We start from the raw sequence: 57,671 nt of genomic DNA, 5'->3' as shown, positions 1-57,671 counted from the left end.
AACCTCAGTCACTTTGGTATCCCACTCCAGTTTACCTTCATCAATAAGTTGGGCCAGGGCAGCGGCAGTAACAGCTTTGGTGTTGGAAGCAACACCGAAGAGGGTATTCTGGTCAACATTTCCTCCTTTTTTAAGAGAGCGAATACCATAACCTTTCATATGAACAATCTCCCCATCCTTTAGAACAGCAACAGCAGTACCGGGCACGTTAAAGGTATCCATGGTTTTATGGACAAGACTATCGATCTGCTTGGAAGATAGTCCCTGGGAAGTTCCTGAAATCCCACAGAAGAGAAAAGATAGCAGAAATATTGTAGAAAGTAATTTGATATTCATTGGTTTATTATTTATTATCTAAAGATAATAATTTCGGGGGTATTGGTGGATTAAGCCTTAATTAAGGCCGTCAGGTATTTACCTTCCAAATGAAAGGTTGAATTTGGGTTCGGGCTTGTTAGTTGATATTTTGGAATGGACAGAATGCTTTATAAGCAATGGAGGAAAAATTTTTTATTCCAGAGAAATATTCCTTGCGTTTTTATTGTTTACTTTCTTTATCCCTGATATGGGTTAAATGCGCTCCTAAAATATTTACCCGGGGGATGCATTAGCTTTTATCTCCTTTAAGACACCTGGAATGGTTTTTAATCGTAAGCCTAATTTTTTTGAGTGTTTAATTGGTAGTTACCCCCTTAAAGCTATGGATTAGATTTTCATCTCTCCATTGGGATTTAAGGGATTTTCCCGGAATTAAAGGTCCAACCACAACGTACTCTCTTTCTTCCACTTTTAAACTGAATGTTTCTTTTTCTCCAACGGGGATAATATTGTCCCAAATATGATAAGACGGCATTGATTTGCTATCTATTTTCATTTTTTCCGCTACTATTGCATCCTCCAGGTAATTTGCCAGGTCATTTTTAGTGAATCCTTTTTTAAGTAAAACCAGGATATAACTATAATCCTGAGAACCAGTATTTTCAACTGAAACAGGAGTTCGGCCGGTAGGAATATTTTGGGGATAGGAGGTATCCTTCAAATTAAGTGTTATCCTTACCTTTTTATTCACGTCTAAAGACTTTCGGGGTTGGGATGCACCATCTTTCGGAATACTAATTTCCTGGGCCATACCGGCGATAGATTGCCCAAAGGCAACCAAAGCATACCTCCCCGGTTTCAAGGTAGCTTTAAAAGTGGACGTTTTTCCTGCCGGAACCTGTTCAGCACCGCCAATAAACTTGAATGGAGATGGCATTTGAGCTTCGGTCATCCATACTTTTAAATCTTCCATTTTCTGGTCCTTTTCAAGTTTTGTAAGGTGTACGTTGTGATAATTATAATCCTCATATTGTACATTGAATACCTGCTCCCCAGCACTAATTGAGCCTACATCTATGGCGAAATTGGATAAGGTAAGATCCACAGTAGTTTTTGGTTTTTCGGTTGGTACTTTTTTATCCGTAACAATGAAAGGTCGGTCCATCCCTTTATTTTTATGGACAACCCCTTTTGGAGTCTTAAGGTGACAAGAAAGAGTATATAAACCTGGTTCAAGATAAACAGTGGTTTGACCGGTGAGACCGGGTGATAACATTGCAGGGCCACCATAATCTTTTTCCATTAAAGCATAAATGGGATCGTAAGCTGTCGGTGTAGCTTCCGCTATCGCATTGCTTATCATTTGCGATAAAACCTGATAACTTAAAGTATCTACGAATTTTGCGATGACCCCATGGTGGACTTCTTCTCCTAAATTCTCCATTCGGAAAGTAATCCATCCCGATGGAATTTCAGTTGGCATTCCAAAGGCATAATCCACAGCTTTAACATCAACAATATAAGTAGAATCCTTATGAACTTTTACATTTTCTGTTTTCTTATTCCCTAGGTTTTCAGAATCTTTTCCATTTGAATTATTCCAATTGCAGGAAATTAAGAGGGTGGAAATACACAAGGATAAAAGAAAGTCTTTAAAACCGTGAAAATCTTTGCCCTTAGAAAAAATAATTATTTTCATTATGATAGGTTTATTAATGACACTGTCTAACTATTATTAATAACATAGGTCTTCGTCTCTTAAATCCTTACTTAGTAAAGCTAGAAGTGAAGCGAAGTTTTGATGCCTTTCAAAAGTGTAGGGGAAATTTGAGGTTACGGCAGAAGTTAACGGCGGCAATTACATGCCCTTTTTCAACCGATTTGAATTTGTTAACTTATTAAATATAAGGATATTATATTTTTAAGCATTGTCTATCCATTATAGATCGACAAACAACCTATTTTTATTGATGAAAAGAAGTATGGGTATTAGGAGTTTTGGTTCACTGCTTAAGTCCTGGTTGGGTGATTTCAAATCCGGTTTCTTCTTTTTTTCTTTCAACCATTTTTTTTACATCCCGGAGCAATTCCTTAGCATCATATATGATCCCGTCTTTGATCGTATATTTCACACCGCCAACACGTACCACCTCATTTTTTTCTGTAAGTTTAATTGCACCGGTACCATAGAGTACTTTAAAGTTAGCCAAAGGGTTTTCCTCAAGGAGAATAAAATCAGCCAGTTTTCCTACCTCCACAGATCCCAGATCATCTTCAATACCTAAAACCTCCGCACCGTTTAGAGTAGCGGCCATAATAACTTCTAAAGGATGGAATCCCGCCTCACGCAGTAATTCCAGTTCCCTTACGTAAGCAAAACCATAGAGCTGAAATATAAATCCTGAATCGGATCCCGCCGTGACGCGTCCTCCCCGGTTTTTGTACTGATTGACGAAATCCATCCATTTTCGGTAATTCTTTTTCCAGTATACTTCTTCCTCTGTCCCCCAAAAATGCCAGTATGAGCCATGGGAAACCTTACTAGGTTGATAAAATTCCCAAAGAGAAGGAAGGGTGTATTCTTTGTGCCATTCAGCAGTGCGAGCTCGCATCAGATCTCTGCTGGCCTCATAGATATTGAAAGTAGGGGAAAGGGTGAAATCATATTCCAGAAGCTCTGTCATAACAGCATTCCATTTCTCGCTTCCCGGCTCTGCGGATTGCTCCCAGAGCCTTCCCGCTTGGCTGAACCTGTCCTGTTCATTGTTGTAATTGTAATCGGCAGGATAATCCTGTACCGTACGGTTTGTGAACATAGCTTCAGGCAGACCGTACCAGTGTTCCATACTATTAAGGCCCGCCCTTGCCGAATGTAATACATTCCATTTAGCCACGGCCATCTGGGCATGATGGGCCGTAGCTCTTAGTCCAACTTTTTTATTTTCATCCAAAGCGGCTTCCATGATCTTTGGTGGTGCACCAAAGAACTTTATACCATCTGCTCCTCTTTTTGCATTTTTCCTTACCCATTTCCGGGCTTCTTCCGGACTGGAAATTCCGTTATCACTTCCCTGTCCAAAAGCGGTATAGGCATATAGTCGCGGGGCAGTGATCTGGTTGGCTGCACTTTTTTTCTTCTGGTCCAGTACCCAATCGAGGCCGTTCCCGGCTGAAGGATCCCTAACTGTGGTTATCCCGTGGGCCATCCACAACTTAAAAACGTACTCGGCATCTGCACCCTGTGCACTGCCGCCAATATGTCCATGCACATCAATAAAACCCGGAAGGAGGTACATACCCGTAGCATCGATCTCTTTTCCACCTTTTTTTAATTTAGGTCTTTTAGCTGTGTCGATGGCTACCCCGGGATATCCTACTACATGCACACCGCTAATACGATTCTTGGTAACTACTATGTCCACAGGACCTATTGGCGGAGCTCCGTTCCCATTAATAAGGGTCGCACCCCTAATGATGAGCTGAGACCAGGGTCCTTCTCCTTCGGTTCGGGCTGGGGCTTTTTCTACCTGGGCAGAAAATGATTGGGAAATTAAAAAGATAAGGAGTAGGGACCAACTGGATTTAAACATGTTGAGAAGCGGTTTTTTATGAATAATTTCAAATATAAAGTTTTTCTTCTTTACCGGTTTCCAAACAAAATTTTCCTTCTTACTATACACCACTACTTTAAGCTTTCCCAAACCTTAACCCTGATGATCACAATGAAAAATTCAGAAAAGGACCTTCCTTCATGGTGTTTTTATCATTTTCTGTTTTTTTTACTTTTCTCTCTTTCTTTGGCTTTTTTCACCTGTTTTCTAAGTTTGATGATGGTATAGATTACTACTGCCAGGAGAACAAGACCGGTGATCAGAGCATAGCCTGTGGCAGTGTTGGATAAGAATAAGAGGATATTTAAGCTTTTCATCCTTTGAATTTACCAAAAAATAAGTTTTTTAAACCCCTTTAACAATACTTTCAGGAATTAAATTTTTCTCCTCTCAGCTCCTAACGTATTTTTATTAAAAGCATTAAAACAAAAAGTAATGAAAGGTATAGGTGTAAAGGGAGTAAAATGGGCCAAAAGAGCATTGGCCGTGAAATTAGGGAAAACTGCAGTGAAAAAAGGAGGACTTGTGGGAGTTGGTATAGGAGCCGCTGCCGGGCTGGGCTATCTGGTTTGGAGCTTTAGTAAGAAATGTAAAAATAGCCATAGCTATGACCGCCCGATCAATAAAATTACCACAGATAGTGAGAAGAAGATCGTAGTTTGAGATCTCATTGAATACCGGGTAGTACGGGCAAAATATCCTATAATTTTTCTTTAGATTTGTAGATTAAATGAGTTTTGATGGAAGATCTAAAAACCAGGATATTAGCCTTGCAGGAAATCTCTGCCGGCCTTGAGCCATCTCCTATTGAACGTGATAATTACTTTAATGAAGTAAGGGAATATTCCAATAATTTTCTCAACGGCCTTCCTACTTTCGGGACTTATTCTGCGCAGAAGGTACAGCGGGAGGCTTTGGAAGTTGAAGAAGATCCCAAACCGTTGAAAAAAATCTTAGAAATCTTTGCCAAGGAAGTTGCCGGAAAGGGGATTAAGCCTGCTTCGGGGGGATATATGGGATATATTCCCGGAGGCGGAATTTACGCCTCAGCCCTAGGGGACTTTCTTGCCGATATTACCAATGAATATGCCGGGATGTCTTATGCCTCTCCGGGGGCAGTGGCTATGGAAAATGAACTCCTTAGCTGGATGAAATCGCTTTTCGGTTTTCCTGAATCTGCTGTTGGAAATCTTACTTCCGGTGGTTCAATCGCTAACCTGATTGCTCTTACCGCTGCCAGGGATAGACACGGGGTTAAAGGGGTGAACATTGAGAAAAGCGTTGTGTATTTGAGCCCACAGTTGCACCATTGTAATCTCAAAGCCTTAAGAATCATTGGTCTTGAGGATGTAATTATCCGGGAATTGGAATTAGACGATGGATCACGAATCCTTGCACAGAACCTGAAACACCAACTGGAAGCGGACAAAGCTGCTGGCTTAAATCCTTTTTTACTAATTGCTTCCGCCGGCACGACCGATACCGGGGCTATGGACCCTTTAAATGAGTTGGGAAGCATTGCCCAGGAAAATAATCTTTGGTATCATTTAGATGCGGCTTACGGGGGGTTCTTTATCCTTTGTAAAGAAAAGAAACATCTTTTTAAAGGTATAGAAAGGGCTGATTCTCTTGCAGTAGATCCGCATAAAGGGCTCTTTCTACCCTTTGGACTAGGGGCTGTATTGGTCAAGGACCGAGAGGCCGTTTTTCATTCTCATCACCGTAGTGCTAACTATATGCAGGATGCCATAGAAAATGAGTCCGAAATAAATCCAGCCGATGTCTCACCAGAACTCACCAAGCACTTTCGCGCCTTGCGATTGTGGTTACCACTTCAGCTCCATGGCATAAGACCTTTTGTAGCCTGTTTGGAAGAAAAGCTTTTGCTTACGGCTTATTTTAGGAATAGACTAAAGGAAAAGGGTTTTGCCCTTGGCCCTGAACCCGATCTTTCTGTAAGCTATTTCTGGTGGCCACTTGGCCAAAAAGAAACCGATTTTAATAAAAAGCTGTTGAAAGAGATCCACAATGACGGAACGGTATTCTTTAGCTCCACCAATATCAATGGTCGCTTTGTCATCAGGATGGCTCTTCTGGCTTTCAGGACCAAAATCGAACACGTAGATAAAGCTGTGGAGCTTCTTGATAAAGCCCGTCTTAAATTACTTGGTAGTCCTTAGAATTAACGTCCATTTTGTTTCTTAGCAAATTTTTTAAGAGCGGTGGCTTTGATATATAGGAAACCTCATTTGGGCATTACCCCTTAGTCTGAATCGAAAAATCAACTCCAGACTCCTGACCACATAAAAGAGGTTAATCATTCACCACCGGGGAACGATCTTCACTGTATTTCCAATCACGGTATTTTTGAAGGTCCAGACGTACATATTTTAATAGCGCAGCAAAAACAGCCGCATCATCCAGGTATCCCACGAAAGGCACGAAATCTGGGATGAGATCTATTGGAGAGAGCACATAGAGTAATGCGCCACCTACCGAAGAAATCACCAACCACGGCACATCCTTGTACCTTCCTTTATACCAATCCTGTAGCAGAGTAAATAAATCTACAAAATCCCGGTAATATTCATTGAGGTTCTCTATGTTTAAGAATTTTGAAAATAAAGAGTTCTTTTCTTCAAAAAGCCGTTTCAATTTTTCTCGGGAAAAAGTCTTTTGTCTTTTCTTTAATTCTTTATCGGCTTTCTGATGGGAAAATTCTGACATTTAAATGAAAGTTTTTATTTCGGATAAAATTAAGAATTAATGTTGAGGCTTTTAAAGACCCTCAGGTTTATAACAGAAGATTATGAAAATTCGATTCGAATTTTTACTTTCAAAAAGTACATGAAAATCCCAATAGGAAATACCGAGCTATTGGGTTTTCTTGCAGGGTAATCATTTCACAAAGCCTGTCACCTCAAAACACTTTTGCCAGGGGCAGGCTTTTGCTTAAGCATACTTCGACTATATTAGATAAGCCTTAGCCTAAAAATAATCTAATTAAAACCTTAGCTGTCATAGCTTTCTTTAACTTAGGATTTCATTAACTTAGCTCAAAATTTCTATGTCTTGCGTTTAATATTTTCCCTGCTTTTTACCCTGTTATTCAAGGTGCTTGCTGCCCAGGAACTCCCTCCTGTAATAAATTTTAATTCGAATATTTACGCTGGTGGAAATCAGAACTGGATGATCTCTCAGGGAGCTAATGATAATATTTATGTAGCAAACAGTGCAGGACTGCTGGAATATAATGGAGCGAAATGGACACTCTACCCTGTCCCAAATGAAAGCGTTGTGCGTTCGGTGAAAGTGGTTGATGATTTAATATTCACCGGAGCATATAAAGAGTTAGGTTATTGGCGAGGTGATGATAAAGGGGTGCTTGAATATACAAGTTTGGTTCCCCAGCTTCCTGGTGAATTAAAGGATGGCCAGCAATTCTGGCATATTGAAAATGTAGGAGATATTGTAGTCTTTCATAGCTTTGAGGGCCTTTACCTTTATGATATTCAAAGCAGAAAACTATCTGAATTCCCAATAGCCGAAGGAGTGGTAACCAACCTTTTTCAGACTTCAGGGGATATCTATTACCAGGTAGCCCAAGGGGGGCTCTTCAGTATAAGGAATGGCAAGCCAGAAATAATTATTCCTTCTGAAATCCTAGGAGACCTTGAATTAATGGAGGTCTTCCAAGATGATCAAGGATTGGTGCTCATTACGCGTGATGCACGTTTTTTCAAATGGCAACAAGGAGAATTGAAGCAATATCAGGATGCATTAAGTCGGGAATTAAAGGGGAAAAGCATATTCTCGGCCTTAGCCTTGGAAGATAAAGGCATTTTGCTGGGAACTGTAGAAGACGGAATTTTCCACATCAATACACGCGGGCAAATCCTGCATCATTTCAATCAGGAGAATGGTTTTCTCAACAATACGGTCCTCAGGTTATTTAGTGATCGGAACCAAAATATTTGGGCGGGTCTGGACAATGGACTTAGTGTAATCAACCTGGACTCTCCTTTTAAGATTTACCAGGACCTCTATGGGAAATTGGGAAGCGTTTATACTTCCTTTCAGAATTCCGAGCATTTATACCTGGGAACCAACCAGGGTCTTTACTTTCGTCAAAATGGAGAAGAAGAGTTTAATTTCATAGATGGCAGTAATGGACAAGTTTGGAAACTTAGTTTTATTGATGGAACACTTTTCTTGGGCCATAATACTGGTACCTTTATGGTGGAAGGCACTGAGTTAAAACAAATAGCTGAGCGTTTCGGGACATGGATTATTTTAGAACTTAAGAGTCATCCGGGCTATTACATTCAGGGGCATTATAATGGGTTAAGTCTGCTTAAAAGAACCTCCGAGGGATTTGAAGAGTTACCCATGCTTGAAGGTTTTCCGCATTCCTCAAAATTTATCGTTTCTCAAGAGAATGGCAATATCTGGGTAGGGAATGAGCATAAAGGGGTTTTTAGACTGAGACTGAATAAGGCAATGAATGGGTTCTCTGAAATCCAAAATTATCCATTCGAGGGAGTATCAGGTATTTCTTCCAGTCTTTTTAATTTTAGGGATGAGCTTTATTTTGCCACGAAAGAATATGTTTTCAAGTACTTGCCGGGAGAAGATAAATTCAGTGCTGAAAACGAATTAGCTGATATCCTTAGTACAGAAAAACGTATTTCCGGGAAGTTCGTTAAAGATGATAAAGACGCATTATGGGCCTTTACAGCCAATACTCTATTGAATATCACCCCTGATCCTTTAAGTTCCAAATTCCAAAGCAACACCATATACCTCTCTGAGGAGATCCAAAACATCACCCCCGGATATGAAAACATCGTACCGCTTAACGATGGATCACATCTTTTGGGAATCGCCAATGGCTATCTTAAACTTGTTAAACCTGATTATGAACAGGGAAATTACAGTTTGCGCATAAACAGCATTTACAATGCAGCCCTTGATGAAGAACCTAGGCTTCTTAGCCTTCATAAGGAGGAACCCTTTCATTACAAGACCAATAACATTATCTTTAACTATAGTATTCCTGAATATAAGAAATTCCTCACCCCAGAATACAGTTACCGCCTCTCCGGTTTTACTTCTGCTTGGAGTCCATGGAATGAGATTCCGTCTTCTGAATTTAAAAACCTGCCTTTTGGCGATTATGAATTTGAGGTAAGGGCAAGAATTGGGGATGAAATCGGACCATCGACCACCTATAAGTTCAGTATTGCCCGCCCATGGTATTTAAGTCACATAGCGCTTATAATTTATCTGCTACTCTTTGCAGCTGTACTCTATGGGGTAAATAAGATCTATAAACGCCGTCATGAGAAGTTTGTAGAGGAAAGTGAAAAAGCCCTTAGAATGAAAAATCTTGAGGCTGAAAGAGAGATCATTAAACTTAAGAACAGGGAACTAGAACAGGATATGACCAGTAAGAATAAAGAGCTGGCTGTTTCTACCATGAGTTTGATTAAGAAAAATGAGTTCCTCAATATAATTAAGGATCGTCTTAAGAATTCCGAGCAATCCTCAGAGGTGCGGTCGGTAATGAGGACCATCGATAAAGAGATAAGTGAAGAGGATAACTGGAAATTTTTCAAAAAAGCCTTTAGTAATGCCGATAAGGATTTCTTTAAAAAGATGAAAACAAAGCATCCCGAACTTACCAGTAATGACCTTAAATTATGTGCCTACCTACGCCTTAATCTGAGCTCTAAAGAAATTGCTCCACTTCTCAATATTTCGGTTAAAAGTGTGGAGATAAAACGATATCGTTTGCGGAAAAAGATGGAATTGCCCCGTGAAGTGAATTTAACCGAATATATTCTTCAGGTTTAAAGCTATACAACACCTTATTAAAACTCTACATAAACTCTACACAATCCATAAAAGGCTGTGGGTTTATACCTTATGTTGAAATCTAATGGTATTAGGTATAGTCCTGTTAGGCTCAATTTCCTGGACTATTTCCTTCTTTTTTAATTGCTATTCCCTCTTTTTATCAATCATGTATACTTTTTGTAAAGGTGAGTTTTTACTGCTCTTAACAATTCTTTAATAGATTGCCGTAACAAATTCAAATAATAATTCCAATGAAGAAATTTTTATGTTCAATACTGCTCCTGTTCGGCGGATTTTTCTCGATGCAGGCACAGACCTTTTCAGTAGAAGGGAATGTGACCGATGAGAGTGGAATGCCGCTTTTAGGGGTCAATGTACTTGTTAAAGGAGAGTCCCGTGGAACCACGACTGATTTTGATGGTAATTTTTCCATAAGCGGGGTCAGCGAAGAAAATGTACTTGTTTTATCTTATGTAGGTTTTGAAACTTTGGAGGTTCCCATTACCGGGGATTCCTTCCTTAATATCGTTTTGAAATCAGATTCTGCGGCGCTTGAAGAAGTTGTCGTGATCGGATATGGAACACAACAACGTAAAGATGTTACTGGTGCTGTATCTGTAGTTTCTGGAGAAACTATAGAAGAAATGAAACCAGTAAGACTGGAGCAAGCGCTACAGGGAACCGCAGCCGGTGTGAATGTAACTCCCTCTTCTGGTGCTCCCGGAGCCGGAATTAACATCAACATCCGTGGGGTTGCCTCAAATAGTGTCAATGGACCATTGGTTCTTATTGACGGTTACCAGGGGGATCTGGGTACCCTAAATCCTAATGATGTGGAATCAATCTCTATTCTTAAAGACGCGCAGGCCGCCATTTACGGTATTGCCGGTGCAAATGGAGTGGTACTTATTACTACCAAAGGCGGAAAAAAAGAAATGGCCCCTACTGTACAATATGATACTTATGTAGGAATGCAGGAAACTTCCCGTCAGCTCCCACTTTTGAATGCCACCGAATATGCGTTGCTCTTAAATGAAAGCTATGCCAATAACGGGCAGGCAATTCCATATCCAGATGTTAGTGGTTTTGGAGAAGGCACTGATTTTCAGGATGAAGTATTTGACACTGCACCGATTATTAACCACAATATTACCCTTAGTGGTGGTTCTGAAAAAGTAACGTATTCAGTGGGCGCCTCTCATTTAAACCAGGAAGGGATCATTGGAGGAGATAAATCTGATTTCCAACGTAATATAGCCAGGTTTAATTTAGGAATAGATATCTCTGATGAGTTCAAATTACAAGCCAACTCAATATATACCAGTATTGATCGTCGTTCCATTAATGAGAATGGACTTGGATCGGTCCTATTTAATGCCTTGAATATTGCGCCAACTTTTGCAATAGATCAGGAGGATCTTGATGGAACATTAGGGAATGAAATTATCAACCCGCTTTCTCAGATTGAAAATACGTTCAACGACTATAACCTAAATAAATTCAATGGGTCTTTTAGTTTGGAATATACCCCGATTGAAGAATTAACTTTCACTTCCCGTATTGGTTATAATCTTAGTAACAGTAAAGGAAAGAATTTTTCGCCTATTGTGGATTATGGATCAGGAAAGGTATTTAACGTACCAAGAAGTACGGTAAACCAAAATAGAATTAATGATAATTCTTATACCTATGACCTTTTTGGTACTTACGAGAACACTTTTGATGAGACGCATCATATTACAGCTACTGCTGGGATGACAGTAATTCGTGACTGGGGTGATGGGCTTTTTGCTACCGGTTTTGATGTACCAAACAATTCCTGGGAATTTGCCGATATCAGTCTTACTACCGGAACCAATGATGGTAAAAACAACGGTTCTTATAAGTATGATATTCGCAAACTTTCATTCTTTGGAAGATTGCAGTATGACTATCAGGGGAAATACCTGGTATCGGGAATGCTACGGAGAGACTCTTCTACAAGATTTAGTCCTGACAACCGTGTGGGTACCTTCCCTTCATTTACTGCCGGATGGATTCTTTCAGAGGAGGATTTCTTAGCTTCTTCAGAAGTGATTTCTTTCCTAAAACTAAGAGGAAGTTTTGGGATTCTGGGTAATGATGAAGCAGGAGGTGCCGAGTTTTATCGTTCGCTCCTGGACGGGGAGGCTACATATGTTCTCGATGGAAACCTTGTTAATGGAACGGCACTGGGGAGGATAGCCAACCCCCTTTCAGGCTGGGAAGAATCAGAAAAAACCAATATCGGGTTAGACCTTCGTTTATGGGATGGCCAGGTAGAGATCGAAGCTGATATCTTTAGGGAAGACCGTAAGGATCTTCTGGTTTCAGGAATCCCGGTATCAGGAATTCATGGAGGAGGAGCTCCGGGCTCTGGTTCGCCAACCATTAATGCCGGAACTACCAGAAATGAAGGTTTGGAATTTGCCATCAAATACCGCAATTATGTAAGTGACGATTTTAACTTTAATCTGAGCTATAATGCTACTTTCCTAAACAATGAGGTAACCGCAATTAACGGTGTTGATTTCATCCCTGGTGGACAGTTTGGGGTTGGACAACCTCTGCCTTCACGATTTGAACCAGGTTTTCCAATGGGATATTTCTATGGTTACAAAACCGATGGAATCTTCCAGAACCAGGCTGAGGTGGATGCGCACCCGTCTCAAAAAGAATTGGGTGCTGATGCCGCTCCCGGGGACCTCAGGTATGTAGACCTGGATGGAGACGGGGTGATCACTCCAGATGACCGAACTAATATTGGCGATCCTATTCCGGATGCCACAATGGGATTGAACATCAACCTGAATTATAAGAATTTCGATTTCACGACATATACCTACGCTTCTTTAGGAAATGAAATGGTAAGAAACTATGAAAGAAGTCAACCAAACGTTAACCGACACGCCTATGTAATGGAAAGATGGAGAGGTGAAGGCACCAGTACCGAAGTGCCAAGGCTTACTTCCGGTGCAACTTCAAACCGGGTGCTTTCAGAATTTTACGTAGAAGACGCTTCTTATGTGAGAATTCAGAATATACAATTGGGATATACCTTACCTGAAGACTTTGTTTCTTCGGTAGGCATTCAATCATTGAGATTTTATGCAGCGGTAAATAACCTGTATACTTTTACTGATTATAAAGGATTTGATCCTGCCGCTTCGACTGGCGCGCCTATCGGTGGAGGAATTGATTTTGGGTTCTACCCTGTTCCACGCATTTATATGGCCGGACTAAACTTAAAATTCTAAAATACTGAGCGATGAAAATATATAATTTAAAAATGAAATCCGTTCTTCTGCTATTGGCCGTGATTACTTTCACTGGCTGTAGTGAGGATTATCTGGATAAGACCGAGGAATACAATATCAACTCGGAGAATTATTTTAATTCTGAAGATGATTATTATAACGCTCTAATCGGAGTTTATGATATCCTTCAATCCACTTATGTAAATGTGCTGCTGGGTGAGATCGCTTCAGATAATACCCTGAGTGGGGGAGAAAGTGCTACCGACGTTATTGGTTTTCAACAGGTAGATGAAATGTCACACACTCCAATTAATGACAACCTGGATGATGTCTGGGATTGGAATTTTGCTGGAGTGCAACGTGCCAATTACATCCTGGAATTTGAAGATAAAACCGAGTTTGAAGGTAAAGAAACCATTATAGCGGAAACTAAATTCCTGAGAGCTTATTTTACTTTTGAACTCCTAAAATGGTTTGGTCCTATTCCTATCAAGGGGGATGAGCGTTTTGTGCTTGGCGATGAGCAATCTATCCCTAGGGCTTCAAGAGAAGAGGTTTATACCCAAATTGAATCTGATCTTCAGTTTGCTATAGATAATCTTGACTACACAGCTCCTCAAACGGGCCGTGCAACCAAAGGTGCTGCTATGGCACTGAAAGGAAAGGTACACCTGTACCAGGAAGAATTTGATGCAGCTGCAGATGTCCTTACCACTTTGATAGATAACGGGCCCTATGCACTTTCAGATTTTGAAACCCTTTTTGAACAAGAAGGTGAAAATAATGAAGAATCGGTTTTTGAAGTTCAATATACTGGAGAGGAAGGAGCCGGATTCGGATGTCTTCAGTGTAGTGAAGGAAACGTTGCAGTAGGATTCCAGGGAATAAGAAACTATAGTGGGCCATTGTTTGAGTCAGGCTTTAGTTTTAATGTACCTACCCAGGAAGCTTATGATATGTTTTCTGATGAGGATATCAGGAGAGACCTATCAATCCTGGATATTGAAGCCTGGGCTGCTGAAACCGGAGCTTCTTATGGGGAAGGTTACAAGCATACCGGGTATTTCAACAGGAAATATCTTCCGAGGAAAAATGACAATATGGGAGATGCAAACCTTACCCAGCCTAATAACTACCGGGCGATTCGCTATGCAGATGTGTTGCTAATGGCTGCTGAGGCACTTAACCGTAAGCCTAGTCCGAATGATCAGCTTGCGCAAGATTACCTTAATGAGGTTCGCAAAAGAGCAGGTTTAAGGGAAGTGGAAAATTCAGGAGAGGCGCTTACCGAAATAATTTACCAGGAGAGAAGAAAAGAATTAGTAGGGGAAGGACACCGTTTCTTTGACCTGGTAAGAACTGGTAGAGCAGCGGCTAACATAGACGGATTTACTTCAGGAAAAAATGAAGTTTTCCCGATTCCACTGGAAGAAATAGAATTTTCTCAGGGTAACTGGGAGCAGAACCCCGGATACTAAAAAATAACAATTATGAAAAAATACTATAAAATAATTTTTGCCTTACTACTTACAATGCCTTTTGTAAGTTGTGAGAGTGATGACGATTCCATGGTAGACCTAAATCAGATTGAAGATCCAGCTGAATTGGGAGCTACCTTTCAGATCACCCAGGATAATTCTGGTCTTGTGACTATTATGCCAAAGGGCGAAAGCGCTAATATGTTTAGTGTAGATTTTGGCGATGGAAGTGATGTTGCTTCAGAAATCCGACCTGGAGAAAGCGTGGATCATGTTTACCCGGAAGGTCAGTTTGAAGTGGGGATCACCGGAACCAATTTAAATGGAGTTTCGGCAGGGGGTAAACAAGCCCTTATTGTTTCTTTCCGTCAACCTGAAGATCTTGTTTTTTCAATTACAGAAGCAGAGGACGATAACTATACGATAAGCGTCTCAGCAGAAGCTGAGTATGCCGGGATGTTCAATATTTATTTCGGTGATGAACAGGATGAAGAGCCTACGCCATTGATGATCGGTGAATCTGTTACTCATACTTACGATGCTATTGGTGATTATAATGTTCGGGTAGTGGCCTTAAGTGGCGGCGCTGCAACATTAGAAAAAACCCAAGTGGTTTCCATTACCGATCCTTTATTCCTACCTATCGATTTCGAATCAGAAACCTTAGCTTATTCTTTTTCTAATTTTGGTGGAGGAGAAGGAGCCGGTGTACCGGTAATCGATAACCCAGATCCATCTGGAGCCGATACCAGTGATAAAGTTTCCACTACCAATACTAGTGATAAAGTTGCTTCCTATACCAAACCGGAAGGTTCCGAAACCTGGGCCGGTACATCCATCGTTTTAGATGAACCTATTGATTTCTCCTCCGGACGCTATGTAAGCGTAGATGTATGGTCACCTATGGCAGGAGCTGAGGTCTTGTTTAAAATTGAAGATCTGGATAATGCCGATATTAATGTTGAGGCATTTGCAACCACTACCTTAAGTGGGGCATGGGAAACCCTAATCTTTGATTTGAATTCCATCGACCCATCGGTAGATTACAAGAAGGTGGCATTGTTCTTTAATTTTGGTGTTCCTGGAACTGGAGAAACCTATTATTTTGATAATATCAAGACCACAAAACTGGAATTGCTGAGCCTGCCACTAGACTTTGAATCAGAAAACCTGACCTATGAATGGGGCGGTTTTGGAGGCGCCGGTGGTGCCGTAATCGATAATCCGGATGTCACTGGTGCAAATAACAGCGCTAAAGTTACTGAACTAACTAAAGGTGATGGCGCTGAAACCTGGGCCGGAATCTCTCTTAACCTGGATCAAACCATTGATTTCTCTAATGGGACTACTGTAAAAATGAAAGTTTGGTCTCCCAAAGCAGGAACCCCAATTCTTTTCAAGCTGGAAGATTCCCAGTCTGCACCTAATGATCAGGGTAATCCTTCGGTGGTAGCTGAAGTCGAAAAGCTTACCACGACTTCTAACCAATGGGAAGAGATGAGTTTTGATCTTACCGAGTTTAATGATTTCAGTGTAAGTAATAACTATGACAGGCTGATCGTATTCTATGATTTTGGAAATCCAGGAGACGGATCTTCTTTCTATTTTGATGATATTCAACTTGTTTCTAATGTGGAGCCTACTTCCGTAGCACTTCCACTATTCTTTGAATCCGAAAATCTTTCCTATTCCTGGGGTGGTTTTGGAGGTGCTTCAGGTAATGTTATACCAAACCCTGACCCATCAGGAATTAATAGTAGTGCTAAAGTAAGTGAGCTAATCAAAACTGATGGTGCAGAAACCTGGGCCGGGATCTCGATGGATCTTGATCAAGTGGTTAATTTCACAAGCGGAACTACCATAAAAATGAAAACCTGGTCACCTAAAGAGGGTGCACCTGTGCTATTCAAATTTGAAGATTCTCAGTCAGAACCTAATGCGGATGGTAATCCTTCAGTAGTGGTTGAGGTATTTCAGAATACGACTACCGCTAACCAATGGGAAGAGATGAGCTTTGATCTTACCAGTTTTGATGCCTTTAATCCCGGTGCGAATTATGACAGGGTGGTAATATTCTACGACTTTGGTACTTCCGGAGAAGGTTCAAGCTTCTACTTTGACGATATTCTACTTACGAAATAAAATTAATAAAAATGAAAAATATAATTCAAACAGGTCTTGTAGCACTTCTGCTGGTATTTACCAGTGCATGCTCCAATGACGATTACGATATCGGCGAAATAAGCGCTCCCACCGAGCTGCAAGTCGAAACAGATATCGCGGGTCAATCAGACGATATGCTCGAAGGAGACGGTAGCGGTGAAGTAACCTTTACTGCAACTGCACAGGGGGCCATGACTTATAAATTCGTCTTTGAAAATGGAACCACGATAACTACAGCAAGTGGGGTATATAAGCACCAATTTTCTGAAACTGGCACCAAAAAATATACCGTTAACATAATAGCCTACGGTCCTGGTGGAACTGCCAGCTCTACAACGGTAGAGGTTGAGGTCCTGGTAACTTATGAACCACCTGCAGATTTAATTGAGAAATTAGTTGGAGATGGGGCAAAAGAATGGCGAATTAAAGCTGAAGCTGCCGGTCACTTTGGCCTTGGTCCAGTAGGAGGGAATACCCCTACAGAATGGTATGGTGCAGGTCCCAATGAAAAGTCTGGTGTAGGAATGTATGATGATAGATATATCTTTGAGGAAGATGGTACCTTTGTTCATATAACCAATAACACTAATGATGATCAAGATGTTAACCCTTCAGGAGATGTCTTTGGAAGAGCAGGCCTTGTTGACCAATTAGGAGTAAGCTGTGATTGTGAGGTTCAGGGTGATGATGTTCTTAATATCCCTTATGATGATTATACAGAAAACTGGTTTATTTCCGCTCCTGGAGGTAAGGAAACGATTAATCTTACCGGATTAGGTTTTATTGGCTATTACATTGGTGGCGATCACCGATATGAAATATTCGATCGTTCTGGTACTGATGAGTTAATCCTCAGAGCTACAGATGGTAATGGTGATTTCGACTGGTGGTTCATTCTTACTTCCGATTCAGCTGAGGAGGAATTTGAATCAGCCTATTCAGAATTGCTTTGGGAAGCCAATTTTGATACCGACGGGGATCTAGATCCTGCAGTTTGGAACTTCGAAACCGGTAACAACGATGGCTGGGGTAACCAAGAGTCTCAATACTACACCCAAGACAACGCGGTAGTTAGTGGAGGGAATCTTGTAATCACCGCTAAAGCTGAAGGCAGAGAAGGTTTTGATTATACTTCTTCAAGAGTTACCACTCAGGACAATTTCGAGTTCACCTATGGAAGAGTAGAAGCCCGTGCTAAACTACCTCAGGGTGAGGGCACTTGGCCGGCGATCTGGATGCTTGGGTCCGACTTTGATGAAGTGGGATGGCCGCAAACCGGTGAAATAGATATTATGGAACATGCTGGAAACGAGCAGAACCTAATCCACGGCACCCTTCACTACGAAGGAAGGTCTGGAGGGAATGCCGATGGGAATACCATAATGGTTGATGGCGTAAGCGATGACTTCCATGTCTACAGCATGGAGTGGTCTCCTGAGCGTATCGTATTCCTGGTAGACGGGAAGGTTTATCACACTTATGAGAATACTCCTGATTCCCCTTTCAATAAAGACTTCTTTCTTATCCTGAATGTAGCGATGGGTGGAACCTTTGGAGGAGATATTGATCCTGATTTCGGAGAATCTTCAATGGAAGTGGATTACATCAGAGTATTTCAATAAACCTTGAGAATTAGCCAGAAGTTCTGGTAGTCAAAGAGACCTGGACACCCTCGTAAGCTGGGGGTTCGTCCAGGTTCATAGAAGAATATAACTGATGAATTCCAGGCAGGAAATTGATCAGAAGGGCTAACCTATAAAATAATTTAAGATGAAAAATATTAACCTGATGGTCCTTTTCCTTTTCGGAAGCCTTATGCTTACAGGACAAAATTCAGAAATACCAAGCTCTGTCAACAATGTGGAGACCAAAGTAGATTCCGTATTATCCTTAATGACTCTTGAGGAGAAAATAGGGCAGCTGGTACAATACAACGGCAGTTGGGACCTCACTGGCCCAGCTTCTGAAATGAACAACAAAGAAAAAGAAGATAATATCAAAAATGGTCGTGTTGGTGCTATGCTGAATGTCCTTTCAGCAGAGGCTACGGCCGAAGCACAAAAGCTGGTTATGGAAAACTCCCGGCTAAAGATTCCAATGATGTTTGGTTATGATGTAATTCATGGCTACAAGACTATGTTTCCGGTACCCCTAGGGGAAACGGCCAGCTGGGATCTGGAAGCAATGGAAGAATCAGCCAGGATAGCCGCATTGGAATCAGTTGCTGAAGGGGTAAACTGGACTTTCTCTCCAATGATAGACATTTCTCGTGATGCCCGTTGGGGTAGAATTATGGAAGGATCAGGAGAAGATCCCTATCTCACTGCACAAGTAGCCGTTGCTAAAGTGAAAGGTTACCAGGGTAATGATCTGGCTGATGAAAAGACCATTGCCGCTACCGCAAAACATTTTGTGGGATACGGATTGGCCGAAGGAGGACGTGATTATAATACGGTGCATATCGGTGAAAATGAACTTCATAATACCCTTTTGCCTCCTTTTGAGGCTGCCGCCAAAGCGGGAGTTGCGACGGTAATGAACGCTTTTAATGATATTGACGGTACCCCGGCAACTGGACATAAAGTTTTACAAAGGGATATCCTTAAAGGAGAATGGGACTGGGATGGATTTGTGGTTTCAGACTGGGGGTCTATTCCAGAAATGATAGCACACGGTTTGGCAAAAGATAAAAAGCAGGCAGCCCAAATAGCCCTTAATGCCGGGAGTGATATGGATATGGAAGGTGGCGCTTATGAATCAAGCCTTGAAGAACTGGTAAAGGAAGGGGAAATCAGCATCAGGAATATAGATGATGCGGTGAGAAGGGTGCTGAGAGTTAAATTCAAAATGGGACTTTTCGATGATCCTTATCGCTATTCTAATGCCGATCTTCAGAAGGAGATTCCTTATCAGGAGCATAGGGAAGTTGCCCGGGATATTGCACGAAAATCTATTGTGCTTCTAAAAAATGAAAAGGAATTCCTTCCGCTTAAACCTTCCGTAAAAAATATTGCCGTTATCGGACCACTGGCCGATGATAAAGATTCTCCAATAGGAAACTGGAGAGCGCAGGGAGAAGCTAATTCGGCTATATCGGTTTTAGAAGGACTCAAAAATGCTGCCGGGGATGATGTCAATATCAGCTATGCTAAAGGCGCTGATCATGGGATTGGAGAAAGAAATTTCTTAATGCCTTTAAAAATCAATAAAACCGACAGATCAGGTTTTGAAGAGGCTATAAACACTGCTGCTGAAGCCGACCTAGTTGTGATGGCTCTTGGAGAAGACGCATTTCAGGCGGGTGAAGGCAGGAGTCAGGTGAATATAGGCCTTGCAGGACTTCAGCAGGAATTGCTGGAAGAGATCTATAAGGTGAATCAGAATATTGTATTAGTCCTTATCAATGGAAGGCCATTGGAAATCAGCTGGGCTTCCGAAAATATTCCGGCTATTACCGTAGCCTGGCAACTCGGAACTGAGAGTGGAAACGCAATCGCTGATGTGCTTTTTGGAAAGTATAACCCTTCAGGTAAGCTTCCTGTTTCCTTCCCAAGGGCTGTGGGTCAGGAACCTTTATATTATAATCAGAAGAATACCGGACGACCTTCAAATGATAAGCACGTGACTTATTCTGCATATACAGATGAGAAGAAGGACGCCCTTTATCCTTTTGGGTATGGTCTTAGTTACACCGATTTTGAATATGGAGCGCTTAGCCTTTCTTCTGAAGAAATGGAAGCAGGTAGTAGTATTCAGGCTAGTGTAGTTTTAACTAATACCGGTGATAGGGAAGGAAAGGAAATCGTGCAACTCTATATCCGAGATCTCGTAGCCAGTACTACCCGTCCGGTAAAAGAACTTAAGGGTTTTGAGGCGGTCACACTGGCTCCGGGAGAGCGCAAACGTATTGAATTCACCATAGATGAAGAAATGCTTAAATTCTATAATGCCAATAAAAGATGGGAAGCAGAAGCCGGGGATTTTGAAGTCTTTATTGGTGGAAATTCACGTGACCTGCAAAAGGCAGGGTTCAGCCTAAAGGAAAGCGAAGTGATCTTTGAAGACCATTTTGAGGGCGATGAACTCAATATGGAATATTGGAATTACGAAGAAGGCAATGGCTGTCCCAACCTTTGCGGATGGGGCAATAATGAACGCCAGGGATATTACCGTGAGTTTGTAAAAGTCCAAGACGGTAAACTTATCATTAAAGCCGTTAAAGAAGGCGATAAATATTTCTCAGGTAAGATAAATACCAAAGATAAAGTTGAATTTAAGTACGGTAGTGTTGAGGTGCGTGCTAAGCTACCTGATGGCTACGGGCTATGGCCGGCGATCTGGATGTTGGGTGACAATATTGACCAAGTAGGCTGGCCTGCTTCCGGCGAGATCGACATAATGGAGTTTGTAGGCAGACAACCAGATACGCTTCATAATGCCTTGCATACTCCGGCAAGCCATGGTGAGACCGAAAATATTAAAAGTACGCCAGTTCCGGGAATAACGGAAGATTTCCATGTCTTTAGAATGGACTGGAGTGAAGAGGCCATCGAATTCTTTATCAACGATGAAAAGACCTATACCTTTTCTCCCAAAGAAAAGAATGAAGAGACCTACCCTTATAATCATCCGTTCTACCTACTATTAAACCTTGCAGTGGGAGGGAATTTTGGAGGCCCGGAGGTAGATGACTCTATCTTCCCTGCAGAATTCATTATCGATTATGTGAAGGTTTCCAAACGATAACCTGAATATTTCCGATTTTTTAGCCGCTTCCGTTGGGAGCGGCTTATTTTTTTCCATAAACCGCTACGATGAAATCCCCGTCTAAATACTTTTCAGGATCAATCATACTCTGTAGCATAACCCCTTTTTTATTCGATTCCAGGATGATCTGGGCACATTGAAGCAGGCCAGCAGCAGTAGAGGTTTGAATTGCCCTGAATTTATATCTTCCTACCTGGAGTGGTGATATGCATTTGGAAATCTCCCGTCTTTGAAGAATGCCGGATTTATCTTTTCCTTCTACGGCTGCATAGAGGATGATCTGGTCATCCTCTATATTCGGGATATTCGCCTGCATTATTTCCTGTAATTCATTTATAGCCTTCGGTCCTCTTCCGGTTTTTTTCACTTGTTCTTTTACCCAAGTGAAATGTCCAGGATGTCTTAAGGTTTTATAATCGAGATGACATACCTTTCCTTCCAGGGCATCCGGGAGATCTGCTGCTCCTCCGGAGGTCAGGTCTTCTTCATAGGTGATTCCATCAATGATAATTCGGTTGGTTTCCGATAAGGATGCCAGACTGGTCTTTTTGTAATTGCGCAGGACCAAGGCTTTATTCAAATACTCGGTAGCCACCCCAACAGGACTCCAGGTGAAGCCGTAGTAGTGAGGAGATACCGCATTCTTTGTGAGGGCGCCAACTTTAAATTCCATTTTATCAATTATTTCCACATCGAACTCTTTACAAAAGTCCCGGTAAAGTGCCATTGCCAGAATATTGATGTATCCGGGTGCTAAACCACTTTGAAGTACCAGTCCTGATTCTGCTTTCCGTGCCATTTTCATGATTTGCTCAGTCTCAGCAACATATTCAGTGAGGTTGACGTAATGTAATTTATAGTCAATTGCTAGCTTGGCCATTTTTGGGGCCAGACTCCCTGGTAAACAATCCAGGATAATATCTGCTTTTTGAAATAAATCTTTCATTTCCTTGGTTACCTTATCCTCGGGTAGATGGAAAGCTTTGATTTCACAGTTTTTCGAAGTGCCCTCGCTTACCCATTTAGCTACTTCCTGAGCTTTAAGGAATGTGCGGTTTCCAATATAAATAGAGGGGGGGACACGGCTCCATTCTGCCAGAAGGAAGGCGGCGGATTCAGCAATTCCACCGGCACCGGCTATAATGATATGATAATGTTGTTTCATATTCTTAAGTTACGAAAATTTAGAACTCAAGACGTTTTTGTCTTCATATTATGTTGGACTTGGAATTTTCGACCTCAAATGTAGTATATTGAACAAATGAACCTGAAACCAGAAATCCTCGAAAGTTTAATTTCTTTCCGGAGGTTGCTACACATGCAGCCTGAAGTCTCTGGAGAGGAACATTTAACTGCGGCAAAAGTAGGTGCCTATCTCCAGGAATTAAAACCAATCCGGGTCGAGTATGGGGTAAACTCTCAGGGCCTTATGGGCGTTTTCGATAGCGGAAAAGAGGGGAAAACCATAATATTCAGAGCAGAACTTGATGCTTTACCCATTTGCGAGTCTAATGATTTTCCCCATAGGTCCCTTGTGGAGGGTGTATCTCATAAATGCGGACATGACGGGCATACCACTATTCTATTGGGACTCGCTCATTGTCTGGTGGAACACCCACCTGAAAGTGGAAAGGTAGTTTTGTTGTTCCAGCCATCAGAAGAGACGGGAGAAGGTGCAGCGGCTATTCTCAGGGAAAGGTTTTTTCAAGACCTTAAACCTGATCTTATTATCGGGCTTCATAACTTACCGGGTTTTCCTTTAAAGGAGGTTCTGATAAAAAACGGGGCTTTTACTGCATCAGTGACCAGTTTGGTGATCAAACTTAATGGGAAAACTGCCCATGCCGCTGAACCCGAAAACGGCATCAATCCTGGGCAAGCTGTGGCAGAAATCCTAATGCAATTTCAACTTTGGTCTAATAATCGACCTGAGGAGAAAGATTTTAAACTCATCACTCTGGTACACCTCGAACTTGGAAGCATCGCTTATGGTGTTTCTGCCGGGGCAGCGGAATTACGGTTTACGCTACGTACCTGGACCCAGGGCCATATGGAGGGGTTAAAAGACCAGATAAAGGAATTTTTGGGCCGCATTGAAAAAGCATACTCACTAAGGGTTAATTATTATTATACCCAGGAATTTAAGGCTACCCATAACTTAGCCGAAGCTGTGGAGGCAATCAGATCGGCAGGGAAAAAGTTAGGATTAAATGTAAGGGAGTTAGATCAACCTTTTAAATGGGGAGAAGATTTTGGGCTTTTTACTCAGCATTTCCACGGGGCATTTTTTGGTCTTGGGGGCGGTCAAAGGCAACCAGCTCTTCATAACCCTGATTATGATTTTCCGGATGAACTAATCGCAACCGGGATTTCAATTTTTTATGAAATATATCGCAGTCATTTAAAAGTCTAGTTAACCCTTTTATTTCCAAAGCTTTCCCAGGAAGGTGATTAAAAATCTGTGAAAATTCAGTAAATTTAAGGAGCGCTTACTATCGTTCTTCTATGGAAACTAAATAAAGGTTAAGATTATGGAAATGAAATGGTCTTTAAACCTCGGACGAATAGCCGGGATAAAGGTATCGGTACATTGGACTTTTATGATTCTACTGGTATGGATATTTATTCTGCATTACCGACTGGAGCAGGACATGGTCCAGGGTTTATTAGGAGTAGTCTTTATCCTTGCACTTTTTCTCTGTGTTACACTTCACGAATTTGGACACGCCCTAACAGCCAAAAGGTTCGATATAGATACAAAAAGCATTACCCTTTTGCCTATTGGCGGGCTGGCACGTCTAGAAAAATTTCCTGAGAAGCCTATGCAGGAACTTTTAGTAGCTATTGCAGGTCCCCTGGTGAACCTGGTTATAAGTATTTTAATTTTTTTAGCACTGTGGGCTTTTAATGCTGTTCCGGTTTTTTCGGATGCGCTCGACCTTATGAACTTTAGGGGAGTGGGATTTTGGTATAACCTGCTATTTGCTAATATGATTCTGGCAGTATTCAATCTTATTCCGGCTTTTCCTATGGATGGCGGAAGAATTTTACGAGCCTTGTTGCTCTTTAAGTTTGAACGAGGGAAGGCTACGAAAATCGCAGCAGGCATTGGACAGTTTTTGGCTATCGGATTTGTTTTTCTTGGCCTATATGCCAATATTTTCCTGGTGTTTATAGGAATCTTCATCTATTTAGGGGCAGGGGCTGAGGCAGAAATGGAAATGACAAAAACCTCACTGACCGGATACAAAGTAAATGATATATTAATGAAGCAGTTTGCTCAGCTTAGTCCTTTGGATACCCTGGACAAGGCTGTAAAACTACTTCTAGACGGGCAGGCCCACGATTTTCTGATCGTCGAGGGTCATAAAGTACTGGGCATTTTAAGCCGGAATGATCTGATAAAGGGATTATCGGAAAAAGGCAATTCCTCTTCCGTGAGGGATGCCATGCAAACTGACTTTATAATTCTCGATCCAGAAATGCCTTTGCAGGAGGTATACCAACAAATTTTGACGCAACGTATTTCAGTGGCACCTGTAGTTCAAAACGGAGAGCTCCTGGGAATAATTGACAAGGAAAATATTTATGAATTTATCCTTGTGAAAGAGGCGATGGGAAAACAGTTGGATATCGAAGAGCTCAAAGCAAAATATGAGGTCCCCGAAAGGCTTTCCTGAATTCCTTTTATGATGCCTGATCTATTTCTTAGGCTGGCAAAATATAAGATTTAATATAAACTATTTATGCTAGAGACCTTTTAGCTTTCTTGCGCCACCTTTTTTACTCTTTCTATAGAATCTGCCTTTGATAGCGATAACCGAATGGTGCTGTCTTCCTCTGCTTTGAGGTCATGAGGAATACTGGCCTCTAGCGAAACCAGATCACCTTTCTCAAGGTTAAGAATTTTGCCGTTGACACCGAAAGAAATGCTGCCTTCGAAGATTTCTACCATGATCGGATAAGAGGTCTTATGCTCCTTCATCACCTGGCCTTTTTTCATCACAATACGTATTTCCTTGCTGGAGTTAGTATCCAGAAGAATTTCAACCACTGGTTTTTCATCATTGTATGAGAGGTTTTTGGTAAGAGAAGCGCTTTTCATAATTCAAAGGGATTTATTTATTCATAGCTGAAGATACTAAAAATGTTTGGCAATGAATAAATACCCGCTTTTAGACAAATTTCTAAAATATGATTCTGCTCATATTTTAATGCCTGTTGAATCTTCACCTTTATCGGCTTAAAATTATCTGTGTTATGAATACATTATCTCCGCATCAGTTCCATATACCGGTTATGGGCATAGCTTTTACTATTGATTCGCCTGTAAAGGTAGCCGCCTTTGGTATAAGCTCGGCCCTTTCCATTATTGAGGATAACCTTATCGAGACAATGCGAAAATATTATTATCAGGATACCGGGGAAACCTATGTGCCGATCACAACAAAGGAAGCTAATTATCGTTCACGGCGAATTACCGACTACCTGAACCTGGTTAATCGCAATGTTCAGAAACGCCTGGAAAAAATAAGGAACTCAGCTTTTGAGACAGGATCTGATCTGGTAAAGTATTTTGAGATGTTACCGGAAAACAGTGGATTAAAGGAGAAATACCGGGAATTTATTAAAACAAGTGATGCAGAGTTGAAAAGGTCTTTGGAAAAGTTGCTACGTACAGAGGTTAAGGCCGGTGCTATTGAGGTGAATATAATGACCAAAGTAGATAAGAACAATTTTGATCAATCCGGTGAGCTTATCGCCAACGGTTCAGATGCCCTAGAGGCTTTGAAGGCTTATGCCAAAAGCAGTCTTGATAATTCTGCTGTAATATTTTCTGCTGGGATGAACCCCAGGCTTTATAATTATCTAGAAGATTTCAGGGAATTCGATGCCACGGCCTGGGGCAATTTCAGTAAACGAATTGTAATCAAAGTGAGTGATTACCGTTCTGCACTAATCCAGGGGAAATATCTTGCCAAAAAGGGTATTTGGGTGAGTGAATTTAGGATAGAATCAGGACTGAATTGCGGAGGGCACGCCTTTGCCACTCAGGGCTTATTACTGGGGCCTATTCTGGAGGAATTCAGCGGAAAAAGAGCGGAACTGGCCCAGGAGCTTTTTAAACTTTATAATCCGGCGATCAAAGCTAAAGGACAGGCCGGATTTGAAAAACCACATCCCATAAAAATAACGGTCCAAGGTGGGATAGGTACGGCTGAAGAAGCAGTATTTCTGCAACAAAAATACAAGGTGGATAGTACCGGTTGGGGTACTCCCTTTTTACTTTGTCCTGAAGCGACAACCGTGGATGAAAATACTCTTGAGCTTTTAAGCAAAGCAGAAGAAAAGGATGTGGTATTGAGTAAAAATTCACCCCTGGGAGTTCGTTTTAATTATCTTAAAGATACTAGTGGCGAAAAGGAGAAGATAGAGAGAATTGCAAAGGGTAAACCCGGAAGCCCCTGTACTGAAAAGTACCTTGTTTCCAATACCGAATTCACTGAGCAACCTATATGTACGGCGTCCACAAAATATCAAAAGCTTAAGATAAAACAATTGGAGGAGGCCGGACTGCCGGAGAAGGAATTTAAAAAACAGCTGGATGAGGTGCTTGCAAAAGAATGTCTTTGTATAGGCCTTAGCAATGCCGCGCCGGTGACCTATAAGGAGCCTTTTCTCAAGAAACTCGAAGCAGTGACCATCTGTCCGGGGCCAAATATCGCAAATTACTCAAAGATTGCTTCCCTACAGGAAATGACCGATCATATATATGGAAGAAAAGATCTACTAAGTAATAAAGCCAGGCCACACATGTTTATTAAAGAGCTTGAACTTTACCTGGATTATTTCCAGGAAGAATTGGAAGAGATAAAGAATCCTGATAAGAAAGACCTTCGATATCAAAATAATTTTGCTAAAAGCCTTAAGGAAGGCATTGAATATTATCGTGGCTTACTTAAGCAGTACTCCTTCCCCAATGGATTTAAAAATTCCCTTGATTCCGCTGAAAAAAGGTTAGAAGAAATGTCAGTACTTTCTTAGCAGATAATGAAATAGGAGATTGACGCTTTGGGCCAGCTTAGGGGGTGGTATGCTCGAAAATCATACGGATAAGTGTTTCCAAGCTTTGCTACCCCCTTTTATCAGCAGCAAGACTATAAACCCAACCACCATTCCGGATAGGAATTCTACCAGGATCCCGGGGAAATTATCCAGAAGTCCGTGAAAAAAATCAATATTATGTACAAAGATGCCTCCTGAGACTAAAAGTAAAGCTATGGTTCCAATTATGGTAAGGCCTTTAATAACCTTAGGCAAAGCATTAACTAGGAATTGACCAATCGTATCGGAAAGACTTTTTTCCTTTTCATTTAATTCGATTAGCTTGAGTCCGTAATCGTCCATTCTTACTATTAAAGCTACAATTCCATAAACTCCCACAGTAGCGATTAAGGCGATAATGGTAACCACGAGAATTTTGGTTACCAGATCCTGCTCTTCAACACTACTCAGTGCTATGATCACAATTTCTACCGAAAGTATGAAATCAGTAAGAATTGCAGATTTAATTTTCTCTTTTTCCTTACTAAGAACTTCTTCTTTGGAGGGCTTTTCAAGTTTTGGCTTTTCGGTTCGAGGGGGAGGATTAAAATAATGAAATATCTTCTCAGCACCTTCGTATGCCAGGTACAAACCACCAATTACTAAAATAACTTTAATAGCGACAGGAAAGAAAGCGCTCAGTAAAAATGCAAGGGGTAAGATAATTAACTTATTGAGAAAGGAACCCTTGGTGATGGCCCAGAGCACTGGTAATTCCCGGGAAGACACAAACCCGGAAGCTTTTTCAGCATTCACAGCTAAGTCATCCCCTAAGAGACCTGCAGTTTTTTTTCCGGCAACTTTACTCATCATCGCTACATCATCCATTAAAGTTGCAATATCATCCAGAAGTGCAAATAATCCAGAGGCCATAAGAATTAGGTTTTTAAAGGGCAAGATAAGTTTTTAGCTTGTAGATCAATAGTCTTTTTTACGGAATGATTAGCGATGAATAAACTTTTAGGAGATCATTTTATTTTAATATACCTGGGCTTATAGGATTGGTTTGAAGCTAAACAGGGTGTAATTTGGTTTTTGGATCCTACTTGAGTCAGGTAAAAAAGGCTTTATTATTTGTTTTCCAGGGGCATTTTAAAAGTAAATTGGGTCTTTTCTTCGTTCGAACTTACCTGCATTTCACCGCCATGGGCACGGGCGATTTCGGAGGTGATAAAAAGCCCCAATCCGAGGCCCTGCTTTCCCGGTTTAACCTTTTCCCGGTAAAAAGGCTGAAAAAGATGCTTTTTAGCGGCATCGGGGATCTTTTTTCCTGCGTTGATAACCGAAAGGCTAAAGGTCTCGTTTTTGGAAGTAACCTTTACTTTGATGGGATGCTTTTTCGAACCATGAATAGCGGCATTGGCCAAAAGGTTGGAAAATAATTGTCCAATCCGGTTCTGATCACATGGAACCACTTTTTGCAGGTTGATATCTAACTTAATTTCGTGACCAGGGGAAATCACCTTTACTTCTTTAATAACCTGTTCGAGGGTTGTTTGTAAAGTATCCTGGCAGGGTTTTCGTTCTATTTTTATTCCCTGACCCAACCGGCCTCGGGCAAAGTCCAGGATATTTTCAATTAACCCGGCCATTCTATAACTAGTGCTTTTTATTATACCCGCATGTTGCTGTATAATTTCATTATCTGATACTTTCAATAAAAGGTCGGCACTCATTCGGGTTGTGGCAATGGGATTTTTAAGATCATGGCCAAGGATGGCTATAAACTGTTCCCGGAGTTCAGAATTGTGTTTCTCTTCGGCCAGTTCTTCGGCAGAGACCTGCATTTCTTCGATTGCATTTAAATGAAAGGAAATCAGATCGGAAAAAAGGTGGAACATGTTTTCTATTTCAGGTGTCTCCACTTTAGCTGGATTAGGATCGATGGCACACAAGGTTCCGAAAAAACTACCATCTTTTCTGAAGATAGGATAGGAGACATAGCTTTGAAAACCATACATAGCTGGAGTCGGATGACTGCAGTAAAGTTGATCCTTTGAAACGTCTTCAATAAAAACCGCCTCCTCACTTAATCTTACTTCATGACAAATAGTGGTTTCAACCTCTAGTTCGTCACCTGGGTTTAGGCCAAAAGCAATATCATCTTTCACACTACAGGTTATCCAGGTCTCATCTGTAACCCTTGCTATGGCGGCAAAACCCATTCCTGTAGTTCGGCAGATCTGGTCTAACAACCTTGGAACAATGGGGATCTGTCTCACATTTTCAATATCTGAGTATAGATTCTTACGGAGGTTTAATTGTTTGCTGATAAGCGGTGTATTTCTGAAATTAATTTTCAAAAATAAGTATTTTTTTTCAGTCTCTTTTAAAAGTACTCTTCGTGGTATTCTTATCCTTTTATCTCCAGACTACTGTATCCCTGACCGTTTCGTTGTAATTGTATTTGTATTGCGATACGTTCCTTTAGGGAGTCCACGTGGCTGATAATTCCGATCATTTTTGAGGATTCTGCCTGAAGTTTCTCCAGGGTGTCAAGGGTTTGGTCGAGAGTTTCCGGGTCGAGCGTACCAAAGCCTTCGTCAATGAATAGGGAATTAATCTCCACATTTCGCGAGGCAAGGTCGGATAAGGCTAGGGCCATAGATAGGCTCAATATAAAAGTCTCCCCTCCTGATAGGGTTTTAACCGAACGCCGTTGTCCCCCCATGTGCTCGTCTATAGCTACAAGGCCATCATCTTCTTCCTCTTCAGGTTTGTCAATGTGATAACGGTCACTGAGGTCCTTTAACCTATGATTAGCAAGGTGAAGGAGTTGGATTAAACTAAGATCCTGGGCAAAGTCATTGAATTTTTTTCCTTTTGAATCTCCAATAAGCTCATCGAGCAATTTCCATCGCCGGATCTGCTTTTCTTTTGTTGCGATCAAAGCCTTGACCTCTCCTAAACGTTTCAGGTGGCTTTCGTGATTTTTTATACTACTGTAGAGCTCTCTGCATTCAGTAGAGACCTCTCTTAGAGATTGGTTCTGTTCGGCTATTCTTTCCTCAAGGCGCTCCCTGGTTTCATCGATATCTTCGTTTTTAAGTTTTTCTCTCTGGGAATAAAGCAATTTAAGGGAGGAAGCTGTGGCTGTAATGGTTGTTTCTATTTCTTCTCTTTGTTTCCTAAGTGCACGGCACTGGGCCTCAGGCATTAAAGCAACTCGGGCGTCACCTATATCTTCGAAACCTTTTTCCTTAATCTGGGGATATAATTTTTCTTCGAGGGCTTTAAGGTTATATTCTTTAATTTCCCTCTTTGTTTCTATCTCCTGAAATCTTTCCTTCAGATGTTTTCGTTCCTGTTGCAAGCTGGTCCAAAGTGTTTTTAGCTTTCCAGTGTCTTGTGAAATATCTTTACCCTTGTAGCGCTTTTCTCGTTCCTGACTAAGTTTTTTGCCAGCTTCCAGGACACTTAGTAGTTTTTCCAGCAAAGGAATTCCTGTTTTTATTGCCCTTTGTCTTTTTTGTTTGTTTTCCCAGAGCTCCAGATCCTTGAGTTTAGCCTGCCAGTGATTGCATAAAACTTCCCAGCTACCTCTTTTCTTCTCCTGAAGGTGAGCATATTTTTCAGTGAAGTTCTTTTTGCTGGCCTCCAGTTTTGCTTGTACCTCTTGTTGTTCTTGTTGTAATTTTGTCAGGCGTATTTTATGATGGTTCAATTCAGCTTCAAAAATACTGAGCTTTTTGCTCCAGGAAGCGAGGTCTTCCTCAGTATTGTTGAATTCTATTTGCAGGGTATCATCCATGGCTGGCAGTTCTTCAGCGAAGGGATGTTCCAGGGCTCCACAGAGCGGACAGGGTTTTCCATCTTCCAGAATATGCCGCTGTTCTTCGAATTTTGCTTGGAGGAGTTGATTCTGTTTTTTTAAGTGTAGTTTTTCAAGTCGCTCCTTTAATAATTCCCTTTTTTCTTTTGCTTTTTCGATCTCCGAAGGAAGGATTTTTTGGTTAGGCAGTATACTTTCTATCTCAACTCGCAACTTTTTTTCCTCCTCTTTTATATTTTTTATCTCATCTTCCTTACGCCAGGCTTCCTGGGCCTTTTCCAGCAGCTTTTTAATTTCGCCTTTTTCCTCATCAGGATTGGAAAGGTTTAAACCGGAAAGTCTCTCCTGGAATTTTGCCAATTCATCCTCAGAAATATGAGCCAGTTGTAATAGCTTTTCTTTGCTGGTCTGTGGGTTTTCTTCATCCAAGGTGAATGAAATTTCCCGGGTTTCACTATGAAATTGATTGCAAAGACTTCTATATTCCTGGCGTTTTGCCCGACGTTCTTCTTCCAGCCAGCTTATTTTAGCGTTGAAGGTATCCAGGCTTTGTACGATCATTTCTGGCTTTACCTTGGTGCCAATGAGCTTTTCTGTTTCTGTCAGACAAGTCGTTCGTTTTTGTTGATTTAATTGCCCGGCCTGTTTAATATTTTTAAGTTCAGCCTCCTGCTCATCCAACTCATTTTTGAACAGTGTCCAGTTGCGCAGTTCCTCCGCCAAATCTTCTATTCTTTCGTGTTGCTTTAAAGGGTAACCGTGCTCCTGCTGAAATACCTTGAGTTTATTTTCAGCCTCAGAGTTTTCTTTTTCGCGGGTTTCGATTTCCTTTTGCTGAACAAATAGCTTATTTTTTAATTCCAGATTTTTATTCAGATTTTCAATTTTCACTTTCAGTTGCTGCTCAATCTCGTCCTTGATTTTTAGATCTCTGGTTTTTTCTTTATATACTTCATCGCTGAGTAACTGGTCCTTGATGGCCTCGATTCTGTTTTGGTTATTTTGTATTTCCCTGTTTTCTTCCCGGTATTTCTGAAAGGCTTTGATTCCCAATTGTCGGTATATTCCGGTCCCTGTTATTTTTTCCAGTAATTCTCCCCGCTCTTCCTTTTTTGCCTTGAGGAATTGTGCGAATTCCCCCTGGGCTAGTAATACGGCTTTGATAAATTGATTATAGTTGAGTCCTAAAAGTTCTTCATTCTTTCCGGGAACCTCTGATTTTTTAAGATCAATTAAAGTTCCGGTTTCAGCATTGCTCAGTTCCATTTCATAATCACGAAGATTGCCAGTCCTGGCCGTTGAGATACTCCATTGGGACCTGTATTTTCCCGATTTACCCTGGTAAGTTACTGCGGCCATTGCTTCCTGTTGATTACGGGTAAGAATCGCTCCTGTTTTATTGATCTCTGAGGTAGAAACCTTTCCCATCCGGGGTATGTTATTGAAAAGGGCAAGGGAGATTACATCTAAAATTGTGCTTTTGCCGCTACCTGTTGGACCAGTAATTGCAAAGAGTGAACTTCCAATAAAAGGAGTCTGAGTGAAATCTATTTCGTGTGGCCCTTTTAGGGAATTTATATTTTTAAATTCAATCCGTAGTATCTTCATAATAATTTACAGGTTTTCGGTTTGGTAGGTTTCAGCGAGTAATTCTTCAAAAGCGCTTAAAATCTCCTCCCTGTTTTTTTCATTGAATTCCTGTCGATTGATGAGTTCTGTAAAAACCTCCCTGGGCGTTAGGTCCTCCAGTTTTTGTTCCTGATAGATCTCTGAAGCGCCTTCAATACGGTTTTTGAAATTCACTCTGTGTTTGACAATTTTGAATCCCTCTAGATCAAAATTGCTTACCATAGCGTCAAGCTGCAGAATTTTGGCAGCATCATAATTGTCCTCCCGGAGTTCCACTTCAATTAAAGATTCCAGTTCTTTTTGGTCTCCGGGATCACTGAGTTTTAGTTCAAGGCTTTCCAGGGTTCCACTTATCTTCAACAGAGTCCGGAAAGAGGGAACTGGAATATTTTCAGGCTCCCAACCTTTTTCAGTGTTTAGAAGCAAAACACGCTTGTTATCTTTTCTTTCGCTAAAAGATAGCGGAAACGGTGAACCACTATAGTAAGTTGGTATTGCAGAATTTAATTTCTGGGGTTTATGGATATGTCCTAAAGCGATATACCTGAAATATTCTCCAAACTGAAGTGCATTAAAAGCCGCCAGATTCCCCACTTGTATCTCCCTTTCACTTTCTGAAGATTCAGCTCCGGCAGCAAACAAATGTCCCATGGCAATGGCCGGTAGTCCAGGATATTTTATTTGGCATAATTCGGCAGCCTTATTAAAGCACTTCTGAATTCCTTTGCGTATGGCTTCCAGCCGGTCTTCATAAGTCTGGCCTTCCATTGCGCTGCGAAGATCTGTGTCACGCAAATAAGGAAGGGCAGCAATTACCAGCTCGGTTGCTCCTTCCTTATTTTTAATAGGGATAAGGATTTCTTCTAGGTTTTCTGGAAGCCCTCCAATAACGTGCATTTCCAATGCCCGAAGGATATCTTTTGGCGCATTCAACATAGCCGGAGAATCGTGGTTTCCACCTGTGATTACTAATTCGCAGTCGAGCTTTCGAAGTCGCATTAAGGCTCGAAAGTATTGCTTTCTGGCTTCCGAGGATGGGTTAGCAAGATCGAACACATCGCCGGAGATCAGCAACACATCTACCTGCTCTTTCTCAATAAAATTACATAGCCAGGCTATGAAAAATTCAAAATCTTGAGAAAGCTCGTGTTTATGCAGTTTTTTTCCAATATGCCAATCGGCAGTGTGAAGGATCTTCATGATGGTCGGGTTTCAGCTTAAGGTATACAAAATTAGAAATGCAAATGACAATATTTGACTATTTTAAAGGTTAATTATTGGCTCCTCCTGGCTGGCTAGCCTAATCTCAGGAAAGTTTCAAAATTATTATTTGAAGCTAGGATAGAAAGATTCTGAGAATTCCTTAATCTATCGGGAAATTAAAATAGGTGTCCGGATAGGGTTCATTTCTTAAGGTGTAGTGCCACCATTCTTCTGAGTAGGGACGAAAACCATGTTTTTCCATTACCTCCTTGAGTAATTGTCGATTGGCTTTTTGTTCTTTGGTGACCTGCTCGGAGTCGTGATGAGAGATTATGCCGAAAAAATCATAAGTACTACCCATGTCTAGTTCCTTTTTGGTTTCATCAACGATAATAGTTAAATCTACCGTACTCCCGCGGGAATGCCCAGATTTTGAAGCGATAAAACCCCTTTGAAAAAGTTCTGATTTTGGAATATTGGGATAGAACCCCTGTTTGGCCAGGGTGTCAGCTGGGTCCTGAGCCCAAACTACAAAATGATCTACTGCTATTTGAGGGCGATAGGCGTCAAACACTTTTAGGCTGTAACCTTGTTGCTTTAGATTATCCTGGACTTTTTTTAATTGATCTGCAGCAGGTTTGCTAAGTATAGCCAACGGACGATAATACCCATTTACAGGTCTTCCAAGAAAATTGTGATCCCCGGCGTATCGAATGTTCAATTCAATACCTGGTAAGACCTGGTGGAGATAGACAAAGCCTGCCGGTAATGCCTTGTCCTGGGCCTGTATAGAAAGGCAAATGAGTAAGGCCAGTATCGTAAAAAAGGATTTCATAAAAATTTTTTCCAGCAATTTAAGTAAAATAAGCTTTCCTGAGTTTTCTCATAGTTTGGGGGGCTCTTTTGGAGTATTTTTAATGGAATAATATTAAAAAAATAATTATGGAACTAAAGGAAAAAGTTGCTCTTATTACCGGCGCGGCCTCTGGAATTGGAAAAAGCACAGCGCTTCTTTTTACGCAAAATGGCGCTTCGGTAATGCTGACAGACATCAATGAAGAAAAAGGAATAGCCCTGACAGAAAAAATTAAGGATATGGGAGGCAGGGCAGCTTTTGTCAAAGCAGATACTTCGGTACCTGAAGAATCCCAAAAGAGTGTGGAACAGGTATTGTCGCATTTTGGAAAATTGGATATTGCCGTTAACAATGCAGGCATCGGCGGAGATCAGCTACCAGTAGGTGAGTATGGTATTGACGCCTGGGATAAAGTAATTGGGGTTAATCTTTCGGGAGTTTTCTATGGAATGCGTTATCAGATTCCTGCCATGTTGGAAAATGGTAAGGGCTCAATTATAAATGTAGCGTCTATTTTGGGAAGCGTTGGTTTTGCTAATTCAGCGGCGTATGTGGCAGCCAAGCACGGGGTTTTAGGGCTTACCAAAACGGCAGCTCTGGAATATTCGGCAAAAGGTATAAGGGTGAATTCCGTAGGTCCGGCCTTTATAAAGACGCCTTTACTCGATGGTCTGGATAAGGATATGCTCGAACAATTAGTAAATGCTCATCCTATTGGACGCCTGGGAGAACCAGAGGAAGTAGCGGAAATTTTAATGTGGCTTGCCTCAGAGCGATCTTCCTTCGCTACCGGTGCCTATTATCCTATTGATGGGGGGTATCTTGCTCCATAATTAAAAAAATTCCACATTTTGTTGCGCTACCGGAATAAATCCAATAAATTTGATTTTGTACTGGGAATAATTCCAAAAAAACATTTTATTATGGGAATACCACCGTCCATTGAGATTAAGCATTTTAAGGAAGTTAGAGAAGAAAATAATTTCACCCAAACTGAATTTGCGGAATTGCTGGGGATAAAAAATTCTACCGCTGATATTGAACGTGGTCGCACTAAACTATCTGGTAAAGTGGTGGCAGGTCTATTGAGTCGGTTTGGGATTAACCCCCTCTGGTTGTTTGGGGAAAGCGGACAGAAATATTTGCAGTTAAGTAAGGGTGATGTGAGCCCAAAGGTGGTCACTGTAGATAATGCTGATAAAGAGAATATTCTGATGGTGAACCAAAAGGCCGCTGCAGGTTACCCTCATAATGTTCAGGACGTGGAATGGTATCACCAACTTCCTGCTTTCGATATTCCCCTCCCGGAATTTCGAAATGCTACTTATCGTGGGTTTCAAATAGAAGGAGACAGTATGTTGCCTAATTATTACCCAGGAGAATGGGTGTTGGGTAAAGCCGTACCAGATCTTGATCAGGCCTCTAATAATAAAGTATATGTCGTAGTATTGTATGACTCTGTGCTTGTAAAAAAATTACAGAAATTGCCGGACCCAAGCAAGATTCTACTAATTTCTTTCAATGAGGAATACCTGCCAATTGAAGTGGATGTAAACGATATTCAAGAACTCTGGCAGGTGAACAGCAAATTGACTTTTAATCTGGACAACCCCTCTCAGAACAGTCTCTTCCGGGAACTTCAGGAATCTATGGCTGAATTAAAAAGAGATTTGAAAGCTTTTAAAAAGGAAGCATAAAAAAACCCTCCGTTTCAGAGGGTTTTAGTGGTTAATACTTGCTGGCATGCTACTAGTCGGTAGCATCGTCAATGGCATCACCTACATCATCTGCTGCATCTTCAATATCGTCAGCGGCTTTCTCGACCCCCGAACGTTCATCTCTGCATGAAGTGAAAACTGCGGAAGTGCTAAGGGTTAATGCCAGTAATAAAATTAATTTTCTCATAATTTAATAATTAAGAAATATGATTAAAGATCGTCGTTCCCTTCGACCTCATCTTCCACTTCCTGAGCGCCTTCTTCTATAGCATCTCCGGTTTCGTTTGCAGCGTTTTCAATAGCGTCGCCTGTATCATCGGCGGCTTCATCGATATCATCCCCTACATCATCAAGGTCGTCATTCATATCATCCATATTATCCATGTCATCGCTTTGCATTTCCATTTCGTTTTCTTCTTCCTTAACTTCTCTACACGAAGTTAGAGCAGTTGATAACGTAAATATCATTGCTAGAAATAAAATTGGTCGTTTCATAATCTGGTTGTTTTTTTAGTTTATATATTCAGCAAAATTAGAGATGTGACTTGTTGTTATGCTTATTTTACTGCTAAAATTTTCATAAAACTGCATCATTAACTCATGAATTAAGATAAAATTATGAATTTTACTTAATTATCGTCGCCAATTTTTTCGATTTCCTCATCTATCTCTTTGTTGACTTCCTGGTCAACCTTTTCCCCGGTCCTTTCCAGGATTCCTTTTTGCTCTTCGGTTTCGGCGGGAGTTTCTTTTTCCACCTCAACTCTTTCTTTAACGATAACCTCTTTTTCTGTTTCTCCTGTTTCCCGACAGGAAATAAGACTTAAAGTACTCACAAGGAATAAACTTCCCAATACAAATACACGTTTCATAAACTGTAGTTTTTAGTTTTAACATTCGAAATTAAGTCGAAAAACTATCCCAGGACCTTTATTTATGATTATTTAGCAATTAATCTTAAAAAATAGAAAAATTAGAGCGGGTGGGCTGCAAGATATTTGCCTATTACCCGGGTTGCGCCGGTATTAGAATTGATGAAATGACCGGCGATCATTCCTGTTTGTGTCCGAAACTTTTTATTTTGAACCAGTTTATCGAATAGCTTCGTTAGTTCTTTAGCCGTAGCTACTGAATAGAGTCCTGCCAGCTGCTGAAGTTTTATGGCTTCCGGGAATTTTTCAAAATTTTGCCCTATAACTATTGGAATAGAGAAGGTGGCAGGTTCCAGAATATTGTGAAGACCTGTAGAGCCGGCCGCTCCTCCAACATAGGCAATATCGGCATAACTATATATTCTGCTAAGCAGACCAATATTGTCTATTATAAGTATTTGGAAATCTCTTGATTGCTTAGAAGAAAATTGTGAGTATAAAGCAGAAGGAACTTTTAGTTTTTTTTGAAGGTCTCTGATTTTCTCCATTTTTATCTCATGAGGGGCGATTATAAATTTCACCTTAGGTGGAGCGGAATTGAGGTATTCCAGAAGTAAGTCTTCGTCTTCGGGCCAGGTGCTTCCGGCCACTATACAAAGTTCTTCCTGAATAAATGTTTCCAGGATCTCGAGCTTATTATCATAAGTAAGTTGTCTTGCAACCCGGTCAAACCGAGTGTCCCCGCTAAGGCTAATAGCGGTAAAACCATTTTTATCCAACAGCTCCAGGGACTCTTGATTTTGAACAAAAATGTGCTCAAAACTATAAAGGGCTCGTTTCATCCACTTGCCATAGCCCTTAAAGTAGATTTGATCTTTTCTGAATATTCCGGATATAAGCAAACAGCGAATCCCTTCTTTATGTAATTCATTAAGGAAATTTGGCCATATATCATATTTTACGAAAATAACCAGGTCTGGATGTACCAGTTGAAGAAATTTTCGAGCGTTTCCTGGAGTATCTAAAGGGAGATAGGTGATTATATCTGCCATTGGGTGATTTTTTTTATTCTCATACCCGGAGGGAGAAAAAAAGGTGATCAGTACCTTATAGTTGGGATATTTTTCTTTTAACAGCTCAATGACCGGGACTGCTTGTTCAAATTCTCCCAAAGAAGCGACGTGAATCCAAATGTACTTATCGTCAATCTTAATTTCCTTTTTTAAGCGTTGGAACACCTGTTTTCTGCCCTCGACAAAAAGCTTCATTTTATGACTAAATATCCCCGCTATTGGCAAGAGGAATTCGATTAAACGGACCAATGAATTATAGATAATTTGCAAAATCCTTTTTTTCTTCTGCTAAAATAGGCCTTTCCTGAAAATAGATTGGCGGAGGTAGTGATATTTCGTATTTTCGTGCCTTATAAAAAACACCTATGAAAGACATACAAATGGTTGACCTTAAGGGTCAATATGCTCAAATAAAAGATGAAGTGGATGCCTCATTTAGGGAGGTTATTGAATCAGCTGCATTTATAAACGGACCTCAGGTCCAAAAGTTTCAAAAGGAGCTTGAGACCTACCTTGGAGTAAAACATGTCATCCCTTGTGCCAATGGCACCGATGCCCTCCAGATAGCTATGATGGCTCTGGATTTAAAACCTGGAGATGAGGTGATTACGGCTGATTTTACTTTTGCTGCCACGGTCGAGGTTATTGCTTTATTACAACTCAGCCCGGTTCTGGTAGATGTAAAACCCGATACGTTCAATATAGATCCTGAGGCCATAAAAAAAGCCATTACGCCCAAGACTCGGGCAATTGTTCCCGTTCACCTTTTCGGCCAGCCTGCAGAAATGGAAGAGATAATGAAAATCGCGAAGGAACATAATTTATATGTCATTGAAGATAATGCCCAGGCCATCGGAGGGAATTATCATTCTGTTGATGGGAAAAGCTATAAAACTGGGGTAATTGGAGATATTGGCGCAACTTCTTTTTTCCCTTCAAAGAATCTGGGGTGTTATGGTGATGGAGGAGCAATTTTCACCAATGATGATAAGCTGGCTCATTTCATTTCGGCCATTGTTAACCACGGGATGTATGAGCGATATCACCATGATGTAGTAGGGGTTAACTCCCGGTTGGATAGTTTGCAGGCTGCAGTTTTAAGGGCTAAGCTACCACGACTGGACCAATACAATGAGGCTAGGAGAGCAGCCGCTGAAAAATATAATGCTGCCTTTGCAGGCCAGAAGGGAATAGTCACTCCAGTGATTATAGACAAACCTGACACCCACGTCTTTCACCAGTATACCCTGAAAATAACGGAGGGAAAAAGGGATGAACTGGCAAAACATCTGCAAGAAAATGGGATTCCTTTTGGTGTTTACTACCCAATACCCCTACATAGTCAAAAGGCCTATGCCGATGATAGGTATAATGAAGCTGATTTCCCGGTTACCAATCAACTGGTGAAAGAAGTCCTATCTCTGCCTATGCATACCGAATTGGATGATGAGCAAATTGATTATATTGCCAGTACTATCAAAGACTTTTTAAATCAATAGAAATTTTTATGAAAAAACTTTTGATCTTTTGCTTCGGAATTTTTCTTTCTCTTTCCATGGAAGCCCAGGAAATCTACATTCAGGCAGGAAAGATAATAGACACCAAAAATGGGAAAGTTTTAACCGATAAAACAATTATTATTTCTGAAGAGACTATCAAGAGTATTGAAAATGGGTTTATTTCTCCGAAAGAGGAGACTGATACCCTTATTGATTTCAAAGATAAGACCTTACTACCTGGGTTAATTGATATGCACGTTCACCTGGAAGGAGAAACCAATCCAACTGAATATTTATCGCGTTACTCCAATAACGAAGCTGATAATGCTTTTAATGCGGTGGGATTTGCAAAAACGACACTTTTGGCTGGTTTTACTACTGTACGGGAGCTTGGCGGAAGTGGAGTAAATATTGCTCTTCGAAATGCCATTAATAAAGGGAAAGTGGATGGTCCCAGAATTTTTACTGTAGGTAAGTCCATTGCTTCTACTGGTGGTCACGCGGATCCAACCAATGGGATGAATCGAAAACTGATGGGAGATCCAGGCCCAAAGGAAGGGGTGGTTAATAGTATTGATGATGCACGAAAAGCTGTAAGACAACGCTATAAAAACGGAGCAGACCTAATAAAAATCACGGCCACCGGGGGTGTATTAAGTGTGGCCAAGAGTAGTTCCAATCCCCAATTTACTCAAGAGGAAATCAGGGCAATTGTTGAAACAGCCAAGGACTATAATTTTCATGTGGCAGCTCATGCCCATGGTGATGAAGGAATGCAAAGAGCCATTAAAGCAGGAGTTAAGACCATTGAGCACGGAACCAAGATGAGTATTGAAACTATGGAATTGATGAAAAAGCACGGTGCATACCTTGTGCCTACGATCACCGCTGGTAAGGAGGTGACTGAAAAGGCCGAGGTGGAAGGTTACTACCCTGATATTGTGATCCCAAAGGCCCGGGAAATAGGGCCGGAGATCCAGGATATGTTTGCGCGTGCATACAAAAGAGGAGTGCCCATAGCATTTGGAACCGATGCTGGAGTCTTTAAACACGGTGAAAATGCTCGTGAATTTGTCTATATGACTGAAGCAGGAATGCCTGCCATGGAGGCCATCCAATCAGCGACCATTACAGGGGCTCAATTACTGAATATGGAAAATAAAATAGGCCAATTACAAGAAGGTTTTTTAGCGGATATCATAGCCGTCGATCAAGATCCTACCCAGAATATTCAAAGCCTTCAAAAGGTGAAATTTGTGATGAAGGAAGGTAAAATCTATAAGAAATAAAGTAATTTATTTTCCAATGAAAAAACTTCCGGAAACAGGAGCCGGAAGTTTTTCATGGGACGTAATATGAAGTTTTTCTTATACTTCTGCCGAAGAAACATTCATGCTGCGATCAATTTTCTTTACCAGACCCTGGAGAACTTTTCCTGGGCCAACTTCTATAAACTCCCTGGCTCCATCATTAATCATATTCTGAACGCTTTGTGTCCATTTTACAGGTGAGGTAAGTTGAAAAACAAGGTTTTTCTTTATCTCTTCAGGATCTGTAACTGCGAAAGTGCTTACATTCTGGTAAACCGGGCAAATAGGTTTTCTAAAAGTCACATTTTCTATCGCAGCAGCTAGTTCTTTTCTTGCCGGCTCCATAAGTGGGGAATGAAATGCTCCGCCCACCGGAAGAATCATTGCTCTTCTGGCACCTCTTTCTTTTAAATTATCGCAGGCTGATTCTACGGCTTTGACATCCCCGGAAATAACCAGTTGACCGGGACAATTATAGTTTGCGGCTACAACGGTGCCCTTAGTTTCGGCACAAACAGCTTCTACCACTTCATCTTCAAGACCTAGAACAGCAGCCATAGTTGAGGGTTTAAGCTCACAGGCTTCCTGCATGGCCATAGCTCTTTTAAAGACCAACTGAAGACCTTCTTCAAAGCTCAATACTTCACTGGCCACCAGTGCTGAAAATTCGCCCAGAGAATGTCCGGCCACCATATCAGGTTTAAATTTATCTCCCAGCAGTTTACTTAAGATCACAGAATGTATAAATATGGCCGGTTGGGTTACCTTGGTTTGTTTCAAGTCTTCGGCACTGCCTTCAAACATGATGTCGGTAATCGAATAGCCTAGAATTGCGTTTGCTGCTTTGAACATTTCCTGAGCTTCCACCGATTTTTCAAATAGGTCCAGGCCCATTCCCGGAAATTGTGCTCCCTGTCCAGGGAAAATATATGCTTTCATTAGATTGAAATTTAGCTACCGGCTTTTAGAATATACCTATACCGATAAAATTTTTGGCTAAAATAGAAAGAATAAAAAAGACCTCATAACCTGAATTATTTTTGTGTACATTTTAAATTATAGCTGAAGTTTTCCTTTTTTCCCGGTGTTAAGCTTGCCCTCCTGAGACATGAGGCCCCTGGCAAATAGATCCGCATAATTATTATTTTTTTCATCCCAATAATAGGATTGCTTAGGAACCACCTTTAATGCGGTAAGATTGGGATCGTCAAGACCGGTAAACCATGCATCATCACTTTCATGATAGAGCTGTTTAAGGGTTTGAGGTTCCAGATGTATAAAGGCCATTCCATAGATGCTTATGAACTCCTTATTATTGGGGGCACTGTAGAGCAATTGCACTTCGGGTTCTTTGGCAATATTGCAATTTTGATTGCTGTCTAGTCTGCTTAAAAACCAGATATTACCTTTGTCATCAATTTTTTTAGTGGTCATTGGAATGGCATTAAGCGGTCGGTCACCTAAGCAGGTAATTAGCATTCCTGTTTTAATGCTTTCTACCAGATTGGTCATTTTATTTAGGGCTTGTTCGCGATTAAGATTTTGAGTGCTCATATTACAAAAGGGCTTTAGTTGAAACCTTCAAGATAAAAACCTATAAATCCCTCTCCCGCCAATAAACTGCTAAAAATTAATCAGTTGGTGTTAATAAATGTGAAGTCAGCTATACTTTTTGATGATGTGACTAACCGAAACCAGGTAGCTGTTTCCAAAGAGATTAAGATGGACAAGTAGGTAATAAAGTTGCCATAGAGGCAGACGTTCTTCCTGGCGGGGGGCCACGGGGAATCTTTCATTATAAGCTGAAAATACCTCCTGCTCAAAACCTCCAAAAAGCTGCATCATTGCCAGGTCCATTTCCCTGGGCGCATAAGCTGTGGCCGGATCAATAAGACAGGGCAAACCCTTTTTATTTATCAGGAAATTACCATTCCAGAGATCTCCATGAATTAAAGCAGGCCTTTCCTTGGGTATAAGGGCAGAAATATTTTTATAGAAGTTTTTAGTAAGCTTAAGAGAATAGCCCTGTTCTTTCGCTAATCTAATTTGCGGTTCCAGACGCTGGGATATATAAAAATCGTCGGCTGAGTTCGAAGTGTTATTAAATTGGGGAAGACTTCCGATATAATTATCCTCAGAAAAGCCGAATGCATTGGAGGATGTTTGGTGTAAGGCTGCCAACTGTTCTCCGAAGATCCGGGGAAAATCCTGCGCCTTTGGTGCAGGTTCTTTGTATTCCAACAGCAGATAGGCGATATTTTCTATTCTTCCAGTATCTAGAACCTGCGGAACATCTATTACTCCGGGTTTTTTAAGGTGTTCCAGTCCTGATTTTTCTGCTTCGAACATTCTAGGATATCTATCAGCATCGTTAATCTTCACCACTAACTTTTTTTTCCGAATGGTAGAAAGCAGATAAACCTCGTTGATGTCACCACCGGTAAGTGGTGCATAATCTTTGAGCCTAAAGTTATTCTGTGCTGCTATTTGATCTAGAAGCCTAGCGACGTTCATAAGTCAAATAAGTAAAGGCGTATTTATGGTTATCATCGGATGGATGAAACTTCTGATTTATTAGTTTCCATTGATTTTCATCGATATCTGGAAAGAAAGTGTCGGCTTCGAAATCGGCATGTACCCGTGTAAGTTCAATTTTATTGGCCAAGGGTAATGCCAATCTATAAATCTCACCACCACCAATAATAAATGCTTGGGGATCTGCCTTCGCAATTTCGGTGGCTTTTTCAAGGGAGTGGACCACTATGGCTCCTTCAGCCTTATAATTCTTATTGCGGGTAATAATTATATGGGTGCGATTGGGTAAAGGTTGAGGAAAAGATTCAAAAGTTTTTCTTCCCATAATAATATGGTGGCCTGTAGTTAATTTTTTAAAGCGTTTGAAATCATCAGGCAAATGCCAAACCAGGTCATTCTCCTTCCCTAAGGCATTGTTTTCGGCTGCGGCCGCAATCATCGTAAGCATATTTCAGGTATTGTAAGGTTGATCAAAATCACCCAGATCAGCTGATTTTTCAGGACCGGGTTTTATTTCTTCCTGTTTCTCAACTGGTTTTACTTTGTGATGTTCAGGTAATGGATGTTCTTTTTCCACCTGTTTTTGCATTTGGGCAATCTTCTCTTTTTGTTTGGCTACCAGATGTTCCATCTGACGGTTTTTCCAGGCCTTACCCATAAAACTATTAATTACAAGAACATTGATCAGATGAATAAAAAAGATAAAGGCCCATAATAAAATAGCGGTAACAAACCAGTCGTATCCTAACAGTTTAAAATCTTCTTTATAACCAATGACTACATTCAGTACAATTAAAAAAACCGCACCGATTAGAAAAATCACAAAATGCTGGAACAGCCTTCTTTTTTGAAGGATTCTATGACGGGCATTGTCATATAGTTCTCTTTGTTCATTATCGAGTTTGGAAGTATTTTTCTTTTTAGAAAACATAATAGTACTTTAGTATCTAATCAAATTTAAAGGTTTTCGTAATAATTTACCACTGCTTATGGATAAATTTAGAAAAGGTTTTCCGGTATTAGAGCAATATACTTATCTCAATACTGCGGCTTCTGGTTTACTTCCGGAACAAGTTTGGGAATTCAGGCAGGATCATGATCTGGATTTTCTTTTAAAAGCTGGAGTGCTGAAAGAAAAAATGGGAGATTTTCTGACCGGAGTAAGAGAAAGTGTGGGTAGTTTTTTTAATTGTCCCCCGAATCAGGTCGCCCTGATTCCAAATTTCTCCTTTGGATATAATACGCTTCTTGAAGGCTTGGAAAAACCTCAAAAAGCCTTGTTGTTGAAACAGGATTATCCTTCTATAAACTGGGCGGTAGAATCCCGGGGTTTCGAAGTGAATTATGCAGAGATCGATGAGAACCTTGAGCAGAACATTACTGAAGCTTTTAAAAGAGACCAACCTGATTTTTTCGCTTTTAGTATCGTACAATATTTAAATGGAATCAAACTCGGAATTGATTTTCTGAAAAAACTAAAGGATACATACCCTGATACTATTTTTATTGCTGACGGAACACAATACTGTGGCACAGAAGAATTTGATTTTCAAGCTTCCAATTTGGATGTGTTGATATGTAGCTCATATAAATGGTTAAATGCGGGTTATGGGAATGGGTTTATGCTGTTTGATAAAAGTATCCAGGGGAAAATTTCTCCAAAGGCGCTTGGTTTCGGTTCGCTGCAAGGAAAATACAAAGAAAGGCAAGGCAATTTTATAGGTAAATTTGAGCCGGGACATTTAGATACCCTGAATTTTGGAAGTCTTAAGGCGGCACTGGAATTATTAAAAACTACAGGACTTAAGGAAATTACAAACCAAATACAAGCCCTCCAGGCAAAAGCCGCGGAAGCTTTTCAGGAGCTAGACTTGCTCGAAGAAGCCGTGGTAAACAGGGATTTGCATTCCTCCATTTTCAATATAAAAGGCGATGAAAACTTATATAAGGCTTTAAGGAGCCAGGATATTATCACCTCTAGAAGAGGAAATGGCATTCGAATTAGCTTTCACTATTTCAATACGGAGAAGGAGGTGGACATCTTAGTAAAAGAACTTAAAAAATTTGCCCGCTGAGCGTTTATTGCTTCCTGAAAATATAGTTTCTGTAACAATCTTCCGGATCTGCAAATCGGCTTTCGATTTTTAAACCGGCTTCTGAGGCCAGCCATTCTACTACTTTTTCGTCATATTTCTGGGAAATTTCGGTATGAATACTTTCCCAGGCATCGAAATGCACCGTTAAATTAAAGGCATCAATGAAAACCTCCTGGTCAGACTTGCTTACCAAAAAGCTTTTCGCGGTCCCGGTTTCAGGGTCATAAGTTTCCCAGTGTTTAAAAGAGTCGGGATTAAAATTTCCTCCTAATTCATTATTGATCCTTACCAGGAGATTTTTGTTGAAGGCCTCGGTGATTCCTTGTGGGTCATTATAGGCATCGAGAATCTTTTGTGGATTCTTTTTCTGGTCGAATCCCATAAAAAGCATATCGGCCGGAGCCATCGCCTGATGTATGTTACGTAAAAAATCTATCGCATTTTCATGCAGAAGATTACCAATGTTAGAACCCAGCACGAGAATCACTTTCTTACGTTTGCTGAAATCTGCCAGGTTTTCCAAGGTCTTAAAGTAGGTGCCTTGCTGTGGTTTTATTTTTATACCAGGCATTTCTTTTTTTATGGTAGCCTCCAAAACTTTTAAGACGTGCTCGCTGATATCAATTGGTAGGTAAGTAAAATCATAATGTTGCTCATTTAAATGCTTCAACAACACTTTGGTTTTTTTTCCATCGCCTGCACCTAATTCGATGAGATCGAATCCTCCAGGGGCGTTAAATGAATCTGCAATAGGAGCAGTATATTTCTGAAGAATCCCCAACTCACAATTAGTGAGATAATATTCCGGCATATTCATAATTTGCTGAAAAAGCTTATCGCCCTTTTCATCATAGATATATTTTGAGAGTAAATATTTTGGATGGCTGGTGAGTCCTTTATAGACGTCTTCTTCAAAGGCGGTCTTAAAACCGGTAGTAGGTATGGATTTCATATTTTCTTCAGAGGTTATTTTGCTAATCTTAAGCCGGTGAACTGCCATCTAAGGTGGGGATGGAAAAAGTTGCGGTAGGTTGAACGGGTATGATTGATTGAAGTGGCAACTGAGCCACCACGAAGCACCTTTTGGTTGACCATGAATTTACCGTTGTATTCACCAAGGGCCCCTGGAGCTTTGGTATAACCCGGATAAGGAGAGTAAGCACTTTCGGTCCATTCCCAACGGCTCCCCCAATTAAAATACTCATTGGCTGCTTCCCACTCAAATTCTGTGGGAAGACGCAGCCCTCTCCATTGGGCATAAGCGAATGCTTCAAAATAGGAAATATGTGTTACAGGTGCTTCAGGGATTAAAGGGTGCAGCCCATTCAAGCCAAAGCTGTGCCATTGCCCCTCTATCTTATGCCAGTAAGACGGTGAACTTATATTGTTCTTGTTTACCCAATCCCAGCCTTCGGCGTGCCACAACAAAACATCATGGTAACCACCGGATTCCATAAATTCCAGATACTCCGTATTGGTAACGAGCTTGCTGGAAATGACGAAATCATTCAGAAATACTTTGTGTTGCCCCAATTCATTGTCATAACAAAATTCATCACTGTTATGGCCTATATCATATAGTCCTTCGGATAGTTTTATCCATTCTGCTTTGAAGTCCTGAATCGGGTTTTCAGCGAATTGTTCGTTATATTTAGGGAAAAGGGGATTGTTACCTAGAATATATTTTATATCAGTATAGAGCAGCTCCTGATGTTGTTTCTCGTGATGACAGCCAATTTCTATAAGTTCCAGGATTTCATCAGAAAGTTCCTGGGATTTTAAAAATTCCTGGAGGGCTTTCGATACGTAAGTTCGATAATCATAAACCCATGCCACCGTTGGACGGGATAGGTTTCCGCGGTTGGTGCGAATTACTTTCTCACCTACGCTCTCATAATACGAATTAAAAACATAGGCCGAATGCTCATCAAATAATTTATAATTGGGTTTATGAGGCTCGAGCACGAATTCTTCGAAAAACCAGGTAGTATGTCCAAGGTGCCACTTTGGAGGAGAAACCTCTTCTATGGGTTGTACTACATAGTCTTCAGTTTCCAGAAAGGAACATATAAGTTCAGACCTGGCCCTGGTTTCATTAAAAAATGATATTAATTCCTGTTGCGATTGCATAAATATGAGAAAATTCTAAGGCTTCTTCTCAAATTTAATGAATTTTAAACAGCAGGGAAATTAACCTAAGTTAATGACAAGTTAAAGTGCCAATACCTTCCAGTCTTGGTATTTTTGGCGGCAACTAACTAGGACGCTTTTATATCCTGGTAGCAATAGCTTTTTTACCCTAGGCAATTTCGTTTTCAAAGCATTGATGTAAATTGGATAGGAAGAAAATCTCGGGAAATATTTTAAGGTAATCTCCAAACCAATTAAATCATTGGTGAGGATCTTATTTTTCCAAACATAAAGAGACCGAATGTGGAACTGACTGAGGCGTTAAAAATAAACCTGATCCCTTCTTTTCCTTTAATTGAGATTAAAGACAAGGATCAGGTTTAAAATTGTAAAATACTAAAATTCTTATAAGGTAAGGGGGATAGTATATCCTACGGCAGAAGGTTTTCCGTTTCGGGTTCCAGGTTGCATTTTGGGCATTTTTTCAATCATTTCCTTGGCAGCAGCATTGACCTTAGGTGCACCACCTTTCACTGATTTGACCACTACGTTTCCTTCTTCATTGACCTCCATTTTTATGGTAACTTTTCCTCTAAGATACTCCCCATCATCATTTTTTGGATATTGGTAGTTTTCTCTAACATGGGTCATTAGTTTTTGGTTAAAGCAGGATTTCTTGTCAGCTTCTTCCTCACAGCCTGGCCAAACAGGAGCCGTTTGTTTTGAAGTTACGGTATTACCTTCTACTGAGGTTTCCTGGGCAAAGCCGAAACTAGTAGTAAGGAACAGAGCGATCACAAATAAACTTCTCATTTAATTTAAATTTTTAATTAGACATTACACGGCAACCGGAGCTTTAATACCCGGATGCGGATTATAATTTTCTAAGATAAAATCTTCATAATCAAAACCAAAAATATCGGTAACTTTCTTGTTGAGTGTCATTTTTGGAAGAGGACGTGGGTCTCGACTAAGTTGTAACTTTACTTGTTCCATATGGTTGTTGTATATATGGACATCGCCAAAGGTGTGGATAAAATCTCCGGGTTCATATCCGCATACCTGTGCCATCATGAGGTTAAGTAAGGCGTAAGAGGCAATATTGAAGGGGACCCCCAGGAATACATCTGCACTGCGCTGGTAGAGTTGAAGCGATAATTTTCCCTGAGCCACATAGAATTGAAAAAAAGCGTGACACGGGGGTAGGGCGGCCTTGCCATTGGCTACATTTTCTGCAAAAGATTTTGAAGTGTCTGGCAAAACCGATGGATTCCAGGCTGAAACGAGCATCCTTCGGCTATTGGGATTGTTCTTTAAGGTCTCAACGATCTCTTTGATTTGATCTATTTCTTCATTATTCCAATTCCTCCATTGATGGCCATATACCGGACCAAGATCACCATTTTCGTCTGCCCATTCATTCCAGATACGTACTCGGTTTTCCTGTAGGTATTTGACATTAGTATCTCCTTTTAGAAACCAAAGCAGTTCATAAATGATAGATTTCAGATGAAGTTTTTTGGTGGTAACCATAGGAAAACCTTCGTTAAGATCGAAGCGCATCTGGTAACCAAAAACACTGCGGGTACCGGTTCCAGTACGGTCCCCTTTGTCGGTTCCATTATTGAGAATATGATTTAAGAGATCGTGGTACTGTTTCATTTTGCTGTTTCAGAAGTGAAAAAAATACTTCAGCTAAAATAGCAAACCACATTTATTTTCAGCTTTTCTTAATAACTATTTTTTCCCCAGGTTATTAACCTAAAATCATTCCGGCAATTGTGGCTGAAAGTAAGGAGGCCAGGGTACCACCAATAAGCGCTTTCATTCCGAATTCGGAAAGGGTTTTTCGTTGTCCTGGTGCAAGGGAGCCAATCCCGCCGATTTGAATTCCAATAGAAGCAAAATTTGCAAACCCGCAAAGCATATAAGTGGCCATAATCACTGATTTCTCATAAGTAAGACTAAGGGCATTCGCAGGATTTTTAAGTTCGGCAAGCTGCACATAACCTACAAATTCACTGGCTGCCAGTTTTATCCCCAGGAGTTGTCCCATCAACATCATGTCTTCTTTTGCTACTCCTATTATCCACATAAGGGGGGCGAAGATTGTTCCCAGGATGGATTCCAGAGAAAAACCTTTATATGGTGTATTCTCGGCTAAAATGGTGTTCAGACCAGTAAGATTTCCGGTGTAATTAAGAACATAATTTATCATGGCGATAAAGGCGATAAAAACCAGCAACATAGCTCCTACATTAGCTGCTAGCTTTAATCCTTCGGTCGTACCATTAGCGATAGCATCAAGTATATTCGAACCTATTTTGTCTGAAGAAACCTCGACATTTTCATTGATGGGTTCCAGCTGTGGATAAAGAATCTTGGAAACTACGATTGCCCCCGGGGCGGCCATGACAGAGGCGGCAAGTAAATGCTTTGCAAACTGTAGCCTTAAGGCCGGGTCATCACCTCCAAGAAAACCGATATAAGCTGCTAATACCCCACCTGCCACAGTAGCCATTCCACCAACCATTACCAGCAATATCTCTGAGCGTGTCATGCGTTCCAGATATGCTTTTATCATCAAGGGGGCTTCGGTTTGCCCCAGGAAAATATTTCCGGCCACACTTAAGCTCTCAGCCCCAGAAATTCCCATTAGTTTAGTAAGAATCCATGCCATTCCTTTGACTACCAACTGGATCACGCCTAAGTAAAATAATACCGAGGTCAGGGCTGAGAAGAATATGATCGTCGGCAAAACCTGGAATAGAAAAATAAATCCGAAACTGTCTACATCCATCATTCCTCCAAGTAAAAACTCACTCCCAGCGGCAGTGAAATCGAGGATGAGTACAAATATATTGCCTACGAATTCAAAAACGCTTTGGATAAAAGGCACTTGTAAGACACCGAAAGCGAGAAGGAGTTGGGCGGCAAGTCCCATCCCTACTGTTCTCCAGCGAATAGCTTTTCGTCTGGTGCTAAATAGAAATGCAATAAGCAATAAAGCCATCATCCCAATCGCGCCCCGGATGACACTATTGAGGCTTATTCCTTGATTCGGAATCATTTCCTTGGCGGCCTCGGGGGGGATTATCTCTGCTATGCTTTGAAGATTTTCAGCAAAAACAAAATTTCTCTGGCTATCTGAGATTACCAAGGAAGTGTCGGTTAGCGAAGAGATGCGATAATTTATTATACTATCAGAAGGTTTATTCGTGAAAAAGATCAATAGATTATTCTGGTAGAGGTAATCTCCCTGGGCAAAGATCTCTTTTGAACCCTCCCTGGTTATCTCAAATTGCCCATTATCTATATCAAGGACGGCATTCGGAGAAAACAGGGAGGATTGCGTAGTGTCTATATCAGATTGCAATTGCCAGGTTTTTGAAATGCTTTGGGAAAAGGATGAATTTATTCCGAAGATTATTAAAAACAGGCAGAACCAGGTCTTGTTCATAAAAAAAAGGGAAATTATTTCCGTTTGGAGATTTCGTCTCTTATTCGCGCTGCTTTTTCATAATCTTCGTTATTAACAGCCTGCGAAAGAAGGGTTTTTAATTCGTCCAGGGAAAGTTTTTTATAGTTGGTGGAATCTGATTTTATACTAATATCGTCTGGAAGGACTTCTTCAGAAATGATTTCTTCCTGTTCTTTTTCCGGGGGAGAAGTAGATTCATCCCCTTTTAGATAAATACCAGCTTTATCGAGAATATTTTTATAGGTAAAAATAGGGGCGTCAAATCTTAAAGCAAGAGCAATGGCATCACTGGTCCTGGCATCAATAATTTCCTCAATTTTGTCACGTTCACAGATCAGGCTGGAATAGAAAACCCCATCCACCAGTTTATGAATGATTACCTGTTTCACGGTGATATCAAACCTGTCAGCAAAATTCTTAAATAAATCGTGGGTAAGCGGGCGTGGAGGTTTTATTTCCTTCTCAAGAGCGATGGCAATAGACTGTGCCTCAAAAGCACCAATGACGATCGGGAGTTTACGATCCCCATCCACTTCGCTCAGAATTAAGGCATAAGCCCCGTTTTGGGTTTGACTATAAGAGATTCCTTTAATATTAAGGCGCACTAAACTCATATTCCAAAAATTAAAAAAGGCTGTCTAAATAAGGACTTTGCACCGGATTTAGACAGCCCTTTTAAGGGGCACAAGTTATGAAAATTATGCGTTTTTTGCTTTAAATTCCTTCAATTTTTCGTTGAGCTTAGGCACTACTTCGAATGCATCACCTACCACGCCGTAATCGGCGGCTTTAAAGAAAGGGGCTTCAGGATCATTGTTGATAACCACTTTTGTCTTTGCAGCATTCACACCTGCAAGATGTTGGATAGCTCCAGAAATACCTACGGCTATGTAAAGGTTAGAGGCCACCGGCTTACCCGTTTGTCCTACGTGTTCACTATGAGGTCTCCATTCCATATCACTAACCGGTTTGGAACAGGCCGTTGCGGCCCCGAGAATTTCAGCCATTTCTTCTATCATTCCCCAGTTTTCTGGTCCTTTTAATCCGCGACCACCCGAAACGATAATCTCCGCATCGGCAATGGTCACTTTGTCCGTCGCTTTGTCGACGGATTCTATATTGATGCTGAAATCCTCTTCTGAGAGGGTCGGATTGAAATCTTCGAGAGTTGCGCTGGCTTGATTTTCCTTTAAACCGAATGCATTTTGGGATACCCCTACAATTTTAACATCGGTATTAATTTGTAGCAGGTTGAAAGCTTTATTGGTGAAGACACTTCTTTTTACAGTAAAAGGCTCGATGCTTTCCGGGAGCGCAACCACATTGGGAGCGTAACCCGCCTGAAGTTCAATGGCTAATAAAGGTGCGAGATATTTGCTGTTCGCGCTTTGGCTAAGGACGACAACTTTACTGTCTTCTTTTTCAGCAGCTTGTTTAAGAGCGTCTGCATAGGCCTGGGCGTTAAAATTGCTTAATTTATCGCTTTTGATGTTCAGTACCTTATCTACACCATATTTACCTAACTCAGAGGCATCTTCGACGTTAAAGGTCACAGCAGTTAAACTGCTACCTGCATTAGAGGCGACTTCGCGAGCATAGGAGGCCACTTCCAAGGCAGCCTTTTTGAATTTTCCTTTTTCCGATTCTGTATATACTAAAATTGACATATTTATACTTTTTTAGTCAAATCGCATCCCGAGGTCCTCGGTAAACGAAATATTTTATTGTTAAATAGACTTCACAGCTTTGACATGGTGAGGCCTTTTTATTTGGTTTTTAGATTGCCTTGGCTTCATTATGAAGCAGATCAATAAGTTCATCCAGATTGTCGGGGTCTACGAGTTTGACCTCTCCTTTAGGAGCAGGTTTTTCAAATTTCTGGGTTTGAGTTTGTGCGGAAACCTCCTCGGCCGCTACCACGTTAAGTGGTTTTTTACGGGCTTGCATGATTCCACGCATATTTGGAATCTTAAGATCTTTTTCCTCCACAAGTCCTTTTTGACCTGCAATGACCAGTGGTAATTTGGATGTTAGGGTTTCCTTACCTCCGTCTATCTCACGGATTGCTGTAGCGGTATCACCTTCGATTTCAAGGCTGATACAAGTGTTTACAAAATTGACATCCATTAATCCGGCCATCATTCCAGGTACCATACCTCCGTTATAATCTATGGATTCACGGCCCGCAATGACCAGATCATAATCTCCTTCTTTGGCAACTTTGGCTAGTTGTTTTGCTACAAAAAATCCATCCGTTGGGGTGGCATCTACTCTAATAGCCGAATCGGCTCCAATGGCAAGGGCTTTTCTCAAGGTGGGTTCGGTTTCAGAACCGCCTACATTCACGACATCGACCGTAGCGCCCTGTTTTTCCTTAAACCACATTGCACGGGTTAACCCAAATTCATCGTTAGGGTTTATAACGAACTGGACACCGGAGGTATCAAACTTGGAATCTCCGTCTGTAAAATTGATTTTTGAGGTAGTATCAGGTACATGGCTGATACATACTAATATTTTCATATAAAAAGATGTTTTGATTAAATCGTTTTCGTTTACGAAGTTACATAATTTATATCAAAAAAAGCTATGCATGCATAATAAATTTAGGTATGGGTTTGCTTGCAATTATTAAAGAATTATCAATGATATACTGTAAACATTGATGTTTATTTCAGGAAAAAATGAATTTGCTAGTAATTCCTTTTAAAAAAATCCAATGCGAATCTGATTAATCCTGGCTTTGAAAAATTTGTGGTCTTAATATGGTATAAACATTAGGTAATTACTATTTTTGTTTCCGCAAGTTTTACAAATAATACCATACAAGATAATGAAGACAATTCAATTTAGGGAAGCAATTGCCGAAGCGATGAGCGAAGAAATGCGCAGAGATGAGAGCGTTTACCTGATGGGGGAGGAAGTTGCTGAATATAACGGAGCATATAAAGCTTCCAAAGGTATGCTGGATGAGTTTGGACCGGAACGCGTAATAGATACACCAATCGCTGAGCTTGGATTTGCCGGGATTGGGGTTGGATCTGCGATGAATGGCAACAGGCCTATTGTTGAATTCATGACCTTCAACTTCTCTTTGGTTGGAATCGACCAGATCATTAATAATGCTGCCAAAATGCGTCAGATGAGTGGAGGACAGTTTAATATTCCTATTGTATTCCGAGGTCCTACTGGTTCTGCGGGACAGTTGGGAGCGACACACTCCCAGGCTTTTGAAAGCTGGTTTGCCAATACTCCTGGTCTAAAGGTCATTGTGCCTTCAAACCCGTATGATGCTAAAGGACTTCTAAAAGCTGCCATCAGGGACGACGATCCTGTGATCTTTATGGAAAGCGAACAGATGTATGGAGATAAAGGTGAGGTTCCTGAAGAAGAGTACACTTTAGAAATCGGGAAGGCCGATATTAAACGAGAAGGGAAAGATGTTACTATTGTTTCTTTCGGAAAAATAATTAAAGAGGCATACAAAGCAGCTGATAAACTGGAAGAAGAAGATATTTCCTGTGAGATCATTGACCTAAGAACGGTTCGACCAATGGATCACGATACTATTTTCGAATCAGTTAAAAAAACTAACCGTTTGGTAATTCTTGAAGAGGCCTGGCCTTTTGGTAACGTGGCTACGGAGATCACCTACCAGGTTCAGGAAAAAGCATTTGATTACCTTGATGCACCTATTGTAAAGATTAATACTGCTGATACCCCGGCCCCTTATTCACCTGTCCTTTTAAAAGAATGGATTCCTAATAGTGAAGATGTGGTAAAAGCTGTTAAAAAGGTTATGTATAGAGACTAAAAAAAAGAAAATATCCTTTTGATAAAGCTAGCTTCACCATAATGGTGAAGCTTTTTTTATGGCTATATATATAGTCTTATAGTTTCACTTGAAACTTCCGGATTTGGTGTTCCTATCCATTAAAATGTGAAAAAATTCATATTACTGGAAATAACCTGGAACCTATACCTTGGTTTTCAGGTTTTGTTAGGAACAATTAAGCTGAAAATTACCTATATTTGCCGCCCTTAAATATGAAAATTAAAAAAAAGATGTCTGAGACTTTTGATGTAATGATAGAGATCCCTAAAGGGAGCCGTAACAAATATGAGTACGATTTTAAACTAAAGCGCGTTCGATACGACAGGATGATCTTTTCCTCTATGATGTATCCTGCCGATTATGGGTTTATCCCTAACACCCTGGCTCAGGATGATGATCCCCTGGATGTATTGGTATTAGTTGCAGAACCTACCTTCCCTGGGGTGGTCATGGAAGTGAAACCAATCGGGGTCTTTCATATGGCTGATGAAAAGGGACCTGACGAAAAAATAATTTGCGTACCGGTTTCAGATCCCATTTGGAACAGGCTCAATGACCTAAAAGAGTTAAACGGGCACCTAATTATGGAAATCGAACATTTCTTTAAGGTCTACAAAGACCTTGAGAAGAAAAAAGTGGACGTTGATGGCTGGGGGGATGCCAGTGAGGCCCGGGAAATTATTAAACAATGTGTTGAGCGTTTTGAAAATTACGATGGGGATAAAAATCGCTTTGGAATATAGTAAAAACTGACCGTCATCATTGAATATTAAAAAGCAATAACCTTAAAAAGTTATTGCTTTTTTAATTATCCTCAATTTACTACTTTAGCCGTATTAACTAAAACTTAACAGATTAATATGGAATCAATGATGATTTATATGCCTGCGATATTGGCAATAATAGGGCTCATTTATATGGGCATTAAAAGATCCTGGGTTTTGAAACAGGATGCCGGAGACGGGAAGATGAAAGAAATTTCATCCCATATTTATGAAGGAGCCCTCGCCTTTTTGAATGCAGAATATAAATTACTAAGTATATTCGTAGTGGGTGCCAGTATTGCACTAGCTGCAATAGCCTATATAGTACCTACAACTCATTATTTAATTATCGTGGCCTTTATATTTGGGGCCTTTTTTTCTGCCCTTGCAGGAAATATGGGAATGAAGATTGCCACTAAATCGAACGTTCGCACTACCCAGGCTGCCAGGACCAGTCTGCCTAAAGCCCTGAAAGTTTCTTTTGGTGGTGGCACAGTGATGGGCTTGGGTGTTGCAGGACTTGCCGTGCTAGGATTAACTACCTTTTTTATAATTTTCTTCCATTATTTTATGGGAGGGCAATGGACAGATACTTCCCAAATGACCATTGTGCTGGAAACCCTTGCAGGATTCTCTTTAGGTGCTGAATCTATTGCGCTCTTTGCGCGTGTTGGCGGTGGAATATATACTAAAGCGGCTGATGTAGGCGCCGATCTGGTTGGAAAAGTGGAAGCAGGAATCCCTGAAGATGATCCGCGTAATCCTGCAACAATTGCTGACAACGTAGGCGATAATGTTGGCGATGTTGCCGGTATGGGTGCCGACCTTTTCGGAAGTTATGTAGCTACGGTACTTGCCGCTATGGTACTGGGAAATTATATAATTGAGGATATGGGGGGTAATATCGTAGCTTCCGGGTTTGGCGGCATAGGACCGATCTTATTGCCGATGGCCATTGCCGGAGTTGGTATAATCATGTCTATTGTCGGAACTATGTTGGTCAAGATTACCAGTAACAGTGCTAAGGAAGCAGAAGTTCAAAAAGCCCTTAATATCGGAAACTGGGTATCGATAATTTTGGTAGCCGTTGCTACTTTCTTTCTGGTAACCTGGATGCTGCCTTCAGATGCCCTTACCATGGGCTTCTTTGTGGGAGGTGCTGAAGGCTTTGAATACAAGAGTATTGATGCCATCAGGGTATTCTATGCTTCCCTAGTGGGGATTGTTGTTGGGGGAGTGATCTCTGCAGTAACCGAATATTATACCGGATTAGGCAAGAAACCAGTACTTTCTATTGTACAGAACTCGAGTACAGGCGCTGG

Annotated in this window: 48 protein-coding genes (2 of these 48 cut by a window edge); 19 read left to right on the top strand and 29 right to left on the bottom strand. The window is 40.9% G+C overall.

What is annotated here, in order from left to right; genetic code table 11:
* From ACW6NC_RS06410 to ACW6NC_RS06395, 4 genes are all read right to left on the bottom strand, one after another.
* Positions 1–336, bottom strand: the 5' portion of a protein-coding gene (locus ACW6NC_RS06410) for a serine hydrolase (RefSeq protein WP_457864502.1). It extends 1,233 nt beyond the left edge of the window; the window shows 336 of its 1,569 coding nt (coding positions 1–336); its start codon is at positions 334–336; its stop codon lies beyond the left edge, outside the window.
* A gap of 337 nt (positions 337–673) precedes the next feature.
* Positions 674–2,017: a hypothetical protein gene (locus tag ACW6NC_RS06405; RefSeq protein ID WP_457864501.1), complete on the bottom strand. Its 1,344-nt coding sequence runs from the start codon at positions 2,015–2,017 to the stop codon at positions 674–676.
* Between the two features lie 304 nt (positions 2,018–2,321).
* A complete protein-coding gene (locus ACW6NC_RS06400) occupies positions 2,322–3,908 on the bottom strand; it encodes an amidohydrolase family protein (RefSeq protein ID WP_457864499.1) in 1,587 nt (528 codons plus the stop codon).
* A 173-nt stretch (positions 3,909–4,081) separates the two neighbouring features.
* Positions 4,082–4,246 (bottom strand): hypothetical protein, encoded by a 165-nt coding sequence (locus ACW6NC_RS06395; RefSeq protein WP_457864498.1) that lies wholly within the window; start codon positions 4,244–4,246, stop codon positions 4,082–4,084.
* Between the two features lie 118 nt (positions 4,247–4,364).
* On the opposite strand from ACW6NC_RS06395, the gene ACW6NC_RS06390 reads away from it, so the two are divergent.
* Positions 4,365–4,592, top strand: a complete 228-nt coding sequence (locus tag ACW6NC_RS06390; protein WP_457864496.1) for a hypothetical protein — start codon at positions 4,365–4,367, stop codon at positions 4,590–4,592.
* A 77-nt stretch (positions 4,593–4,669) separates the two neighbouring features.
* Positions 4,670–6,109: a pyridoxal phosphate-dependent decarboxylase family protein gene (locus ACW6NC_RS06385; protein WP_457864494.1), complete on the top strand. Its 1,440-nt coding sequence runs from the start codon at positions 4,670–4,672 to the stop codon at positions 6,107–6,109.
* A gap of 133 nt (positions 6,110–6,242) precedes the next feature.
* Here the strand turns inward: ACW6NC_RS06385 and ACW6NC_RS06380 are convergent, their stop codons facing one another.
* Complete coding sequence (locus tag ACW6NC_RS06380; protein ID WP_457864493.1) at positions 6,243–6,656, bottom strand: YkvA family protein; 414 nt, start codon at positions 6,654–6,656, stop codon at positions 6,243–6,245.
* A gap of 345 nt (positions 6,657–7,001) precedes the next feature.
* Here ACW6NC_RS06380 and ACW6NC_RS06375 point away from each other — a divergent pair, with 345 nt between their 5' ends.
* The 6 genes from ACW6NC_RS06375 to bglX all read left to right on the top strand — a co-directional run bounded on the left by ACW6NC_RS06375 (position 7,002) and on the right by bglX (position 21,450).
* Positions 7,002–9,785, top strand: a complete 2,784-nt coding sequence (locus tag ACW6NC_RS06375) for a helix-turn-helix and ligand-binding sensor domain-containing protein (RefSeq protein WP_457864491.1) — start codon at positions 7,002–7,004, stop codon at positions 9,783–9,785.
* Positions 9,786–10,039: 254 nt separating this feature from the next.
* On the top strand, positions 10,040–13,063 hold the full coding sequence (locus tag ACW6NC_RS06370; RefSeq protein WP_457864490.1) for a SusC/RagA family TonB-linked outer membrane protein: 3,024 nt from the start codon (positions 10,040–10,042) through the stop codon (positions 13,061–13,063).
* Between the two features lie 11 nt (positions 13,064–13,074).
* Positions 13,075–14,541 (top strand): RagB/SusD family nutrient uptake outer membrane protein, encoded by a 1,467-nt coding sequence (locus ACW6NC_RS06365; protein ID WP_457864489.1) that lies wholly within the window; start codon positions 13,075–13,077, stop codon positions 14,539–14,541.
* 12 nt (positions 14,542–14,553) lie between these two features.
* A complete protein-coding gene (locus tag ACW6NC_RS06360) occupies positions 14,554–16,683 on the top strand; it encodes a hypothetical protein (protein WP_457864487.1) in 2,130 nt (709 codons plus the stop codon).
* An 11-nt stretch (positions 16,684–16,694) separates the two neighbouring features.
* Complete coding sequence (locus tag ACW6NC_RS06355; protein ID WP_457864485.1) at positions 16,695–18,326, top strand: family 16 glycosylhydrolase; 1,632 nt, start codon at positions 16,695–16,697, stop codon at positions 18,324–18,326.
* A gap of 148 nt (positions 18,327–18,474) precedes the next feature.
* On the top strand, positions 18,475–21,450 hold the full coding sequence (gene bglX, locus ACW6NC_RS06350; protein WP_457864483.1) for a beta-glucosidase BglX: 2,976 nt from the start codon (positions 18,475–18,477) through the stop codon (positions 21,448–21,450).
* 43 nt (positions 21,451–21,493) lie between these two features.
* Here bglX and ACW6NC_RS06345 read toward each other — a convergent pair whose 3' ends face one another.
* Entirely contained in the window at positions 21,494–22,636 is a 1,143-nt protein-coding gene (locus ACW6NC_RS06345; RefSeq protein WP_457864482.1) for a saccharopine dehydrogenase family protein, read from the bottom strand.
* Positions 22,637–22,732: 96 nt separating this feature from the next.
* Between ACW6NC_RS06345 and ACW6NC_RS06340 the strand changes: the two genes are divergently transcribed.
* Together ACW6NC_RS06340 and ACW6NC_RS06335 are read left to right on the top strand one after the other, a co-directional pair.
* Positions 22,733–23,884 (top strand): amidohydrolase, encoded by a 1,152-nt coding sequence (locus ACW6NC_RS06340; RefSeq protein ID WP_457864480.1) that lies wholly within the window; start codon positions 22,733–22,735, stop codon positions 23,882–23,884.
* Between the two features lie 124 nt (positions 23,885–24,008).
* On the top strand, positions 24,009–25,151 hold the full coding sequence (locus ACW6NC_RS06335) for a site-2 protease family protein (RefSeq protein ID WP_457864478.1): 1,143 nt from the start codon (positions 24,009–24,011) through the stop codon (positions 25,149–25,151).
* An 80-nt stretch (positions 25,152–25,231) separates the two neighbouring features.
* Here ACW6NC_RS06335 and ACW6NC_RS06330 read toward each other — a convergent pair whose 3' ends face one another.
* Positions 25,232–25,576 (bottom strand): cupin domain-containing protein, encoded by a 345-nt coding sequence (locus ACW6NC_RS06330; RefSeq protein ID WP_457864476.1) that lies wholly within the window; start codon positions 25,574–25,576, stop codon positions 25,232–25,234.
* 155 nt (positions 25,577–25,731) lie between these two features.
* Here ACW6NC_RS06330 and ACW6NC_RS06325 point away from each other — a divergent pair, with 155 nt between their 5' ends.
* Positions 25,732–27,516, top strand: coding sequence for a hypothetical protein (locus ACW6NC_RS06325; protein WP_457864474.1), 1,785 nt, complete (start codon positions 25,732–25,734; stop codon positions 27,514–27,516).
* A 60-nt stretch (positions 27,517–27,576) separates the two neighbouring features.
* On the opposite strand, the gene ACW6NC_RS06320 is transcribed toward ACW6NC_RS06325, so the two are convergent.
* The 5 genes from ACW6NC_RS06320 to ACW6NC_RS06300 form a co-directional block, all read right to left on the bottom strand.
* The gene (locus tag ACW6NC_RS06320) at positions 27,577–28,449 is read right to left on the bottom strand and encodes a DUF808 domain-containing protein (RefSeq protein WP_457864472.1); all 873 of its coding nucleotides are present in this window, start codon (positions 28,447–28,449) and stop codon (positions 27,577–27,579) included.
* 197 nt (positions 28,450–28,646) lie between these two features.
* The gene (locus ACW6NC_RS06315) at positions 28,647–29,879 is read right to left on the bottom strand and encodes a GAF domain-containing sensor histidine kinase (protein ID WP_457864470.1); all 1,233 of its coding nucleotides are present in this window, start codon (positions 29,877–29,879) and stop codon (positions 28,647–28,649) included.
* Positions 29,880–29,929: 50 nt separating this feature from the next.
* On the bottom strand, positions 29,930–32,956 hold the full coding sequence (locus ACW6NC_RS06310; RefSeq protein ID WP_457864468.1) for an AAA family ATPase: 3,027 nt from the start codon (positions 32,954–32,956) through the stop codon (positions 29,930–29,932).
* Positions 32,957–32,962: 6 nt separating this feature from the next.
* Entirely contained in the window at positions 32,963–34,177 is a 1,215-nt protein-coding gene (locus ACW6NC_RS06305) for an exonuclease SbcCD subunit D C-terminal domain-containing protein (RefSeq protein ID WP_457864466.1), read from the bottom strand.
* A 163-nt stretch (positions 34,178–34,340) separates the two neighbouring features.
* Positions 34,341–35,015 (bottom strand): M15 family metallopeptidase, encoded by a 675-nt coding sequence (locus ACW6NC_RS06300; protein ID WP_457864464.1) that lies wholly within the window; start codon positions 35,013–35,015, stop codon positions 34,341–34,343.
* 107 nt (positions 35,016–35,122) lie between these two features.
* On the opposite strand from ACW6NC_RS06300, the gene ACW6NC_RS06295 reads away from it, so the two are divergent.
* Positions 35,123–35,869 (top strand): SDR family NAD(P)-dependent oxidoreductase, encoded by a 747-nt coding sequence (locus ACW6NC_RS06295; protein ID WP_457864462.1) that lies wholly within the window; start codon positions 35,123–35,125, stop codon positions 35,867–35,869.
* Between the two features lie 90 nt (positions 35,870–35,959).
* Complete coding sequence (locus ACW6NC_RS06290) at positions 35,960–36,733, top strand: XRE family transcriptional regulator (protein WP_457864461.1); 774 nt, start codon at positions 35,960–35,962, stop codon at positions 36,731–36,733.
* Positions 36,734–36,785: 52 nt separating this feature from the next.
* On the opposite strand, the gene ACW6NC_RS06285 is transcribed toward ACW6NC_RS06290, so the two are convergent.
* From ACW6NC_RS06285 to ACW6NC_RS06270, 4 genes are all read right to left on the bottom strand, one after another.
* Entirely contained in the window at positions 36,786–36,941 is a 156-nt protein-coding gene (locus ACW6NC_RS06285) for a hypothetical protein (protein ID WP_457864459.1), read from the bottom strand.
* A gap of 23 nt (positions 36,942–36,964) precedes the next feature.
* Positions 36,965–37,249 (bottom strand): hypothetical protein, encoded by a 285-nt coding sequence (locus ACW6NC_RS06280; protein ID WP_457864457.1) that lies wholly within the window; start codon positions 37,247–37,249, stop codon positions 36,965–36,967.
* A gap of 134 nt (positions 37,250–37,383) precedes the next feature.
* Entirely contained in the window at positions 37,384–37,626 is a 243-nt protein-coding gene (locus ACW6NC_RS06275) for a hypothetical protein (protein ID WP_457864456.1), read from the bottom strand.
* 101 nt (positions 37,627–37,727) lie between these two features.
* Complete coding sequence (locus ACW6NC_RS06270; RefSeq protein ID WP_457864454.1) at positions 37,728–38,894, bottom strand: 3-deoxy-D-manno-octulosonic acid transferase; 1,167 nt, start codon at positions 38,892–38,894, stop codon at positions 37,728–37,730.
* 170 nt (positions 38,895–39,064) lie between these two features.
* Here ACW6NC_RS06270 and ACW6NC_RS06265 point away from each other — a divergent pair, with 170 nt between their 5' ends.
* Both ACW6NC_RS06265 and ACW6NC_RS06260 read left to right on the top strand, forming a co-directional pair.
* Positions 39,065–40,198, top strand: a complete 1,134-nt coding sequence (locus ACW6NC_RS06265) for a DegT/DnrJ/EryC1/StrS family aminotransferase (protein WP_457864452.1) — start codon at positions 39,065–39,067, stop codon at positions 40,196–40,198.
* An 8-nt stretch (positions 40,199–40,206) separates the two neighbouring features.
* The gene (locus tag ACW6NC_RS06260; protein WP_457864450.1) at positions 40,207–41,487 is read left to right on the top strand and encodes an amidohydrolase family protein; all 1,281 of its coding nucleotides are present in this window, start codon (positions 40,207–40,209) and stop codon (positions 41,485–41,487) included.
* Positions 41,488–41,565: 78 nt separating this feature from the next.
* Here the strand turns inward: ACW6NC_RS06260 and fabD are convergent, their stop codons facing one another.
* From fabD to ACW6NC_RS06235, 5 genes are all read right to left on the bottom strand, one after another.
* On the bottom strand, positions 41,566–42,447 hold the full coding sequence (fabD, locus tag ACW6NC_RS06255) for an ACP S-malonyltransferase (protein ID WP_457864449.1): 882 nt from the start codon (positions 42,445–42,447) through the stop codon (positions 41,566–41,568).
* 117 nt (positions 42,448–42,564) lie between these two features.
* Positions 42,565–43,062 (bottom strand): pyridoxamine 5'-phosphate oxidase family protein, encoded by a 498-nt coding sequence (locus ACW6NC_RS06250; protein ID WP_457864447.1) that lies wholly within the window; start codon positions 43,060–43,062, stop codon positions 42,565–42,567.
* A gap of 105 nt (positions 43,063–43,167) precedes the next feature.
* Complete coding sequence (locus tag ACW6NC_RS06245) at positions 43,168–44,022, bottom strand: fructosamine kinase family protein (RefSeq protein WP_457864445.1); 855 nt, start codon at positions 44,020–44,022, stop codon at positions 43,168–43,170.
* The gene (locus ACW6NC_RS06240) at positions 44,009–44,491 is read right to left on the bottom strand and encodes a dihydrofolate reductase (protein WP_457864443.1); all 483 of its coding nucleotides are present in this window, start codon (positions 44,489–44,491) and stop codon (positions 44,009–44,011) included. The genes ACW6NC_RS06245 and ACW6NC_RS06240 overlap by 14 nt, the downstream gene beginning before the upstream one ends.
* A 3-nt stretch (positions 44,492–44,494) precedes the next feature.
* Positions 44,495–44,974 carry a 2TM domain-containing protein gene (locus tag ACW6NC_RS06235; protein ID WP_457864441.1) on the bottom strand — a complete coding sequence of 160 codons (480 nt, stop codon included), beginning with the start codon at positions 44,972–44,974 and terminating at the stop codon, positions 44,495–44,497.
* 58 nt (positions 44,975–45,032) lie between these two features.
* On the opposite strand from ACW6NC_RS06235, the gene ACW6NC_RS06230 reads away from it, so the two are divergent.
* Positions 45,033–46,118 (top strand): aminotransferase class V-fold PLP-dependent enzyme, encoded by a 1,086-nt coding sequence (locus ACW6NC_RS06230; RefSeq protein ID WP_457864439.1) that lies wholly within the window; start codon positions 45,033–45,035, stop codon positions 46,116–46,118.
* A gap of 4 nt (positions 46,119–46,122) precedes the next feature.
* Here ACW6NC_RS06230 and egtD read toward each other — a convergent pair whose 3' ends face one another.
* The 8 genes from egtD to ACW6NC_RS06190 form a co-directional block, all read right to left on the bottom strand.
* Positions 46,123–47,091, bottom strand: coding sequence for an L-histidine N(alpha)-methyltransferase (egtD, locus tag ACW6NC_RS06225; RefSeq protein WP_457864437.1), 969 nt, complete (start codon positions 47,089–47,091; stop codon positions 46,123–46,125).
* 14 nt (positions 47,092–47,105) lie between these two features.
* Complete coding sequence (gene egtB / locus ACW6NC_RS06220; protein WP_457864435.1) at positions 47,106–48,269, bottom strand: ergothioneine biosynthesis protein EgtB; 1,164 nt, start codon at positions 48,267–48,269, stop codon at positions 47,106–47,108.
* Between the two features lie 405 nt (positions 48,270–48,674).
* Positions 48,675–49,082, bottom strand: a complete 408-nt coding sequence (locus ACW6NC_RS06215; RefSeq protein ID WP_457864433.1) for an energy transducer TonB — start codon at positions 49,080–49,082, stop codon at positions 48,675–48,677.
* Positions 49,083–49,106: 24 nt separating this feature from the next.
* Entirely contained in the window at positions 49,107–49,931 is an 825-nt protein-coding gene (locus ACW6NC_RS06210) for a thymidylate synthase (protein ID WP_457864432.1), read from the bottom strand.
* A 94-nt stretch (positions 49,932–50,025) separates the two neighbouring features.
* Positions 50,026–51,729: a NupC/NupG family nucleoside CNT transporter gene (locus tag ACW6NC_RS06205; RefSeq protein ID WP_457864430.1), complete on the bottom strand. Its 1,704-nt coding sequence runs from the start codon at positions 51,727–51,729 to the stop codon at positions 50,026–50,028.
* 14 nt (positions 51,730–51,743) lie between these two features.
* Positions 51,744–52,364: a bifunctional nuclease domain-containing protein gene (locus ACW6NC_RS06200; RefSeq protein ID WP_457864428.1), complete on the bottom strand. Its 621-nt coding sequence runs from the start codon at positions 52,362–52,364 to the stop codon at positions 51,744–51,746.
* An 84-nt stretch (positions 52,365–52,448) separates the two neighbouring features.
* Positions 52,449–53,417: an electron transfer flavoprotein subunit alpha/FixB family protein gene (locus ACW6NC_RS06195; protein WP_457864427.1), complete on the bottom strand. Its 969-nt coding sequence runs from the start codon at positions 53,415–53,417 to the stop codon at positions 52,449–52,451.
* A gap of 109 nt (positions 53,418–53,526) precedes the next feature.
* Entirely contained in the window at positions 53,527–54,273 is a 747-nt protein-coding gene (locus ACW6NC_RS06190) for an electron transfer flavoprotein subunit beta/FixA family protein (protein ID WP_457864426.1), read from the bottom strand.
* Between the two features lie 310 nt (positions 54,274–54,583).
* On the opposite strand from ACW6NC_RS06190, the gene ACW6NC_RS06185 reads away from it, so the two are divergent.
* The 3 genes from ACW6NC_RS06185 to ACW6NC_RS06175 all read left to right on the top strand — a co-directional run.
* Positions 54,584–55,564, top strand: coding sequence for a pyruvate dehydrogenase complex E1 component subunit beta (locus ACW6NC_RS06185; protein WP_457864424.1), 981 nt, complete (start codon positions 54,584–54,586; stop codon positions 55,562–55,564).
* 251 nt (positions 55,565–55,815) lie between these two features.
* Positions 55,816–56,328, top strand: coding sequence for an inorganic diphosphatase (locus ACW6NC_RS06180; protein ID WP_457864618.1), 513 nt, complete (start codon positions 55,816–55,818; stop codon positions 56,326–56,328).
* A 117-nt stretch (positions 56,329–56,445) separates the two neighbouring features.
* On the top strand, positions 56,446–57,671 hold the 5' portion of the coding sequence (locus ACW6NC_RS06175; protein ID WP_457864422.1) for a sodium-translocating pyrophosphatase. It continues 1,057 nt past the right edge of the window; only the first 1,226 of its 2,283 coding nucleotides appear in the window; the start codon lies at positions 56,446–56,448; its stop codon lies beyond the right edge, outside the window.

The organism is Salegentibacter profundi (assembly GCF_054121475.1).
The sequence above is the reverse complement of the archived record's forward strand: the minus strand, read 5'-3'. Positions and strand labels throughout refer to the sequence as shown.

Excerpts from the sequence above, each read along its gene's own strand:
- ACW6NC_RS06405 (WP_457864501.1), bottom strand. The coding sequence starts at position 2,017 with ATGAAAATAATTATTTTTTCTAAGGGCAAAGATTTTCACGGTTTTAAA.
- ACW6NC_RS06400 (WP_457864499.1), bottom strand. The coding sequence starts at position 3,908 with ATGTTTAAATCCAGTTGGTCCCTACTCCTTATCTTTTTAATTTCCCAA.
- ACW6NC_RS06395 (WP_457864498.1), bottom strand. The coding sequence starts at position 4,246 with ATGAAAAGCTTAAATATCCTCTTATTCTTATCCAACACTGCCACAGGC.
- ACW6NC_RS06390 (WP_457864496.1), top strand. The coding sequence starts at position 4,365 with ATGAAAGGTATAGGTGTAAAGGGAGTAAAATGGGCCAAAAGAGCATTG.
- ACW6NC_RS06385 (WP_457864494.1), top strand. The coding sequence starts at position 4,670 with ATGGAAGATCTAAAAACCAGGATATTAGCCTTGCAGGAAATCTCTGCC.
- ACW6NC_RS06380 (WP_457864493.1), bottom strand. The coding sequence starts at position 6,656 with ATGTCAGAATTTTCCCATCAGAAAGCCGATAAAGAATTAAAGAAAAGA.
- ACW6NC_RS06370 (WP_457864490.1), top strand. The coding sequence starts at position 10,040 with ATGAAGAAATTTTTATGTTCAATACTGCTCCTGTTCGGCGGATTTTTC.
- ACW6NC_RS06365 (WP_457864489.1), top strand. The coding sequence starts at position 13,075 with ATGAAAATATATAATTTAAAAATGAAATCCGTTCTTCTGCTATTGGCC.
- ACW6NC_RS06360 (WP_457864487.1), top strand. The coding sequence starts at position 14,554 with ATGAAAAAATACTATAAAATAATTTTTGCCTTACTACTTACAATGCCT.
- ACW6NC_RS06355 (WP_457864485.1), top strand. The coding sequence starts at position 16,695 with ATGAAAAATATAATTCAAACAGGTCTTGTAGCACTTCTGCTGGTATTT.
- bglX (WP_457864483.1), top strand. The coding sequence starts at position 18,475 with ATGAAAAATATTAACCTGATGGTCCTTTTCCTTTTCGGAAGCCTTATG.
- ACW6NC_RS06345 (WP_457864482.1), bottom strand. The coding sequence starts at position 22,636 with ATGAAACAACATTATCATATCATTATAGCCGGTGCCGGTGGAATTGCT.
- ACW6NC_RS06340 (WP_457864480.1), top strand. The coding sequence starts at position 22,733 with ATGAACCTGAAACCAGAAATCCTCGAAAGTTTAATTTCTTTCCGGAGG.
- ACW6NC_RS06335 (WP_457864478.1), top strand. The coding sequence starts at position 24,009 with ATGAAATGGTCTTTAAACCTCGGACGAATAGCCGGGATAAAGGTATCG.
- ACW6NC_RS06330 (WP_457864476.1), bottom strand. The coding sequence starts at position 25,576 with ATGAAAAGCGCTTCTCTTACCAAAAACCTCTCATACAATGATGAAAAA.
- ACW6NC_RS06325 (WP_457864474.1), top strand. The coding sequence starts at position 25,732 with ATGAATACATTATCTCCGCATCAGTTCCATATACCGGTTATGGGCATA.
- ACW6NC_RS06320 (WP_457864472.1), bottom strand. The coding sequence starts at position 28,449 with ATGGCCTCTGGATTATTTGCACTTCTGGATGATATTGCAACTTTAATG.
- ACW6NC_RS06310 (WP_457864468.1), bottom strand. The coding sequence starts at position 32,956 with ATGAAGATACTACGGATTGAATTTAAAAATATAAATTCCCTAAAAGGG.
- ACW6NC_RS06305 (WP_457864466.1), bottom strand. The coding sequence starts at position 34,177 with ATGAAGATCCTTCACACTGCCGATTGGCATATTGGAAAAAAACTGCAT.
- ACW6NC_RS06300 (WP_457864464.1), bottom strand. The coding sequence starts at position 35,015 with ATGAAATCCTTTTTTACGATACTGGCCTTACTCATTTGCCTTTCTATA.
- ACW6NC_RS06295 (WP_457864462.1), top strand. The coding sequence starts at position 35,123 with ATGGAACTAAAGGAAAAAGTTGCTCTTATTACCGGCGCGGCCTCTGGA.
- ACW6NC_RS06290 (WP_457864461.1), top strand. The coding sequence starts at position 35,960 with ATGGGAATACCACCGTCCATTGAGATTAAGCATTTTAAGGAAGTTAGA.
- ACW6NC_RS06285 (WP_457864459.1), bottom strand. The coding sequence starts at position 36,941 with ATGAGAAAATTAATTTTATTACTGGCATTAACCCTTAGCACTTCCGCA.
- ACW6NC_RS06280 (WP_457864457.1), bottom strand. The coding sequence starts at position 37,249 with ATGAAACGACCAATTTTATTTCTAGCAATGATATTTACGTTATCAACT.
- ACW6NC_RS06275 (WP_457864456.1), bottom strand. The coding sequence starts at position 37,626 with ATGAAACGTGTATTTGTATTGGGAAGTTTATTCCTTGTGAGTACTTTA.
- ACW6NC_RS06270 (WP_457864454.1), bottom strand. The coding sequence starts at position 38,894 with ATGAAGCTTTTTGTCGAGGGCAGAAAACAGGTGTTCCAACGCTTAAAA.
- ACW6NC_RS06265 (WP_457864452.1), top strand. The coding sequence starts at position 39,065 with ATGAAAGACATACAAATGGTTGACCTTAAGGGTCAATATGCTCAAATA.
- ACW6NC_RS06260 (WP_457864450.1), top strand. The coding sequence starts at position 40,207 with ATGAAAAAACTTTTGATCTTTTGCTTCGGAATTTTTCTTTCTCTTTCC.
- fabD (WP_457864449.1), bottom strand. The coding sequence starts at position 42,447 with ATGAAAGCATATATTTTCCCTGGACAGGGAGCACAATTTCCGGGAATG.
- ACW6NC_RS06250 (WP_457864447.1), bottom strand. The coding sequence starts at position 43,062 with ATGAGCACTCAAAATCTTAATCGCGAACAAGCCCTAAATAAAATGACC.
- ACW6NC_RS06245 (WP_457864445.1), bottom strand. The coding sequence starts at position 44,022 with ATGAACGTCGCTAGGCTTCTAGATCAAATAGCAGCACAGAATAACTTT.
- ACW6NC_RS06240 (WP_457864443.1), bottom strand. The coding sequence starts at position 44,491 with ATGCTTACGATGATTGCGGCCGCAGCCGAAAACAATGCCTTAGGGAAG.
- ACW6NC_RS06235 (WP_457864441.1), bottom strand. The coding sequence starts at position 44,974 with ATGTTTTCTAAAAAGAAAAATACTTCCAAACTCGATAATGAACAAAGA.
- ACW6NC_RS06230 (WP_457864439.1), top strand. The coding sequence starts at position 45,033 with ATGGATAAATTTAGAAAAGGTTTTCCGGTATTAGAGCAATATACTTAT.
- egtD (WP_457864437.1), bottom strand. The coding sequence starts at position 47,091 with ATGAAATCCATACCTACTACCGGTTTTAAGACCGCCTTTGAAGAAGAC.
- egtB (WP_457864435.1), bottom strand. The coding sequence starts at position 48,269 with ATGCAATCGCAACAGGAATTAATATCATTTTTTAATGAAACCAGGGCC.
- ACW6NC_RS06215 (WP_457864433.1), bottom strand. The coding sequence starts at position 49,082 with ATGAGAAGTTTATTTGTGATCGCTCTGTTCCTTACTACTAGTTTCGGC.
- ACW6NC_RS06210 (WP_457864432.1), bottom strand. The coding sequence starts at position 49,931 with ATGAAACAGTACCACGATCTCTTAAATCATATTCTCAATAATGGAACC.
- ACW6NC_RS06205 (WP_457864430.1), bottom strand. The coding sequence starts at position 51,729 with ATGAACAAGACCTGGTTCTGCCTGTTTTTAATAATCTTCGGAATAAAT.
- ACW6NC_RS06200 (WP_457864428.1), bottom strand. The coding sequence starts at position 52,364 with ATGAGTTTAGTGCGCCTTAATATTAAAGGAATCTCTTATAGTCAAACC.
- ACW6NC_RS06195 (WP_457864427.1), bottom strand. The coding sequence starts at position 53,417 with ATGTCAATTTTAGTATATACAGAATCGGAAAAAGGAAAATTCAAAAAG.
- ACW6NC_RS06190 (WP_457864426.1), bottom strand. The coding sequence starts at position 54,273 with ATGAAAATATTAGTATGTATCAGCCATGTACCTGATACTACCTCAAAA.
- ACW6NC_RS06185 (WP_457864424.1), top strand. The coding sequence starts at position 54,584 with ATGAAGACAATTCAATTTAGGGAAGCAATTGCCGAAGCGATGAGCGAA.
- ACW6NC_RS06180 (WP_457864618.1), top strand. The coding sequence starts at position 55,816 with ATGTCTGAGACTTTTGATGTAATGATAGAGATCCCTAAAGGGAGCCGT.